This is a genomic window from Sphingobacterium athyrii (assembly GCF_003071065.1).
GTDB lineage: Bacteria > Bacteroidota > Bacteroidia > Sphingobacteriales > Sphingobacteriaceae > Sphingobacterium > Sphingobacterium athyrii.
Genome location: NZ_QCXX01000008.1, coordinates 230687 through 288357 on the forward strand (window position 1 = coordinate 230687; position 57671 = coordinate 288357).

General features: G+C 40.4%; 52 protein-coding genes (2 of these 52 running past the window's edge). 23 read left to right on the plus strand and 29 right to left on the minus strand.

Translation table 11 applies throughout. The features are described from left to right. Positions 1 to 650 carry the 5' portion of a response regulator transcription factor gene (locus tag DCO56_RS24355; RefSeq protein WP_108636292.1) on the minus strand. It extends 31 nt beyond the left edge of the window, so 650 of the gene's 681 nt are visible here — the first part of the coding sequence; the start codon lies at positions 648 to 650; its stop codon lies off the left edge, out of view. Positions 651 to 944: 294 nt separating this feature from the next. Between DCO56_RS24355 and DCO56_RS24360 the strand changes: the two genes are divergently transcribed. From DCO56_RS24360 to DCO56_RS24385, 6 genes are all read left to right on the plus strand, one after another. Further along, positions 945 to 2342: a WG repeat-containing protein gene (locus tag DCO56_RS24360; RefSeq protein WP_108636293.1), complete on the plus strand. Its 1398-nt coding sequence runs from the start codon at positions 945 to 947 to the stop codon at positions 2340 to 2342. Next, entirely contained in the window at positions 2332 to 2772 is a 441-nt protein-coding gene (locus DCO56_RS24365) for a hypothetical protein (protein ID WP_245935912.1), read from the plus strand. Before DCO56_RS24360 ends, DCO56_RS24365 begins: the two co-directional genes overlap by 11 nt. 82 nt (positions 2773 to 2854) lie before the next feature. Beyond that, positions 2855 to 3415, plus strand: a complete 561-nt coding sequence (locus DCO56_RS24370) for a YeeE/YedE family protein (RefSeq protein WP_219929441.1) — start codon at positions 2855 to 2857, stop codon at positions 3413 to 3415. Next, a complete protein-coding gene (locus tag DCO56_RS24375; protein ID WP_108636294.1) occupies positions 3416 to 3829 on the plus strand; it encodes a DUF6691 family protein in 414 nt (137 codons plus the stop codon). It begins immediately after the preceding gene. Positions 3830 to 3926: 97 nt separating this feature from the next. Further along, positions 3927 to 4742 carry a sulfite exporter TauE/SafE family protein gene (locus tag DCO56_RS24380; protein WP_108636295.1) on the plus strand — a complete coding sequence of 272 codons (816 nt, stop codon included), beginning with the start codon at positions 3927 to 3929 and terminating at the stop codon, positions 4740 to 4742. A 12-nt stretch (positions 4743 to 4754) separates the two neighbouring features. Then, positions 4755 to 6152: an MBL fold metallo-hydrolase gene (locus DCO56_RS24385; protein WP_108636296.1), complete on the plus strand. Its 1398-nt coding sequence runs from the start codon at positions 4755 to 4757 to the stop codon at positions 6150 to 6152. A 77-nt stretch (positions 6153 to 6229) separates the two neighbouring features. Here DCO56_RS24385 and DCO56_RS24390 read toward each other — a convergent pair whose 3' ends face one another. Then, positions 6230 to 7087, minus strand: coding sequence for a hypothetical protein (locus DCO56_RS24390; protein WP_146191130.1), 858 nt, complete (start codon positions 7085 to 7087; stop codon positions 6230 to 6232). Positions 7088 to 7247: 160 nt separating this feature from the next. On the opposite strand from DCO56_RS24390, the gene DCO56_RS24395 reads away from it, so the two are divergent. Then, complete coding sequence (locus DCO56_RS24395; RefSeq protein WP_108636298.1) at positions 7248 to 9125, plus strand: M1 family metallopeptidase; 1878 nt, start codon at positions 7248 to 7250, stop codon at positions 9123 to 9125. A 144-nt stretch (positions 9126 to 9269) separates the two neighbouring features. Here DCO56_RS24395 and DCO56_RS24400 read toward each other — a convergent pair whose 3' ends face one another. Continuing rightward, entirely contained in the window at positions 9270 to 10391 is a 1122-nt protein-coding gene (locus DCO56_RS24400) for a glycoside hydrolase family protein (protein ID WP_219929442.1), read from the minus strand. Between the two features lie 209 nt (positions 10392 to 10600). Between DCO56_RS24400 and hemW the strand changes: the two genes are divergently transcribed. Together hemW and DCO56_RS24410 are read left to right on the plus strand one after the other, a co-directional pair. Further along, positions 10601 to 11779: a radical SAM family heme chaperone HemW gene (hemW, locus tag DCO56_RS24405; protein WP_342749311.1), complete on the plus strand. Its 1179-nt coding sequence runs from the start codon at positions 10601 to 10603 to the stop codon at positions 11777 to 11779. 131 nt (positions 11780 to 11910) lie between these two features. Beyond that, entirely contained in the window at positions 11911 to 13359 is a 1449-nt protein-coding gene (locus DCO56_RS24410; RefSeq protein ID WP_108636300.1) for a glyceraldehyde-3-phosphate dehydrogenase, read from the plus strand. Positions 13360 to 13511: 152 nt separating this feature from the next. Here DCO56_RS24410 and DCO56_RS24415 read toward each other — a convergent pair whose 3' ends face one another. Then, complete coding sequence (locus tag DCO56_RS24415) at positions 13512 to 14750, minus strand: 3-deoxy-D-manno-octulosonic acid transferase (RefSeq protein WP_108636301.1); 1239 nt, start codon at positions 14748 to 14750, stop codon at positions 13512 to 13514. 66 nt (positions 14751 to 14816) lie between these two features. On the opposite strand from DCO56_RS24415, the gene DCO56_RS24420 reads away from it, so the two are divergent. Both DCO56_RS24420 and galE read left to right on the plus strand, forming a co-directional pair. Further along, positions 14817 to 15809: a UDP-glucuronic acid decarboxylase family protein gene (locus tag DCO56_RS24420; protein ID WP_108636302.1), complete on the plus strand. Its 993-nt coding sequence runs from the start codon at positions 14817 to 14819 to the stop codon at positions 15807 to 15809. Continuing rightward, a complete protein-coding gene (gene galE / locus DCO56_RS24425; protein ID WP_108636303.1) occupies positions 15809 to 16840 on the plus strand; it encodes a UDP-glucose 4-epimerase GalE in 1032 nt (343 codons plus the stop codon). The genes DCO56_RS24420 and galE overlap by 1 nt, the downstream gene beginning before the upstream one ends. Positions 16841 to 16995: 155 nt before the next feature. Here the strand turns inward: galE and DCO56_RS24430 are convergent, their stop codons facing one another. From DCO56_RS24430 to DCO56_RS24470, 9 genes are all read right to left on the minus strand, one after another. Then, the gene (locus tag DCO56_RS24430; protein WP_108636304.1) at positions 16996 to 17730 is read right to left on the minus strand and encodes a hypothetical protein; all 735 of its coding nucleotides are present in this window, start codon (positions 17728 to 17730) and stop codon (positions 16996 to 16998) included. A gap of 331 nt (positions 17731 to 18061) precedes the next feature. Beyond that, complete coding sequence (locus DCO56_RS24435; RefSeq protein WP_146191131.1) at positions 18062 to 19741, minus strand: coiled-coil domain-containing protein; 1680 nt, start codon at positions 19739 to 19741, stop codon at positions 18062 to 18064. 217 nt (positions 19742 to 19958) lie between these two features. Continuing rightward, positions 19959 to 20534 (minus strand): 5-formyltetrahydrofolate cyclo-ligase, encoded by a 576-nt coding sequence (locus tag DCO56_RS24440; protein WP_108636306.1) that lies wholly within the window; start codon positions 20532 to 20534, stop codon positions 19959 to 19961. Between the two features lie 127 nt (positions 20535 to 20661). Continuing rightward, complete coding sequence (efp, locus tag DCO56_RS24445; protein WP_077438233.1) at positions 20662 to 21222, minus strand: elongation factor P; 561 nt, start codon at positions 21220 to 21222, stop codon at positions 20662 to 20664. 84 nt (positions 21223 to 21306) lie between these two features. After that, positions 21307 to 21930, minus strand: coding sequence for an ABC transporter ATP-binding protein (locus DCO56_RS24450; protein WP_108636307.1), 624 nt, complete (start codon positions 21928 to 21930; stop codon positions 21307 to 21309). A 23-nt stretch (positions 21931 to 21953) separates the two neighbouring features. Then, on the minus strand, positions 21954 to 22742 hold the full coding sequence (gene lpxA / locus DCO56_RS24455; protein ID WP_075990789.1) for an acyl-ACP--UDP-N-acetylglucosamine O-acyltransferase: 789 nt from the start codon (positions 22740 to 22742) through the stop codon (positions 21954 to 21956). A 10-nt stretch (positions 22743 to 22752) separates the two neighbouring features. Further along, positions 22753 to 24153, minus strand: coding sequence for a bifunctional UDP-3-O-[3-hydroxymyristoyl] N-acetylglucosamine deacetylase/3-hydroxyacyl-ACP dehydratase (locus tag DCO56_RS24460; RefSeq protein ID WP_181390675.1), 1401 nt, complete (start codon positions 24151 to 24153; stop codon positions 22753 to 22755). Positions 24154 to 24295: 142 nt separating this feature from the next. Then, a complete protein-coding gene (lpxD, locus tag DCO56_RS24465) occupies positions 24296 to 25336 on the minus strand; it encodes a UDP-3-O-(3-hydroxymyristoyl)glucosamine N-acyltransferase (protein WP_108636309.1) in 1041 nt (346 codons plus the stop codon). A gap of 33 nt (positions 25337 to 25369) precedes the next feature. Then, positions 25370 to 26620, minus strand: coding sequence for an HD domain-containing protein (locus DCO56_RS24470; RefSeq protein ID WP_108636310.1), 1251 nt, complete (start codon positions 26618 to 26620; stop codon positions 25370 to 25372). A 268-nt stretch (positions 26621 to 26888) separates the two neighbouring features. On the opposite strand from DCO56_RS24470, the gene porX reads away from it, so the two are divergent. From porX to DCO56_RS24485, 3 genes are read left to right on the plus strand one after another with little or no spacing between them, the layout of a single operon-like run. Next, positions 26889 to 28442, plus strand: a complete 1554-nt coding sequence (gene porX / locus DCO56_RS24475) for a T9SS response regulator signal transducer PorX (RefSeq protein ID WP_108636311.1) — start codon at positions 26889 to 26891, stop codon at positions 28440 to 28442. 12 nt (positions 28443 to 28454) lie between these two features. After that, positions 28455 to 28865, plus strand: a complete 411-nt coding sequence (gene tsaE, locus DCO56_RS24480) for a tRNA (adenosine(37)-N6)-threonylcarbamoyltransferase complex ATPase subunit type 1 TsaE (RefSeq protein ID WP_108636312.1) — start codon at positions 28455 to 28457, stop codon at positions 28863 to 28865. Positions 28866 to 28888: 23 nt separating this feature from the next. Further along, complete coding sequence (locus DCO56_RS24485) at positions 28889 to 29932, plus strand: ABC transporter ATP-binding protein (RefSeq protein ID WP_108636313.1); 1044 nt, start codon at positions 28889 to 28891, stop codon at positions 29930 to 29932. Here the strand turns inward: DCO56_RS24485 and DCO56_RS24490 are convergent. After that, positions 29929 to 30780: an alpha/beta hydrolase gene (locus DCO56_RS24490; protein WP_108636314.1), complete on the minus strand. Its 852-nt coding sequence runs from the start codon at positions 30778 to 30780 to the stop codon at positions 29929 to 29931. The two genes, DCO56_RS24485 and DCO56_RS24490, sit on opposite strands and share 4 nt — an antisense overlap. Next, positions 30777 to 31988 carry an alanine dehydrogenase gene (locus DCO56_RS24495; RefSeq protein ID WP_108636315.1) on the minus strand — a complete coding sequence of 404 codons (1212 nt, stop codon included), beginning with the start codon at positions 31986 to 31988 and terminating at the stop codon, positions 30777 to 30779. The genes DCO56_RS24490 and DCO56_RS24495 overlap by 4 nt, the downstream gene beginning before the upstream one ends. 416 nt (positions 31989 to 32404) lie before the next feature. On the opposite strand from DCO56_RS24495, the gene DCO56_RS24500 reads away from it, so the two are divergent. The 5 genes from DCO56_RS24500 to ytxJ all read left to right on the plus strand — a co-directional run bounded on the left by DCO56_RS24500 (position 32405) and on the right by ytxJ (position 36674). Beyond that, a complete protein-coding gene (locus DCO56_RS24500; RefSeq protein ID WP_425444080.1) occupies positions 32405 to 34132 on the plus strand; it encodes a polysaccharide biosynthesis protein in 1728 nt (575 codons plus the stop codon). A gap of 78 nt (positions 34133 to 34210) precedes the next feature. Further along, a complete protein-coding gene (locus DCO56_RS24505) occupies positions 34211 to 34882 on the plus strand; it encodes a tetratricopeptide repeat protein (protein WP_108636316.1) in 672 nt (223 codons plus the stop codon). 83 nt (positions 34883 to 34965) lie between these two features. Beyond that, on the plus strand, positions 34966 to 35454 hold the full coding sequence (gene ribH, locus DCO56_RS24510; RefSeq protein ID WP_108636317.1) for a 6,7-dimethyl-8-ribityllumazine synthase: 489 nt from the start codon (positions 34966 to 34968) through the stop codon (positions 35452 to 35454). A gap of 147 nt (positions 35455 to 35601) precedes the next feature. Continuing rightward, the gene (locus DCO56_RS24515; protein ID WP_108636318.1) at positions 35602 to 36342 is read left to right on the plus strand and encodes a hypothetical protein; all 741 of its coding nucleotides are present in this window, start codon (positions 35602 to 35604) and stop codon (positions 36340 to 36342) included. Between the two features lie 2 nt (positions 36343 to 36344). Next, the gene (gene ytxJ, locus DCO56_RS24520) at positions 36345 to 36674 is read left to right on the plus strand and encodes a bacillithiol system redox-active protein YtxJ (RefSeq protein WP_219929443.1); all 330 of its coding nucleotides are present in this window, start codon (positions 36345 to 36347) and stop codon (positions 36672 to 36674) included. Here the strand turns inward: ytxJ and DCO56_RS24525 are convergent, their stop codons facing one another. From DCO56_RS24525 to DCO56_RS24545, 5 genes are all read right to left on the minus strand, one after another. Then, positions 36675 to 37517, minus strand: coding sequence for a cyanophycinase (locus DCO56_RS24525; RefSeq protein ID WP_108636319.1), 843 nt, complete (start codon positions 37515 to 37517; stop codon positions 36675 to 36677). 29 nt (positions 37518 to 37546) lie between these two features. After that, positions 37547 to 38602: an isoaspartyl peptidase/L-asparaginase family protein gene (locus tag DCO56_RS24530; RefSeq protein WP_108636320.1), complete on the minus strand. Its 1056-nt coding sequence runs from the start codon at positions 38600 to 38602 to the stop codon at positions 37547 to 37549. Position 38603: 1 nt separating this feature from the next. Next, positions 38604 to 40037: a RagB/SusD family nutrient uptake outer membrane protein gene (locus DCO56_RS24535; RefSeq protein ID WP_108636321.1), complete on the minus strand. Its 1434-nt coding sequence runs from the start codon at positions 40035 to 40037 to the stop codon at positions 38604 to 38606. Between the two features lie 13 nt (positions 40038 to 40050). Then, positions 40051 to 43179: a SusC/RagA family TonB-linked outer membrane protein gene (locus tag DCO56_RS24540; protein WP_108636322.1), complete on the minus strand. Its 3129-nt coding sequence runs from the start codon at positions 43177 to 43179 to the stop codon at positions 40051 to 40053. A gap of 99 nt (positions 43180 to 43278) precedes the next feature. Then, positions 43279 to 43689: an RNA-binding S4 domain-containing protein gene (locus DCO56_RS24545; protein ID WP_108636323.1), complete on the minus strand. Its 411-nt coding sequence runs from the start codon at positions 43687 to 43689 to the stop codon at positions 43279 to 43281. 174 nt (positions 43690 to 43863) lie between these two features. On the opposite strand from DCO56_RS24545, the gene DCO56_RS24550 reads away from it, so the two are divergent. The 4 genes from DCO56_RS24550 to folP all read left to right on the plus strand — a co-directional run bounded on the left by DCO56_RS24550 (position 43864) and on the right by folP (position 46750). Beyond that, entirely contained in the window at positions 43864 to 44682 is an 819-nt protein-coding gene (locus DCO56_RS24550) for a 2,3,4,5-tetrahydropyridine-2,6-dicarboxylate N-succinyltransferase (protein ID WP_108636324.1), read from the plus strand. Positions 44683 to 44710: 28 nt separating this feature from the next. Beyond that, positions 44711 to 45289: an L-threonylcarbamoyladenylate synthase gene (locus tag DCO56_RS24555; RefSeq protein WP_108636325.1), complete on the plus strand. Its 579-nt coding sequence runs from the start codon at positions 44711 to 44713 to the stop codon at positions 45287 to 45289. Between the two features lie 145 nt (positions 45290 to 45434). Next, a complete protein-coding gene (locus DCO56_RS24560; RefSeq protein WP_108636326.1) occupies positions 45435 to 45914 on the plus strand; it encodes a DUF4920 domain-containing protein in 480 nt (159 codons plus the stop codon). Continuing rightward, on the plus strand, positions 45911 to 46750 hold the full coding sequence (gene folP / locus DCO56_RS24565; RefSeq protein WP_108636327.1) for a dihydropteroate synthase: 840 nt from the start codon (positions 45911 to 45913) through the stop codon (positions 46748 to 46750). Before DCO56_RS24560 ends, folP begins: the two co-directional genes overlap by 4 nt. A 48-nt stretch (positions 46751 to 46798) precedes the next feature. On the opposite strand, the gene DCO56_RS24570 is transcribed toward folP, so the two are convergent. The 9 genes from DCO56_RS24570 to DCO56_RS24610 all read right to left on the minus strand — a co-directional run. Then, entirely contained in the window at positions 46799 to 47821 is a 1023-nt protein-coding gene (locus DCO56_RS24570; protein WP_206531854.1) for a cytochrome-c peroxidase, read from the minus strand. A 91-nt stretch (positions 47822 to 47912) separates the two neighbouring features. Beyond that, positions 47913 to 48764: an MbnP family protein gene (locus DCO56_RS24575; protein WP_108636329.1), complete on the minus strand. Its 852-nt coding sequence runs from the start codon at positions 48762 to 48764 to the stop codon at positions 47913 to 47915. A gap of 22 nt (positions 48765 to 48786) precedes the next feature. After that, the gene (locus DCO56_RS24580; protein WP_108636330.1) at positions 48787 to 50775 is read right to left on the minus strand and encodes a TonB-dependent receptor plug domain-containing protein; all 1989 of its coding nucleotides are present in this window, start codon (positions 50773 to 50775) and stop codon (positions 48787 to 48789) included. A 5-nt stretch (positions 50776 to 50780) separates the two neighbouring features. Next, a complete protein-coding gene (locus tag DCO56_RS24585) occupies positions 50781 to 51725 on the minus strand; it encodes a hypothetical protein (protein ID WP_108636331.1) in 945 nt (314 codons plus the stop codon). A 375-nt stretch (positions 51726 to 52100) separates the two neighbouring features. Next, entirely contained in the window at positions 52101 to 52481 is a 381-nt protein-coding gene (locus DCO56_RS24590) for a hypothetical protein (protein ID WP_108636332.1), read from the minus strand. 110 nt (positions 52482 to 52591) lie between these two features. After that, positions 52592 to 53923: a DUF5125 domain-containing protein gene (locus DCO56_RS24595; RefSeq protein ID WP_108636333.1), complete on the minus strand. Its 1332-nt coding sequence runs from the start codon at positions 53921 to 53923 to the stop codon at positions 52592 to 52594. Positions 53924 to 53934: 11 nt separating this feature from the next. Continuing rightward, on the minus strand, positions 53935 to 55407 hold the full coding sequence (locus tag DCO56_RS24600; RefSeq protein WP_108636393.1) for an endo-1,6-beta-glucanase: 1473 nt from the start codon (positions 55405 to 55407) through the stop codon (positions 53935 to 53937). Between the two features lie 34 nt (positions 55408 to 55441). Beyond that, complete coding sequence (locus tag DCO56_RS24605) at positions 55442 to 56962, minus strand: RagB/SusD family nutrient uptake outer membrane protein (protein WP_108636394.1); 1521 nt, start codon at positions 56960 to 56962, stop codon at positions 55442 to 55444. Positions 56963 to 56972: 10 nt separating this feature from the next. Next, on the minus strand, positions 56973 to 57671 hold the end of the coding sequence (locus DCO56_RS24610) for a SusC/RagA family TonB-linked outer membrane protein (RefSeq protein WP_108636334.1). Its footprint extends 2274 nt past the window's final position; the window shows 699 of its 2973 coding nt (coding positions 2275–2973); the start codon falls outside the window, past its right edge; the stop codon is at positions 56973 to 56975.

Below are 57671 nucleotides of genomic sequence, written 5' to 3' on the forward strand. Positions count from 1 at the left end.
CCGATAACCGTATGGATTAATTTACGTGCAAACTGTTTGTCAATCTTCTTCCGAAGATAATTGACATACACATCCACGACATTCGTACTTAGATCGACGTCCATCCCCCATACTTCCTCCAGGATATCTATCCGCGTTAATACTTTATTTCGATTGAGCATTAAGAATTCCAATAAACGGAACTCCGTAGCTGTGAGTATGATGGGCGTATTTCCTCGTTGTACCGATTTACTGTCCCGATCCAGTTGCAGATCGTCGAACGTCAGCACATTCTTTTGTTCGCTAACGGTTTTGGATTTACGGCTGTAGCGATTGATCCTGGCCTTTAGTTCTTCCAGACGAAACGGTTTGGTGAGATAGTCGTCAGCATCACGTTCAAAAGCCGCAACAATATCCTCTGTTTGGTTTAATGCTGTTAGAATAATTATAGGAATCTCATTATTGGACATACGGATGTTTTTGCAGACATCCAGACCATTCATCCCCGGCAGCATGACATCCAGCAAAATGAGGTCATAATGATTTAAGCCGGCCATTTTCAACCCAGTATAGCCATCCATTGCAATGCTAATGTTATAGCCTTCTTCCTTTAGCCCTCTTTCTATTAATGATATGACCGACGGTTCGTCTTCTATAAGCAATAGTTCCACAGATATTGTTTTAAAAAGTAAATTTAAGGTTTGTAAAATACAAAAATATCAGCACAGCTCTTATATAAACCGTTGTCTATCATGAAATTCACTCTTTCTTGACTTTTATATGATACTTTTTACGATGATATAAGCAGCAGAGCTACCTCCGGTCTGCTTTTAATCACTTATTTTACAAAATGGCATTCGCTCACAATAATATCAAAATTTTTGCATGATTTTTCTCAAATGACAAAAGATTATTTCACAAACCAGTCAAATTTCAATACATTCGTATTTTAATTTGTATTCCTAATGAAACATTTTTTCCTTTGCATAGCATTATTCACATTAATTTTTGTTAAAACCGGTTCGGCTCAACAAAAACTATTCAAAATCACCTATCAGTTTGCAGATCCCGAAACAGGTACAGACACATCAAGTTCCGAATTTATCAAAATATTGGCCGGTAGCGGAGAGGCATTGATGCATGCCTATATCTGCAACGATCAGATGCGCGTAGAAACACTACTTTTTGGAAAATCAGTACAGATTAGCAATATAAAAGAAGAGACTTCCTATCTGATAGATGAAAACAGCAAAACCTACACACCGACCGATTTGGCGTCCGGCAAGCTTATTGAAACATCAGAAGGTGCTGATTATGCTTATTCCAGTGATTTTGAAATCAGTCTAGTCCCGAATGAAAAGAAAGTTATCGCGGGCTTGCCCTGCAAAAAGGCGATATTCAACCTGGCCGGCAGTAAAGATAAAAAAACTGAGATCACGGTCTGGTATGCAGAACAATTGCCCAAATTATACTGGGGCACTTATGACTATCTCGAAAAGGTGCCCGGAGCAGCCCTTTATATCGGTGCAGAAGGTTTAGGAATTCAGGCGACTACAGTTGAAGAAGTCCCTTATGATACGGCCTTATTTGAAATTCCAGAAGGTTATGAAGAAGGGGAAGCCGAAGAAGCCGCTGCTGACTCTGCATTAAATGACCATTTATCTTGGTATCAGGACTCTACTACCGAATATTTTGGCGTACAGGACAGCTTAGGCAATAAACTCACTCCTGCAAAATATGCGTCCATCTACGCCTACGTGGGTGATTACGCAATCGTCACCGATGCAGCCCAGATGTTTGGCCTGATCGACTTACAAGGTCGAGAAGTTATCCCATGTCAATATGAATCGTTAAGTTTAGATTCGGAAGGTGCACCGTTAGTCTTTATGAAAGACCAAAAGTATGGCCTATTGGATTATACAGGAAAACTACTGCTCGCTGCAAAATATGATTTCATCTCCATTCCCAGCTTAAGCCACGCGCTGTACACCGAAGGGGACTATACCGGTGTGCTCGATCTGAAAGGCAATATATTGATTCCCGCAAAATATGAGACAATAGCTGAATACAGTGACCACCTGGCACTGATTATTGAAAACCAAGCCTATCAGTTAGTTGACAAATCCGGTAAAAAATTGTTACCTACAAGTCAGGAATTCTTATCTTTTGCTGGCGAGAAATTATTATTGGTTTTTAAAGACAACAAATATGGCTATATAGACTACAGTGGCAAAGTGGTCATTCCTTTTAAATTTCAAAATGCACAAACCTTTGAAAATGGATTAGCCTTGGTCAGCGAAGACCTGGAGAATTTTTACTATATTAATGCTCAAGGAAAGTTTATAAAAAAGTATGCAGAGTAATCCACAGACATTCTATCTTTCAACATTGCATCGCGGAAGATACATGTTTATTCTATTGACCTCGATTCTATTGATAGGGATAGGGATGTCAAAAGTTCCGATTCAGGAAATTTATAAGATCATTATAGCTCTTCTGATGGTTCCCTTGGCACTTTATCTGGCGATCAAGTGTTCTACACTGGATTCAACATGGCGATTGGACACAGATATACTCACCATCAGCAATTCAAAGAAAACTATTGAATTCCCATTGAGCAACATTTCACATATCCGAAATCTCAGACGCTCGGGTGGAAATTTGATTATCATAAACCAAAACAAAGGTTCCGCTTTTCGCACCTGGCGCAACAAATTATTTCAAAAAGAAGATGACTTACCCTTATTAGTCGAGGCCCTCAAGGAAGCCAACATTGAATATTACGATATGTAATAAAGCACATTCCACGGTAACATTTGTTACCGTTTTTTGTAATAGCGCTATGTACCTTTGTCATATAACTTTAGAACAAGCTATGTTATTGGAATACATCAAACAACCATGGCCTTGGTATATTTCAGGGCCTTTAATTGCATTAGTCATGTACTTGTTGCTAAAACAGGGGAAGGATTTCGGTATGTCGAACAATCTGCGGACCATGTGTACGGTATTAGGTGCCGGTAAATCGTCCTCTTTTTTTCGCTTCGACTGGAAGACGCAATCCTGGAACCTTCTTGTGGTACTCGGGACCGCCATTGGAGGATTCATAGCCCATTACTTTTTAAGTGACGGGGCCGCTGCGCAAATCAATGCAAAAAGTGTCGCTGATTTAAAGGAACTGGGAATAATTGATCAGCTACAGGGCTATCTTCCCAAATCTATCTTTATTTTTAATGGCTCCTGGTTTCAGTTTCTAATACTAAGCATTGGCGGACTATTGATTGGATTCGGAACAAGATACGCCGGAGGCTGTTCATCAGGACACGCTATCTCAGGACTCAGTAATTTCCAGCTTCCCTCATTAATTGCTGTCATTGGCTTTTTTATAGGTGGAATTATCATGGTTCACTTCTTATTTCCTTTAATCTTCGCATAAATGAAAGCAGTAAAATTTATATTGATCGGGATCTTATTTGGGATCATTTTATACAAATCAGAAGCGGCCTCCTGGTATCGTATTTATGAGATGTTTCAGTTCCGCTCCTTTCATATGTATGGTATGATCGGCACTGCACTTGCAACAGCGATTATACTTGTACAAATTATAAAGCGCAAACAGGTCAAAGACAGCAATGGCATGCCGATCGTCTTTCTGGACAAGGACAAAAGTATCACACGCTATTTGGCAGGGGGGACCATCTTCGGACTGGGCTGGGCGTTGACTGGAGCCTGCCCGGGCCCCATGTTTGCGTTGATCGGTTCTGGCTATTGGACATTGGGCATTGTATTGCTCTTTGCCATCTTGGGAACATGGATCTATGGTGTACTGAGAAACAAATTGCCCCATTGAGTTTTGATTTACCGCTATCCGCGCTGTGCTTAAATGAGAAAAAGCTGATAATCCACTTCAAAGGTTCATTTTAAAGAAAGCATTTAATTTAGGGCAAATGGAATTACTATTTATAATTGGCTTTTTATTAGCGATTTTAGTTGGGCTATCCATGGGTTTGATGGGGAGTGGCGGCAGTATTTTAACACTACCGATCTTCGTGTACCTATTTCATGTTGAACCACAATATGCGCTTGATTATTCCCTGTTTTCCATTGGAATACTGGCCCTGATAGGTTCGGTCAAGCCAGTGACTAAAGGTGAGGTAGATCTAAAAACTACAGCTATTTTCCTGATCCCTTCCTTAGTGTCAGTCTACTTGACCAAGCGCCACCTGTTGATTGCCATACCAACGCAATTTCATCTTGCGGAAATGGCGGTCTCCAGAAATCATGTTATTATGCTGCTGTTTTCGATTGTTATCCTGATTTCCGCTCTGGCAATGATCCGCAGAAGGAAACAGGTCGAAATATCAGCCGTCACAATGCATATTGGTCAAGTTTTAAAAATAATTATTGCAGGTTTACTCGTTGGTATCATGACAGGACTTGTCGGTGCCGGAGGTGGCTTTATTATTGTGCCTTCTTTGGTGCTATTGTTGGGCATTCCATTAAAAAAGGCTATCGCGACATCGCTATTCATCATTGGGTTAAACGCCTCCTTTGGTCTGATTGCGAACTACAAGCTGTTGAACCACATGAATTGGCCGATATTGCTTACTTTTACGTTAATCACTTTAATAGGCCTTCAGATGGGTTCCAAATGGAAAGACAAACTGAAAGTGGTGCGATTACAGGGGATTTTCGGTTATTTCCTGATCAGTATCGGTATCTTAATACTTATGGTCGAAATCATTCAATTCGTAAATCATTAAAAATCATATATTATGTTTTTTCAACACATTTTCGAGTCATCTTTAGCACATTCAAGTTATTTAATTGGCTGTCAGGCCAAAGGTGTTGCCCTAGTAATTGACCCCAAAAGAGATGTCGACACTTACTTAGCGATTGCAGCAAAAAACAATTTAAAAATTACACATATTGCCGAAACACATATCCATGCTGATTATCTCTCCGGAACATTGGAATTAGCCGAACTAACTGGCGCCCAATGTTACCTTTCAGACGAAGGGGGCGAAGACTGGCAATATGAGTTTCCACATATTGGATTAAAAGATGGTGACCAGATCCACCTTGGAAATCTAATTTTTAAGGTGCTTCACACACCGGGGCATACTCCTGAAAGCCTTAGTTTTGTTCTAATTGATACTCCGGCAACAATGGATCCGGTGATGATATTTACAGGTGATTTTGTATTTGTTGGAGACATCGGCCGTCCAGATCTTTTGGAGAATGCAGCTGGACTCATCGGTACCAAAGAAATTGGTGCACAGCAGATGTTTAAGTCTTTACAGCTTTTTTTGACCCTGCCGGATTATATCCAGGTGTGGCCTGCCCATGGCGCCGGTTCGGCATGTGGTAAAGCATTGGGCGCCGTACCTAGTTCAACCGTTGGCTACGAACGGATTCGCAACTGGGCACTTCAATATCAAAATAATGAAAGTGGTTTTGTCACTGAACTTTTGGATGGACAGCCTGAGCCACCACGTTATTTTGCCATGATGAAGAAACTCAACAAAATCAGGCGTCCGCTACAAACGAGCGTACCTCAGTATCCCAAGCTCTCGATGGAAGAGTTCAATAGATTATATCAGTCTGGTACGACAGTTATTGATACACGAAATAAATTTGATTTTGCTCAAGGTTATCTCCCGGGCAGCATCAACATACAACATAATCGAACATTCAATACCTGGGCTGGCTGGATATTGGATTACACACAACCTTTTGTCCTTATCATGGATGAAAAGGAGAAGGATGAAATCGCACGTAAGTTAATGCGCATTGGGCTTGATCATGCTGTGGGTTATATTTCAGTGGAAACCATTACTCAACTCGGAATTCCTTTGGAACGCCAGCAGCTCATTGGATTCCAGGAAATGAATAAGGTATTTAAAAATTCCAATGTTCAAATCTTAGATGTCAGGAACACTGCAGAATTCACCGAAGGACACTTGCCCAATGCCACACATCTCTTCGTAGGAACAATTGAAAACCACCTGGACAAGATTGATCAAGAGAAAGAATTATACTTGCATTGCCAATCTGGGGATCGGGCGACGATTGCAGCTTCGATCTTGGCTAAACATGGGATTAAAGACGTTAAAATATACAGCGCATCCATCAATGACTGGAAAGCTAAAGGTGGCATACTGGTTAAATAAACTGCTGAACAAAATAGCTCCAGAATTTATCACTGGAGCTATTTTGTCTTTCTGTTATCGTAGTTATTAACGAGCTTTTATAGACTGTTCCTATTAATACGCAGGAATTCAATAATCTCATCCTTCTTCTCTTCCACCTTCCCTTTCTTCTCGACAAATTGATGATTATAGATGGTCAGATATTGATGGTCATCAGTATCCGATTCATACACTTCTGCAGTCGCAAAAGAAAAATGCTCTTCCTCATCGGAAAGGTGATCGTAGACATAGGCAAAATCATGATTTGCCAATGTGTTCGCCATTGCGTCTTTGTCCTCAATAAATTTTAATCTTCCGGGCAAAATTCTCTTTTTCATCCACATTTCGTCTTTTTCTGAAAAAGGATAAATGGTAATCCCACGAAAAGCCATGATGATGGGTGTAATAAGGATGATTGCCATTTCAATAGCCCAGACGGCCCAGAGCATTGCTCCGGAGACTGGTGACTTCTTTAAGGTAAACGTACCAACCTCATTTAGCCCCTGCAGTGCCTCCCAGATAAAAGATGGATGCATAAAAAACGCTTTAAAACCTTCCAGACTAAAAGAAGATTTTACCCAAGTGTCTCCACCCATGGTACCCTCAGCATTATACATCAGTGAAACGAACAGCGCCCACTGTGCGTAAAAACCAACTAGGGCAACAATCAGCGTGATGATAATCGCGACGCCTTTATTTCTTAGCTTCCACTGTTTGAAACAAAAATTGAGCAGATAGAACAGTCCTGCGCCAAACCCAAGTGTGATAAATACATTGAAATAGACAATCGGAATAAACCATTGTAAAGCGATGTAGATAATGGCCAGAACAACTGCCCCGACAATACCTAACACAAGTGAACCGATTAATGCTAAAGCAGGCACCTTCCCCGAAGGCTTATAATACAGATTTTCCATAAATTTATTTGTAATATTTGTTAACTCAACAGATAAATTTTCTAACCAAAACCAAGCCAATTATTAATAATCAAATCATTTTTCGTCAAGATTTGATGACATTTACCTCGATTAGGGTGATTAATCGGCATTTCTTGAGACAATTTTGTAAGTTTGAAACATGAAAATCAAAATATTATCCTTTTTTGCACTTTTATGTGTAATAAATATTTGGGGACAAGAGCTAAAGGCCCAGAGAAAAGGATTCTGGCAGCAGAAAGTTGACTATACAATGGATGTCAACATGGATGAAAAGGCTTATCAATATGATGGAAAAATGGCTTTGAAGTATAGCAACAATTCAGGCCAATCCTTAAAAAAAGTTTATTTTCATTTATATTTTAACGCATTTCAACCAGAATCAATGATGGATTATCGGTTGAAAAATATCAGCGACCCTGATAAGCGAATGGTATCAAATATTGGCACCAAAGAAAAACCAATATTGCAGAGCCGTATCGAAACCCTGCAACCCAATCAAATCGGTTACCAAAAAATCAAAAGCCTCAGCATGAATGGGGTCAATACAAGCTATAAGATTGATGGCACGATCTTAGAAGTTACCCTACCCTGCGCGATTGCAGATGGCGAAACAGCAAATTTTAATATAGAATGGACTGCACAGGTACCTGAACAGATCCGGAGGTCAGGCCGCAATTCGGCGGAAGGTGTAGCGCTTTCTATGGCGCAATGGTATCCGAAGATGGCACAGTTCGATGAATTCGGCTGGCATCTTGATGAATATATCGGCCGTGAGTTTATAGCGCCTTTCGGCAACTTTGACGTTACCATACACCTCAATAAAAACTATGTGGTCGGTGCTTCGGGTGTTCTTCAAAATCCCGATGAGGTAAAAGGCTATCAGGCAAAAGCCAAAGTAAAAGCAAACAACGGTAAGGCTACATGGCATTACAAAGCCCAAAATATCCATGATTTTGTATGGGCGGCGGATCCGAAATTTGTGGTAGACTCCGCTTCCAGCAAGAATGGAATAAAAGTGTATACGGTTTATCTTCCAACAGACAAAGAAGTTATTTCAAACTGGAAGACGGCCTTGGGCCTATCTACTGAATTTTTCGATTTTTGCAGCGCTAAGTTCGGCACCTATCCTTGGCCTACCTATACCATTATCCAAGGCGGTGACGGTGGTATGGAATATGGAACAGCAACCTTAATTACTGGAGGCCGTAATCTGAAAAGCCTTGTTGGTGTTATCTTCCACGAATCTGCTCACTCCTGGTACCAACATTTATTTGGAATTAATGAAACCGTAGATGAGTGGTTTGACGAAGGATTTACTTCTTATGTGGAAGAATTGGCGATGCAGCATCTCTTCGAAAAACGAGGAGCCATTGCATCCAATCCACTTATCGATGCCTATCGGGCTTATTATAAATTAGCGCTTTCAGGCAAGGAAGAGCCGATGAGTCTGCTTGCGGATTATTACAACACGAATTATGGGTATAGTAATGAAGCTTACAATAAGGGTGCTGTGTTAGCGGAACAATTAGGCTACATTATCGGTCAGGAAAATCTAGAGAAAACATTTTTGAAATTCTACGACATCTGGAAATTCAAACATCCTACACCTAATGATTTCAAGCGTGTTGCAGAGGATGTATCCGGAATAAACCTAAAATGGTATTTCAATTTGTTCATCAATACGACACGCCAAATTGATTATGCAATTGGCCATGTAACTGACTCAGAAATTCAACTGCTCAATAAATCAAACTTTGCGATGCCACTCGATATACTTGTAGAATATCAAGATGGAAGCAAAGAACTATTTTACATTCCTTTACGTGAAATGCGCGGTGAAAAACCGGAGGAAAACTTTGAGATCTATAAGGGTATAAAACGCACTGTACTAAAGGATTGGTTCTGGACCAACCCAGAATATAAAATTTCAGTCAATAAGGCACCAAAAACAATCACGATAGATCCATCTCTTCGACTTGCGGATGTCGAATCAGCAAACAATAGCCTCACACGCTAATTTAATACTGAAAAATAGGCATTGCAGCAGATTGATGTAAAACAACTACGTTTTTATAACTTAATAAGCCCTGATAAATTGTAATTTATCGGGGCTTTTTTCTATTTGAACCAAATGAAGGTTGTCCAGTGAACCGGCAAAATACTATCCCCTCAATGGAATGACCATATTCCAGGTCCGTTCAAACTGATAGGACTCGGATCCATCTCCTGTAGCAGCAAAAAGATGTGTCGGTTTCCCATTTTCAAATAGTAAAAATGGCCGTTCAAAATTAGCTTGATGACTTACAGTACCATCATTCCAACGAATCGTCTTGGAATAAGCTTTGACGGCTTTTGACAGATGCCAATCGATTCCATCTTTCGAATATGCATGGATACCCCCCCCCTCTTCCCCACAGATTTTGCCATAGCGGTCTTTCATAATCAATTCAAATTGCTGACCATTATGCCATACGAACGGATCTTCCACATCATTTTCATGATTTTGATCGCTATGGAAAGAAAAAATAGGTTTATCAGACAAACGAAGATATGGTCCCAAGAACGAATCAGCTTGTGCTGCCCCCAATAGCAAAGGGGGATTATAATTCACCGGTGATGATTTATAGATCAGATATACCTTGCCATCTGGCAAAACTACCGGAGAAGGATTGGATGTTATGGAAGTATCCCATTCACCCTGCCTAGGATTCAAAATGGGCTGATCTACACGCTTCCAAGGACCTGATATCGACTTTGAATAGGCCATTCCGATGCGTTTATGCATCCAGGCTTTCTGCCCCAGCCCCGATTCCCAAACATTCTCGGAATAACTAGGATTGGGCTCGTCATAATTGTTTCCAAAATAATAAAGCACATAATAATCACCGTTTTTAATGATCCGAGGATTGTGAGTTGTACAACCATCAAAATACTTTTTCCCACGGGCAGGCAATACCACTTCGACAAATTCATATGGTCCCTCCGGTGTATCAGCAATCGCACGCACGACTTCGGAATTGGTCACCCAGTTACCAAAGCCATATTTTTTGCTCCAACGTGATGCAAACATATGATATTTACCATCCTCCCCCTTAATCACTGAAGGATCCCATATCCAATAGTCTGCCATGGCGAATCCACCCCCTTTTATTGCAGGGAGCAATTTATCGATAAATGCTTCTTCTGCATCATCAGTCAGAGAGAAACTATGCTTTGAAAGCGCCAATAAAGCACTGGTACCAACTATATTTTTTAGAAAATCACGACGGGAAGATATTTTCATATGATTGGTTTTTTGATTATGTAAAATGAATCTGACCATCAAGATAGAAAATAACTCGTTTGTTATCAAACTCTTTATCTCCTATTTTTAAATGACTATTTCAGAACATAAATCCGTTCAACATCGACGCGACATAACATTGGTTTTGCTCGCCAATAAAAAATATCCAAAAGGATAGGGAAAACGACTTCCCAAGTGGAAGAAAAAATGTGAATAAACTCCGAAGTTGGTCCAGTGTTGGTATATTTGTGCCCATGATTTACATTCATATCCCATTCTGCAAACAGGCCTGTCATTATTGTGACTTCCATTTCAGCACCTCTCTGCAATACAAGACCGAAATGGTGAGTGCCCTTTTGCGAGAAATCGAATTGAGGTCTCCTTATTTGGAAGACAGAAAAATTGAATCCATCTATTTTGGTGGTGGGACGCCCTCGCTATTGGATGTGGACGAAATCTCAAGGATCATTGATGCTGTTGCCAAACAATTTGACATCAGTAATCATGCTGAAATTACTTTGGAAGCCAATCCCGATGATCTTAATTCGGCGAAAGTGAATGCATTAAGATCAACTTCAGTCAATAGATTCAGTATTGGGATACAGTCTTTTTTTGAGGAAGATCTGAAATGGATGAATCGGGCCCATACCCGACAGGAAGCGTCCGCAGCGATCATGCGCGTACAGGATGCAGGATTTGAGAATATTACCTGTGACCTTATTTATGGCTATCCTTTGTTGACTGATGAAAAATGGCGCTACAATATGCAACAACTGATCGATTATGCAATCCCTCATATTTCTTCTTACTCAATGACAGTGGAAGCCAAAACCGCCCTGGATCATTTCATCAAGAAGGGCTTGAGTCCTGCTATTGATTCCGATCAGGCCGCCGATCAGATGAACTTGTTGATCGACACATTGAAAAGTGCGGGCTATGAGCAATATGAGATTTCCAATTTTGCTAAAAATGGTTTATATGCACGTCACAATACAAATTATTGGAAAGGCAAGCATTATCTTGGTATCGGACCCTCAGCCCATTCTTTCAACGGCAATTCCAGATCCTGGAATATCGCCAATAATGCAAAATACATAGGCTCAATACAAACCAACCAACTCCCCTTGGAGATCGAACATCTATCTGTTCGCGATCAGATTAATGAGTGTATTATGACCTCACTGCGCACCATGTGGGGGCTTGATCTGGAACAATTAGAAAAGAATTTTGATTACGCCGTTAAAAGTAAAATAATGGAAGATGCCGCACCATTTCTCGAACAGCAGCAATTAATATTAGACGACAATAAATTAAGATTAACGGATGCTGGCAAATTAATGGCAGACCATATCATGTCCGAATTATTTATTATTGAAAATTGGCAATAAAACAGCCTGTAAAATTATCAAAACAATAATAATTCACGTGTTTTTATTTCAATAATTACGAAAATGAAAATCAAATCGCATTTTTAATTCTGTTTATACTATGTTTGCAACATAATCTATTATAAAATATTATGTTACATAGTCCTTCTTTTGATTTAGAAATCAAAAGTTACAGAGAACAGCAAAATGCAGCTGTTGAGCTGATTCAAATCATTAGTAATCTTTGGTATAATCAAGCTATTGAACTCGTTCTGTTCAGAGAGCAGCTTGTTGATGAAAAAGTAAGTGTGATTCTCAAGCACCTTCGGGAAAGTACTATCCTTACCGGCAAAATACTGACCATATTCGATCTATTGAATATTGCTCGTGTATTGGAAAAATCAAATCTGGCTCCCGCACGAATTGATATCGGTAAACTTGCAACAAAAGCCACAAACGACCGGATCAATACGGAGGATTTATCTTCTTTTATTTCCAATGAATTAGAGGGCATTGCCGCATGGCAGGAATTAACACCCCGCGATGTTGTGCTCTATGGTTTCGGTCGTATTGGCCGTCTGCTGGCACGCGAACTCATTAATAAAACAGGTTCTGGCAAGCAACTTCGTCTACGGGCAATAGTCACTAGGGACCCTAATGATGCCAAGTCATTGTTAAAAAGAGCGGCTCTCTTAAAAAGCGATTCTATACACGGCGAATTTGAGGGCGAAGTCTATACCGACCCCGAAAAGAATGCCCTAATCATTAATGGTATCACGGTCAACTTTATCTCAGCAAAACAACCTGAAGATATTGATTATACAATATATGACATCAAAAACGCATTGGTTATTGATAATACAGGTGCTTTTCGTGACGAAAAAGAACTTGCCCGCCATTTAGCATCTAAAGGGGCCTCGCAGGTATTGCTGACGGCACCCGGTAAAGGTGTACCCAATATCGTTTACGGTGTAAACGAAGGCACGATCGATCTGGAAAAACATGCTATTTTTTCAGCAGCCTCCTGCACCACAAATGCTATTGTGCCAGTTTTGGCCGTCCTCGAAGATAAAATAGGTATCCTGAAAGGCCATATAGAAACCATACACTCCTATACGAATGATCAAAATCTGGTTGATAATATGCACAAAAAGGCCCGAAGAGGTCGTGCTGCGGCCTTGAACATGGTCATTACGGAGACTGGAGCTGGGAATGCTGTTTCAAAAGTCCTACCAACATTAACAGGCAAACTCACCTCCAATGCAATCCGGGTACCTGTACCAAATGGGTCTTTAGCCATATTAAATTTAGAATTAACATCAGCCAGATCTTTGGAACAAATCAACACGCTCTTAAAAACGAGCGCATTGGAAGGCAATCTTGTCGAACAGATTAAATTCTCCAGCAATGATGAGCTTGTATCCACTGATATTATAGGCACAACCGCCGCAGCTGTCGTTGATGGACCGGCAACCATTGTTTCAGCCGATGGTAAAAATATTGTACTCTATGTATGGTATGACAATGAGTATGGATATTCACATCAGGTGATGCGTTTATCGCGGCATATTGCGGGCGTAAGAAGATATACGTACTATTAAAATCCAATTTTTAACATAGAGAAAGGGTATCCAAAAAAGGTCGGATACCCTATTTTTCTTTAATTTCGTTCGTTTACTTTTAGCATCTCTTTTTCAGCTATTCAATTCCCGGCTAATTTGCTTTTACCTTTGAAACAGCCTTCTCTATATTTTTATAAATTGGCATTCTTCAAATATTTCATAATAATGGGTGTTGCTCCCGCCTTCTGCTGTACATATTGGCGGGCTGCCTTCGATGCTTCCGTCCGATTTGATTGATTCTGCAATCGTCCAAAGAAATCCATAAGCCCCTTACTATCAACAAATGAGAAGCCTGCACCCTGTTCAATCAGGTCTTTCGCTTCCTGAAACTTTTTATACTTGGGCCCAAACAGTACCGGTATTCCGTAAGTCGCTGCTTCCAATGTGTTGTGTATGCCAGCTCCGAATCCCCCCCCTATATAGGCAATCTGCCCATAACCATACAGGGAAGACAGCAGCCCGATATTATCGATGACCAATACCTTCGCAGCCTGCAATGTATCCCGGCTATATGTATCTATTTTTGAAAACCTCAAGGCTTCCGGCCACAGCGTCATGATGCTCGATACATGTGCTTCGTCGACCTCATGGGGTGCCAAAATCAGCTTATATGCAGTAAACTGCCGCAACAGCTCCTCCAAGAGTTTTTCATCCTCCGGCCATGTACTTCCCGCTACCAATGTAGGTGATATCCCCACAAAATCACTGATCAAAGGAACCACTTTCCGCTGCTTTGGAAGATCAATGACACGGTCAAAACGGGTGTCTCCGGCCAGCCCGGCATTGCGGATACCATACTCTTTGAGCAAACGGACACTCTCCTCATTCTGTACAAAAAAATACGTCACATAACTTAAAATTTTCCTGAAAAAACCACCGTAATCCTGAAAAAAGATTTGCTCCGGCCTAAAAATAGATGCAATCAGGAATAAAGGTATCCCGCGCCGGTGCAATCCTTCAAAATAATAATACCAATATTCGTATTTCGTAAAAACGGCAAAAGTGGGATTGACAAGTTCCAAAAATAATGTGGCATTGCCAGCGGTATCATAAGGTAAATAGAAAACATGATCCGCCAGATTGGTGTTTTTTCTTATCTCATAGCCAGAAGGAGAATAAAATGTTACAATTATTCTATGGTCTGAATAATTATTTTTTACGGCTTCCAAAACAGGTCTCCCCTGTTCAAATTCGCCCAATGAAGCGAAGTGAAACCAGATATGTTTTTGACTAGGATCAACCGATTGTTTCATCCGCAAATACCAGTCTTTTCGCCCTGTTACCATAAGGCGCGCTTTGGCATGGAAAGGGACCAAAATACGCAATAAGAGTCCATAAAGAAAGATTCCAATTGAATAAAGCAAACGCATGTTGTGAAAATAATGTTTATCTTAGTCAAAGATATCAAACCCATTTCATTAATAAGGAACCATTGAGTGGAAAATAAACATCGTAAACGGATTTTAATCACAGGAGCAGCAGGGTTCCTTGGTTCCCACCTTTGCGATCGCTTTATAGCCGAAGATTACGATGTCATCGGCATGGATAACCTGATCACTGGAGACCTACAGAATATCGCGCATTTATTCAAGCTGGCGAATTTTGATTTTTATCATCACGATGTTTCAAAATTTGTGCATGTTCCTGGAGATTTGGATTATATCCTCCATTTCGCTTCTCCTGCCAGTCCCGTCGACTATCTCAAGATTCCCATTCAAACGCTTAAAGTTGGTTCGTTAGGTACCCATAACCTCCTTGGCTTGGCAAGGGCCAAACAGGCCCGTATATTGGTGGCATCGACCTCAGAAGTTTATGGCGACCCTTTGGTGTCACCACAGTCCGAAGATTATTGGGGCAATGTAAATCCTGTCGGCCCCAGAGGGGTATATGATGAGGCCAAAAGATTCCAGGAGGCGATTACGATGGCCTATCATAATGCACATGGGCTTGACACACGTATCGTAAGAATATTTAACACCTTTGGTTCAAGAATGCGCCTAAATGATGGGCGTGCGATCCCAACTTTTATAGCACAAGCTATCCGTGGCGAAGATATCACCCTTTTTGGTGATGGTTCACAGACACGGTCGTTCTGTTATATCGATGATCAAATCGAAGGTATTTACAGATTGTTGCATTCCAATTGTATACAACCGATAAACATAGGCAATCCCGACGAAATATCGCTATTACAGCTGGCACAAGAGATTGTAGAACTTACCGGCAGCTCCAGTAAGATCAGCCATAAACCATTACCCATAGACGACCCTAAACAACGTAAACCGGATATTGGTATGGCGAAGGCAAAACTGAATTGGCAGCCCAAAATAGATCGAAAATTAGGCTTAGAAAAAACCATAGATTTTTACAGAAAGATTCCTTTGGAAACGCTATTACATAAAGACTTTACATACTATAATCAAAAATAATGAGCAAAAAAATATTAGTCACAGGCGGAACAGGCTATATTGGTTCTCACACAGTTGTTGAACTACATCAGGCAGGGTATATTCCCGTAATCGTTGATGATCTTTCCAATTCAAATATCAAGATATTGGATCAAATAGAGAAAATCATCGGAGTTAAACCCGAATTTCATCAATTCGACCTTTGTGATACCAATAAAGTCAATGAATTTGTAAAAAATAACAGTGATATCTCCGGAATTATTCACTTTGCTGCATCCAAAGCTGTCGGTGAATCCGTTCAAAACCCTTTAAAATATTACCACAATAATTTCTTCTCCTTGATCAACATCTTGGAGTCTTATCGAAATAAACCGATCAATTTTGTATTCTCTTCGAGTTGTACGGTTTATGGCGAGCCAGACTCACTTCCTGTTAATGAAAGTGCTCCGGTTAAAAAAGCGGCTTCACCTTATGGAAACACAAAACAGATTGCTGAAGAAATTCTTGAAGAAACAGCTACTGCATACGATAATTATAACATTATCGCCCTGCGTTACTTCAATCCAGTAGGTGCGCATGAGTCTGCATTGATAGGCGAACTGCCAAATGGTGTTCCACAGAATTTACTGCCATTTATTACGCAGACCGCTATCGGAAAAAGAGAAAAATTAATGGTATTTGGAGACGATTATGATACGTCTGATGGTTCTTGTGTACGTGATTATATTCATGTGGTCGATTTAGCAAAAGCCCACGTCGCTGCAATCAAATTATTGGAAAAAGGAAACCCTAACGGACAATATGATGTATTCAATGTAGGAACCGGTAATGGCTATTCGGTACTTGAAGCCATCAAAGCATTTGAGAAAGCTTCCGGTCAAAAATTGAATTATGAAATTGGTCCACGTCGGGATGGTGATATTATCAAAGTTTACGGTGATGTGACCAAATCCGCTGAACAGTTGCACTGGAAAGCCGAACTGGGCATCGATGAAATGATGGCCTCGGCTTGGGCATGGGAAAAAAACCTGAAAGAAAATCCGTTGGATTAAATAGCTGCTCGTTGAGCTCAAGAAAGCATTATAATTTTGCACTTCATATGACCGTCTTACGAACTGAGACGGTCATTTTTTTATAGTGAATCGGATTGTTCAAATCCTTTCTCTTTTTGCAAAGGCTCCCCGATATCCTGCTCATCATTTCTTTATCACAGCTGAAACGCGGCAAGAATTGAAGCCGCATTAAAATCTATTTCATTGAGCACATTTGACCGGCGGCTATCTTTTTCCAGATACAGAATGGTAAAGCCAATGAATATTGAACTACCTATAAACTCTCCACACTTGATGGTCAGGGTCTTTGCCGGTATCGGATCCTGCTTATATTTCAAATCGTATTCCCACTCCGTATCTTTTATTTCTTTATGCTCAAGTTCGTCGAAGTCGAATGAGAATGCGTGAAATTTGAATACCACCGCATTGCATTTTTCAGGAAGGACCAGTGCTCTTTTGATATCAAACTCCGGAAAAGCTATTTTAAGATCCTTCTTCTTGTTCAGGGAGATTAACGGATCGATAAAAAAATAATCCTGCATGTGACAGTTTTCATTGAACTGAAAATTTACCAAGCGATCCAATACACAGTTGCTCAGCGCGCGACTACCTTTGTCGCAATCAAGATTTGTCTTTATCGCCCGATAGATTTGCCTATTTAAGCGATTGCCCATCTGCCCATCATGCAGCTGCTGATGAATTTCCCCAAAACACATTCGGATCAGTGCACCGGCGCGGCTTACGTTTCCAAAATCTTTACTTGCCCTCTTGGTATCATCCGTCTGTTTGACGCGGTATGGCCTGCTTTGCAGGTAGTTTTTATTGCCGACTTTTCTATTCACCAGCGGACCGACCAGGCCCCTGATAAATCCATTATCATTTATTCCCATACCTAAAGATACTACAGTAAAACCCTGTTTTCAAGCATCTTATTAATTTTTAAAAATTTCCAAATTCGAGTAAAATGACAATTGTAAATCTTGCAATTTTCAAGGGACTTTATTGTAAATAGCTTATCGACAAGTTCGCCCCATGCTCGCCCCGCTCCCGACTTGTAAAAAATATGCAGGCATGGTGAAAGCACCTTAAAAGGTGGACTCAACGTGGACTCACTGTGCACTCAATCTGCTTACAGGTCGAACTTGGTAATAACCAGGTATTAACTTGCTCCCTATTAGAGCACTCCGCCAGTCGAAGGGTGACATTGAGGAATTCAGCTTTCTAAACAAGCTCTTTATCAGAAATATATTCCATCAATATTCCGGCCTGTCCCCCCAATTTCTTTTTCAAACGCTGCATTGACTTTTTGATTGCGTCGGGTGTAACGCCTAAAACATTAGCGACTTCTCTATTATTCAGTCCCATTTTCATTAGGACAATCACGCGCAGATTAGACTCTGTAATATCAGGAAATTTACCTTGAATATCATGCAGCAGGTTCGGAAATTCCTTGGTAAGCAAGAACTTAAATTCCTGCCATTTCTCATCCGTGATAAGATGAGATTGCAAAAGTGTTTTAAGTTCATCGCGGTCTTTGGCACTTGTTTCCTCCATCTCATCAAGCATTGAAGAAAGAAGATTTATCTGCTCATTATTACGTTTGAGATACACCATGTATTCCTCTAGCTGACTTTTGGAACTCATCAGTTCTTTGTCCAGTTCGGCTTTGGTATACTTGAGGTTCAGCAACTGATATTCGTATGCCTGCATGCGCTTCCTCGAACGGTATCTAAAAGCATTGTAGATAAAAAAGAACAGCACCAATAGAAACAAGCTTAATATAACCCACAATCTCGTTTCGGCACGTTTCTTTTTTATTAGCGCTTGTGCCAAGGATAATTTGTCGGCATATTTTTGTTTATCTGCCATAAATTTCAATTGCGATAAAACAGGATCTCCGTCCAAGAAGCGCAATGAATCCTGAAGCTGTTCAATCCGGCGCCGTGCATTGAGCTCTTGCTTCAAATCATGGTTTTGAATGGCAAGATTCAACTTATGCCCCTCCAACTCAAGTATTGTTTTTTTATCGTCAGCGCCTTCCAGCAGATGTTCGGTTTCATTGATCAGTTGACGGACCTCTTGATTTGCTCCCATAGCAATACGCAAGCGAATCCGCGTCATTAAGGCAAAAATGGTATTTTTATCGTTCCCCAGAGATTTCGAAATTTCTAGATCTTTATCTAAAAGTGATAGTGCTTTTTTATAATCTTTCCTCCCTTCATAAATCCGTGTCTGATTACCCAGAACCTTCGCATAACGAAGAGAATCCTTCTCAGAAAGCGCCAAATGCAGAGCAAGGTCAAAGTTTTTCATTGCCTGCACGGTATCCCCACCACTTTTTAAAATCAATAAGCCTAAGTTGTCTAAGATCTCCGCTTTCAATTGCGGAGAAATGTCCGCCTGTTGCTGACCTAATTCCAGGTACTTAATTCCCGAACGATAATCGCCCAAAGTTCCGAAGAAATAGCCAAGCTTTTTGTAGGTCTGCGTCAGATCTAACACCAGTTCTCCCGGTATATCCTCCAGGCTTTTTTCACCCTCCAATAGTAATGGAAGCGCTTCCGAAGCCTTTAAACATCTATACAGATAAAATCCGTACATCACCTTTACCCAAGCCTTCACGTTTTGATAATTGCACTCCTTTTCCAGATCGAGGGCTTTAAGATAATATTTATCACTAAAGCTATTTCTACCACCTTCATTATCAAAAGAGTGATCTGCTAATACACAATAATAAATTGCAAGCAGGGCGTTATCGTTTTTTCGGATAGCCTGATTAAAATAGGGCGTTAGGTATCTACTCAGTGCTGCACTGGAAGTACGGTGCTTTTGTGACTCCCGGATGATCGTCTCATAAAATTTTTTTTCTTCTGCAGAGGAATTGGAATCCATTATATCCATTCCAAAAACAGCACTATTGGGAATTATAGCTGCAAAAAAAAGTATAAGAAAAAATCTCAGCATAGCCGCATACAAGTAGAATTTCACATTAAAAATAAAAAATAATTTTAATTAAATCATCATGTGCTGAAATCAGCGTATAAATAAAAATCAATGAGCTGACCAATAAAATAAAGCCTATAACAGAGCTCCCTAACATGCTATTTGCTTATTTACGCTAAACAAAACTATAAATATGATAGGGCGTAATTGCTTTTGTCAGCATGACATCGTGTTCGTTCCGATCAGCGATTCGCTCAATTGGATCAAAAAAAGATAATCCTACTCGTTGGGTTTCTGCAGCACAAAGCGCAAAAAAACGATCGTAAAACCCTTTTCCATAACCTACCCGATGACCATCCGCATCAAATGCCAGCAAAGGAACGAGTATAAAATCAATAAGCAACGGCGAAACCTCCTTCCCCGAAACAGGCTCCGGAATGCCCCATTCATTTTTTTCAAACACAGTTTGGGCATCAAGAATATAGTGCTGCATGGAATAGTCTGAAAAATTTGATCGGGATACGACAAGGACAATATTCGAAAAAAACTCCTTCACATAGTTGATGATGGAATACGTATCTGGCTCATGATATTTTTCGATAGGAAGAAATACATGCATATAGCTGACCGTCGTCAGATCTATTTTTTGAAATTGCAACAGTAATTTATGATTGAGCATTTCCTCCTCCGGCAGGGAAAGCCGGCATCTTTTCATCTTAAACTCCTGTCTTAATTCCTTTTTTGATTTCATGCTTAAATATATATTTTTTATTCCATGATTTAGCTGATCACCGGTGAGCACAGATAGAGCAAAAAAAAACGGCCTTGTAGCGAGCGCTATCAAGACCGAATAATCAACCTAAACCTAAAATCTTATATTACTTTACGCGTTCGATATAATTACCTGTTTGCGTATCGACTCTTACTTTCTCTCCTTGATTGATAAATAGAGGCACCATAATCTCTACTCCTGTTTCTACAGTAGCTTTCTTCAGCGCATTTGTAGAAGTATCTCCTTTCACTGCTGGCTCTGTATATGTAATTTCCAATTCAACACTTTTAGGTGCTTCTGCCATGATCGGCTCATCACTTTCAAAAGCAATAATTACAGTCATTCCCTCTTTTAGGAAACGAGCTGAATCGCCAAATAAGAATTTGGGGATATTGAATTGTTCATAAGTGTTGTTGTCCATCACAACGAAGAACTCACCATCTTCGTATAAGTATTGATAATCATTCGTTTCCACACGTGCAATCTCAACACTCTCATCAACTCTAAAACGATATTCAACTAATTTTCCGGTCTTCACGTTACGCATTCTTGCTTGATAGAAAGCACGTAAATTACCTGGTGTACGGTGTATATATTCTTCTACAGAGACTAACTCTCCGTTAAATCTTAAAATATTTCCTGATTTTACCTCTGATGCCTTAGCCATTCTTTGAATTGAACTTTAAACGGTTATCTCATTATTGAGTCGTCAAAAATACAAAAACTAATTGTGTTATTAAAATTTCATTCGTTACTTTTTGAAGTCGACAATAGAAATTGTTTCGTCACAAAATTCGTATTCTTTTTTTTGATTTGAACAGATAATAAACAATCTAAAATCGCGCTTGGTACGATCTATTAAATTCAGGTACCATTCCTCTCCTGCACTATCCAGATTGCTTGTTGGCTCGTCCAACAATACTAAATTTGAATTGGAACAACAGGCCAAAACTAATTTAACACGTTGTCGCATACCCGATGAAAAGTGTCTTATTTCTTTATCCAAGGCATGTTCCAGCCCCAACAAACTCAAAGCACTTTCTTTATCAAAACCTGGGAGATAACTTTTAAACTGAAAATGAAAATCGAGCAATTCACGCAAGGTAAATTCTTCGATCAGTTCGATATATGGTGCCGCGATAGACAACTGTTGATAAATCTGATCTATACCAATATTGATTTCTTTATCGGTATAGATCAATTCCCCTTGTGAGGGTGATAAGCTGCCAGAGAGAACCTTCAAGAAGGTAGATTTTCCAGAACCATTTTGTCCGAGAACAGCATAACTCTTTCCGGACTCAAAACGATAATTAATATGCCTGAAAATCCATTCACTGTTATATCTTCGACCAATATCCTTTAATGTTATTTCCAAAGTAACCCGATTCGGTAATGCAATTACATTGCTCTATTATTGAATCCCTTCATGATACCACGGCCAGAATTTCGGATAAAATCCAAAATTTCATCACGGATTTCCGTTGCCTGATACTCCGCTTCTATAATTTCTATTGCCTTAGCCAGATTTCTATTCTGAACAAATAGAATACGGTAAAGGTTTTGAATTTCGGCAATCTGCTCTTCCGAAAACCCTCTTCTCCTCAATCCCACAGAGTTAATTCCGGCATACGAAATCGGCTCACGGGCTGCCTTTACAAACGGGGGGATATCTTTTCGTACCAAAGATCCACCTGTGACAAAAGCATGTGAACCAATTTTCACAAACTGATGTACAGCCACCATCCCCGCCAAAACAACATAATCCCCGACGGTAATATGTCCCGCAAGTGTACTATTATTCGAAAAAACACAATTATCGCCCACCTCACAATCGTGTGCAACGTGGCTGTAAGCTTGAATCAAGCAGTTTTTGCCAATGACCGTTTTGTATCGGTCCTTCGTTCCTCGATTAATTGTCACACATTCACGAATCGTTGTATTATCACCTATTTCTGCTGTTGTAATTTCACCATCAAATTTTAAGTCTTGAGGCTCACCAGAAATCACGGCGCCGGGATATATCTTACAGTTTTTTCCAATTCGAGCTCCATCCATAATGGTCACGTTTGAGCCGATCCAAGTTCCCTCTCCAATGACAACGTCTTTGTAAATGGTTACAAATGGCTCAATGACTACATTTTTAGCAATCTTTGCTTCCGGATGAATATAAGCTAATGGCTGTATCATCTATACTTCTTTAATTGTTATTTACTCTTACGATCTGTGCCATAAGTTCAGCCTCACAGACAATTTTCTCTCCCACCATGGCCACACCTTTCATTTTAGCGATGCCTCTCCGGATTGGTTCCATTAAATCACATCTAAAAATAACAGAGTCCCCGGGAGTAACTTGTGCTTTAAAACGTGCATTCTCAATTTTGAGAAATAATGTTAACCAGTTTTCAGGATCTGGAACGGTCTTTAAGACCAAGATACCACCAGTCTGTGCCATCGCTTCGACCTGCAGCACCCCCGGAAATAACGGAGCTCCGGGAAAATGCCCCATAAATAGGTCTTCGTTCATGGTTACATTCTTTAATCCCACAACATATGTCTCGGTTAACTCCAAAATCTTATCGACCATGAGCATTGGTTGACGATGTGGAAGAATTTTCATAATCTCCACGGTATCATACAATGCCGGCATATTTGGATCGTAAACTTTTATTTTTTTACGGGTTTTATCTTTCTTAATCTGCTCTTTAATTTTCTTTGCAAAAGCAACATTTGCAGCATGTCCGGGACGGGCGGCCATAATATGGCCTTTCAAAGGTCTTCCCACTAAAGCCAAATCACCCACCATATCCAACAGTTTATGTCGGGCAGGCTCATTTTGATGACGCAATTGATTATTGTTCAGGATACCTTCTTTGGCAACGGCAACAGTCTCTTTATGGAATAGATGTGCAAGCTTCTGTAGTTCTTCAGGTGAAGTCTCTTTATCAACAATGACGATCGCATTGCTTAGATCCCCCCCTTTAATCAATCCATGGTCGACTAGCATCTCCAATTCATGCAGAAAACAAAACGTACGTGAAGAAGCAATTTCAGCTTTGAAATCTTCAATAGAAGTAATCGCAGCATGTTGACTTCCCAAAACAGGTGAGTTAAAATCAATCATACAAGTCAACCGATAACCATCCATAGGCATTCCCAGGATCTCAACTTTACGATCTGGCTCAGCATAATGGATATTATTGGATATCTCATAATAATCTCTATCAGCATCTTGTTCTTCAAACCCCGCTTCTTCCAACAATTTCACAAAAATTGCTGAACTCCCATCCAATATTGGAATTTCAGGACCATCAATATCAATCAGGACGTTATCAATTTGCAGACCAATTAATGATGCCATTAAATGTTCGATTGTACTAACACTTGCTCCATTTTGAGAAATAGTAGTTCCTCGGGAAGTGTCCGTGACGTTATCTGCATCAACCAAAATCTCCGGCTGACCTTCTAAATCCACACGTCTGAACTTAAACCAGTGATTTTCCGGAGCAGGTTTGATCGTCATCGATACAATTTTCCCTGTATGAAGACCTACCCCCGAAATTTCAACCTCGTTTTTGATGGTTCTCTGTTTCACATTCATTTCTAATAACATATTTTTAAATCAAAACTTCTTTTGACGGAACCATCATGAGATTATAATATTATATCGAATAGCAGCAGGCTAGGGCCGCTCATGATAGCTTCATTACAATTAAATAACAGTTTATTTCAATGAAAAAAGATTATTTTAACTTCAATTCTATTAATTTTTCTAGCTCCTGGATGCGTTTCTCCAGTTCTGGAAGACGAGCAAAAATGACATTGGATCTTAACTGAGGCTGATACGGCATTACCGGTGTCCCACCCCATTTTTTCCCCTCATCTTTAATTGATCTGTTAACGCCGGATTGAGCCTGGATCTGGGAGCCCTTAGCGACAACAATATGTCCTACGACACCAACCTGTCCACCTAACACCACATGCTCTCCAATTTTTGAACTTCCGGAAATCCCTGTCTGTGCAGCAATAACTGTATTCTTACCGATATCAACGTTATGCGCTATCTGAATCAAATTATCTAATTTGACACCGTCACGCACAATCGTAGCCCCCATTGTCGCTCTATCGATCACCGTATTGGCGCCAATCTCGACATTATCTTCTATCTGAACGTAACCTATTTGCGGAACCTTCTTATAGGTACCATCTTCCTGCGGTGCGAAACCAAAACCATCCGAACCAATCACAACGCCCGAATGAACAACGACATTCTTACCTACTTTACAGTCATGATAGATTTTCACACCCGGATACAACGTTGTATTATCGTCAATAGTGACTTTGTCTCCTATAAAAACCTGTGGATAAATTTTCACATGATCGCCGATCTTCGCTCCTTTACCGATATAGGCAAATGCCCCAATATACCCCCCTGTGCCTATTGTTGCCTCAGGATGTATGAAACACGGCTCTTCACGTCCGCTTTTATCAAGACGAAATTCGTTATACATATTCAGTATGGTAGAGAAAGCCGCATACGCATTCTTTACACGAATAATCGTGAGCGTGGGTTTGGTATCTTGCGTCAATTGCAAATCTTCATTCACAATGACAATGGAAGCATCCGTGTTATAAATAAAATGCTCATATTTTGGATTTGACAAAAAAGAAAGATCGCCTTTTTTACCTTCCTCAATTTTGGCAAGGTTACCTACGGTAACTTCTGGATTCCCCTCAATCCTTCCTTCTAATAATGTCCCTATTTGTTGAGCAGTAAATTGCATGGTACAAATCTATGTTTTTTTATTAAAAAATAACTATCCGGCAGAAGGAATTGCAATATATCCCACCTCTTTTGGATAACATAACGCATATTTGGATACATTTTTAGACAATGCTTCTAAATTTCCAAGATCCGATGCTTCGGTAATATCAATGAGTTCACCCGATTTCAATAATATCTTGATTTGATCGTTTGAGGGATTATATGCACGATTGTGGATTTCTTCCGTAAATACATAATAATGGATATCCTCCCTTCTTACTCCCAAGAACTCTTGCACCTTGCTTTTTACCAGTTCAAGGTATGCTGTAGAAAAGGGCTTATTGCTCATTATTGAACGATATAGGTCCCTTTTCATAATTCGCTGGCACATTTTACTCAAAATCTCATCCTCATGCCGTTCCCATGTTTTTATTGCGGACATAATATCCGTATCATCTAAACGGGTAAACCAGTCTAAATGCAACGGGTCATCCAAAAAATTTGTGCGATCAACCTGCTGACTCAAAAACCAATGAAATGCTGGTGTGGAAAAAAGTTCCTTACCAGATGCGGTCAAGTCTTTCGCTCTTTGTAAAATTTTAATCAATAATTGCTCTGCTCCGATAACGGTCTTGTGTAAATAGACCTGCCAGTACATTAACCTCCGCGCAATAAGGAATTTTTCCACGGAATAGAGCCCCTTATATTCAACGACAATCTCATCATTCACAACATTCAACATCTTTATAATCCGGTCGAATGAAATAACCCCTTCGGAAACTCCCGTGAAGAAGCTGTCTCGATTTAAATAGTCCATCCGATCCACATCCAATTGACTTGAGACAAGCTGATGAAGGAATTTTCGCTCGTATTGATTATTAAAAATAGCAATAGCCAAGCTCAATCGCCCGCCTAGATCTTGATTTATACGATCCATCAGCAAAGAGGAAAGCAACTCGTGCGAAACACCCACAATCAAACTATGTTCTAAAGAGTGAGAAAAAGGGCCATGACCGATATCATGCAATAAAATAGCCGCTAAAACCGCCTCTTCCTCAAGCGCAGAAATTTCGATCCCCTTACTCCGAAGGGTTTCCAATGCCATCGACATGAGATGCATAGCACCTATTGCATGTTGAAACCGTGTATGCAATGCTCCAGGATACACCAAATGAGTCATACTCACCTGTTTAATATAACGAAGTCGCTGGAAATAGGGGTGCTGTACAAGGTCAAACACCAATCCCGTCGGAATGGCAACAAACCCATACACAGGATCATTGATGATTTTATTTTTGTTCAATGTGGCGATAAATTAATGCTACTTTTCAACATATTAAATTGAAAACCTAGTTTTATAAAACACAAACTTATGGTTATCACTAATATAAACTTAAAACAAAGATAGTTAGTTCATCGTTAAGAAATGTTAAAAATAAATCTAAAGCACGATATTTGCTTATGTTAGTATGATATTGAAATCCATTCAATAAACGAGGTATTTTCTTTTGTTACAATTCAAATTTGAGTAACACTACCAACCTCTCTTATAAGTAGACATATATAACAAGATGCAAAAAACACATATTCTCTGGGCTGATGACGAAATTGACTTTCTAAAACCTCATATTTTATTTTTAGAAAGTAAGGGGTATAAAGTTGATACCGTCAACAATGGAAACGATGCGGTTGAAGCCTTTAAAAATGGTTTTTTTCATTTAATCTTTCTGGATGAAAACATGCCGGGGCTGACCGGGCTCGAAACCCTTGCGATCATCAAATCCATTAATCCGACCGTTCCGATCGTGCTCGTCACCAAGAATGAAGAAGAGCATGTCATGGAGGATGCCATTGGCTCCAAAATAGATGATTATCTCATCAAGCCTGTAAATCCTAAGCAGATTTTGATGACAATAAAAAAACTTACTGAAAATAAACGTATTGTCAACGAGAAAACCTCCATGGCCTACCAGCAGGATTTCCGCAATCTAGGCATGATATTAAATGACAACTTAGATTTCATGCAATGGTCGGAAGTGTATAAAAAACTTGTTTACTGGGAATTATCACTCGAAAAGCTTGAGGACAACAATATGCATGAAATATTGACGATGCAGAAGTCGGAGGCAAATATGCAGTTTTCAAAATTTGTCGAAAACAACTACATCAATTGGATCAACCGTCCAGAGGATGGTCCTATTTTATCCCATCAATTGTTTAAAAAGAAAGTATTTCCAGTCCTTGAGGATAATATCTCGACCTTCTTCGTCCTGATAGACAATTTGCGTTTTGACCAATGGAAAATCATCAACGAGGTGATTACAGATTATTTTAGACTGGAAGAAGAAATCAATTATTTCAGCATCCTACCAACAGCTACTCAATATGCAAGAAACGCAATTTTCAGCGGCTTAACACCATTGGAAATGGAAAAACGCTTTCCTAAGTTATGGCAAAATGATGAGGATGAGGGGGGCAAAAATTTATATGAGGACCGGTTCCTGGATGATCAGATCAAAAGGTTATACCGTAAACCGATAAAGCATTCTTACACTAAAGTTTTAACGCTTGAACAGGGCAAGGATGTCTTGGACAACTTGGGCAACATGATGCACAATCAGCTTAATGTCCTGGTATACAACTTTGTCGACATGTTATCCCACGCGCGAACAGATAGTTCGATGATCCGTGAACTGGCGAATGATGAAGCAGCGTACCGTTCGCTAACACTATCCTGGTTTGAACATTCACCTCTTTTAGAAGCTTTAAAATGGCTTTCACAGAAAAAAGTACGTATTATTATCACCACCGACCATGGAACGATCAGGGTCAAAAAACCAAGTAAAATCGTCGGAGATAGAAACACGAATACCAACCTTAGGTATAAACAAGGTAAAAATCTAAACTACATTGAAAAAGATGTATTTACGATCAAGAATCCGCATGATGCGCAGTTGCCCAAACTCCATGTTAGCTCAACTTATGTATTTGCCAAAGAGGATTCCTACTTTGTTTATCCGAACAATTATAACCAATTTGTCAATTACTTCAACGGCACATTCCAACATGGAGGAATATCATTGGAAGAAATGATCATCCCCTTTGCGACATACTTGCCGAAATAGTAATTTTGCAACATGGAAATTATCGTAAACACAACGGCAGATCTTTCTGTTGCAGCCCAAACTCTTTTGAACAGGTTTCCAAAGGATCGAATTTTTCTGTTATATGGCCCAATGGGGGCGGGAAAAACAACCTTTATAAAATATTTGTGTGAACAGTTGGGCGTAAAGGATAGTACCTCAAGTCCGACCTTCTCCATTGTCAATGAGTATGACTCTGACAATGGTCCAATCTATCATTTTGATTTTTATCGGATTAAAGATGAACAGGAGGCATTTGACTTTGGCTATGAGGAATATTTCTATTCGGGAGCGTATTGCTTCATTGAATGGCCTGAAAAAATCCCCAATCTATTGCCTGAAGAAGCAAAGGAAATACAGATCAGCATCGTAGATCCCGAAACCCGTAAAATATCTATCCGTTAATCTAGCATTTATCACCTTCCATTATGGCTCATTCATCGTCTTGTCAATATATTCCATCTGATACCCACGTACCCGGATTAGCAGCTATCCATGCCGAACAATTAAGTTTTTCCTTTCATGAAAACAATGTGCAGTTTGCTGTCGAAAATGCTTCTTTTGATATTGAAGGAGGAAAGATAACCGCTATTATCGGTGAATCCGGAAGCGGAAAAAGTACGCTCCTAAGATTAATCTATGGTTTATTGGAACCAACCAATGGTGCCGTGCGGTACAAAGGCTGGCAAGTTCCCACACGCAAAGACAAACTAATACCCGGACATGATGCCATGAAACTCGTATCACAAGGATTTGACGATTTGAACACATACGCGAATGTATGGGATAATGTCGCTTCACAGCTACCTAATACAGATATCAAACGTAAACAGGATAAAACCGCCGAGATTTTACAACGCTTGCGCATAGATCATTTGGCAAAAAAAAGGGTCGCTGACATCAGTGGCGGGGAAAAACAGCGCGTCGCCATCTGCCGCGCATTGATCAATGAACCTGAAGTACTGTTGATGGATGAACCCTTTAACCAAGTCGATGCATCCTTTCGGGACACCTTACAACAGGACATAAAAGATATTGTCAGCGATACAGGACTGACGATAATTTTAGTTTCGCATGATCCCACTGAGGTGCTCGCGCTTGCGGACAATCTTATTGTCATGAAATCAGGTAAAATATTGGATCAAAATAATCCACATGTACTATATAGTGAGCCATCACACCCTTATACGGCCCAGCTGCTTGCAAAAAGTAACATATTAAATCCTGAACAGGCGCAAAATTTGGGTATTGAAAGTAAAAAGTCCATCGGAATTCATCAGGAATGGATTTCTATTTCCACCACAGAAGAATCGTCTTTCTTTGTCAAAGACAGCAAATTCAGAGGTTTTTATTATGAAATTTTGGTTTCCAATAATGCCGTTGATCTGCATTGCATCACCACCTCGCAGTTAATACCCAAGAAAAATCAAGCCGTTGATCTAACAATTTCCAATTGGATCGCTTTCGATTAATTTAAGGTCGACAGCCAGGAAAGAAATGCATCAAACCATTTTTTTTCCGAAGTTTTATTGATTAACCCGAAGCCGTGGCCACCTTCATCAAAGACATAGAGCGTATTTGGAATATTTACCTTATCCAACGCAGCCATCATCCGATAACTATTTTCGATAGGAACAGCTGTGTCATCTTTCGCGTGAACAAAGAAAGCGGGACATACTTCGGGAGAAACCTGTAGATTCGAAGAAAATAACCGAACAAGTTCTTCGGATGGGTTTTCTCCAATGAGATTAATTCTTGAACCTTTATGCGTCACATCGTTTTCCATTGAAATCACTGGATATATCAGTCCCGCAAAATCAGGGCGCAGTGACACATGTGACGGATTGGCGATATATGCTTTCTTAAACTTGGTCATGAGGGTTGATGCAAGATGTCCTCCCGCTGAAAAACCAATAACACCAACTTTTTTTAATTGCGGGTTGGAACTACGAATCAACTGCATCGCCCGTTGCGCATCTTGAAGCGGCCCGATACTCTTATCCCGCATGATATTTGGCGAAGGCAATCTATATTGCAATACGTATGCCGAATAACCATTCTTTACAAGCTCCTTAGCGACCGCGTGTCCTTCATGATCCATAGCAATATGCGAGTATCCTCCTCCCGGGATCACAAGCACGGCAATATTTTTAGCTGTATTTTTATCTGGCGTATAGATAAATAATTTAGGTGTATTTTTTTCCAAAAGAACCTGAGCTTTATCAGCTGCATTTGGAATAGAATCTTGATAAAGATTAATCGCTTCCTGAGCCTTTGCAAGCGAAATCAAAGAACATAAGAACATAAGAATTTTTTTCATAACGACGAAACTACTAATAAATCTAAATCTTTTGCGGTCATATTAAATCGGGAAGCCATATCGGCATTGGTCAGGTTACCTTGGTATAAATAGATTGAACTTCTTATTCCCGGACTTTTCCAAATTGCATTTCTCAATCCACCCAATTCGGCAAAGTCCAACAAGATGGATGTAAAAATATTGCTCATCGCATAGGTTGCCGTACGCGCCACCCGCGACGCGATATTGGGAACACAATAGTGAATGACATCAAATTTTCGAAAAACCGGTTTATCGTGTGAAGTTACTTCCGATGTCTCAAAATTCCCCCCCTGATCAATGCTGACATCAATAACAACCGAATTAGGTTTCATCTTCGAGACGGTTTCTTCGGAAATCACACAAGCAGAGCGGCCATTCTGTGCTCTTAATGCACCAATGACAACGTCCGAACTTATTACGGCCTTATTTAGGATAATGGGCTGAATAACGGAAGTAAACACCCTGCTCCCAAGGTTGTTTTGCAAACGACGAAGTTTGTAAATCGAATTATCAAAGACCTTTACCTGAGCCCCTAGTGCCAAAGCAGTCCGTGCCGCTTGTTCTCCTACCGTCCCGGCCCCAATAATAACGACTTCCGTAGATGCGACTCCGGTAACACCGCCTAGCATGAGCCCCTTCCCGCCAAATGCGTTACTTAAATATTCCCCGGCTATTAAGGTCGCGGTTGCACCAACAATCTCACTCATTGCCCGCACGACAGCCAAACAACCACCCTCATCCCTAAGGTATTCATAAGAGATTGCGGTGATCTTCTTATGCATAAGCGCCTTTAATACGTCCACATTCATTAGCGAAGGTTGCTGCGAAGATAACAGCACTTGCCTTTCCTTCATCAATTTGACTTCTGACACGGTAGGGCTGCCAACTTTAATAATCAAATCAGCCTGATAGATTTCTTCTCTCGAAGACACTATCCGGGCTCCTTGTTCACTATAATGGTGATCTAAAAAATTAGCTCCGGCACCAGCTCCGGTCTCAATTAATACCTCGTGACCATTCTCGACCAATAATGCCACAGCCAAGGGTGTCAGGCATATACGCTTTTCCTGAAGTGAGGTCTCTTTTGGAATCCCAATAAAAAGACTTTTTGCATTCTTCTTCTTCTCAAAAAGCATCTCTTTCGGAGACATCATGGCCTGACTCGCAAGCTTCCCTAACTCATTCATTTTGTTAAATTGACTTTAGTTAAAATTACGATAAATAATCAATCTAATCAAACGAAGATAAAATTGCTGCGACAACTGCGTCATTTTCCAAGTAACATCGTAATTCCTAGCGCACTGATCTGCCCTCATGAACCATGATATATTGTAAAAGATTAATACATATAAAGACCATTGAAATGGTACAAAATTATCTACATTTGTCTAAATTAATCAGACTTAATACCATGCTAAGTAAAATCAGTATCGTACCCAGATGGATCATTTTTTTATTGGACATTTTCAGTGTTTCTATTGCCTATCTCCTTGCAAATGTTATTTATTACGATTTTAACTTCGACTTTCTCCTTGATATAGATTTCAGCATACGATATATTTTGTTTATAAGCGTTTGCTCCCTGTCATTCTACTTATTCAAAATGTATACGGGAATAATTCGTTACACAAGTGCCATTGACTCCATACGAATATTATCGACCATAGTATTTAGCGTATTCATACTTTTGGTCCTCAAATTGATTATCCAGGCAAACGAAATCGAGCGAAATATTCCGACGGCATTAATTATCTTCTTTGCGCTCTTTTCATTTTTAATATTAACGGTCTATCGAACCATTATCAAAATTTTCTTTTTATATACTAAAAAGGTCAATGGCAGTAGAAAGAAAACTTTAATCTATGGTGCTGGTGATCTAGGTATTGCGGTAAAAAGAACGTTGGACCATGACGTTCGATCGAAAAATGCCATTATTGGTTTTTTGGATGATAACGACCAAAAAATCAATAAAGTGATTGATGGAACGAAAATTTACTCCTCCAAGAAGTTTAATCATCTTATCAATACCCTCAATGTGGAGGAGGTCATTATTGCATCACACAATATTCCTTCAGAACGCAAGAATGAAATTACAGATATTGCCCTGGAACGAAATGTAAGCATCTTAACTCTTCCACCTGTTAAAAAAATCATGAATGGAGATCTTAATCCCAATCAGATCCAGAAAATAAAAATTGAAGATCTATTGGAAAGAGATCCGATCAAAATCAATGACGATCATATTCTAAGCCAGACAAAAGGTAAAAGAATACTTGTTACTGGTGCTGCAGGCTCAATCGGAAGCGAAATTGCTTCTCAATTGGGGAAATATGAACCTCAAATGATTATTCTATGTGACCAGGCTGAATCACCATTACATAATTTACAACTGGATCTGCAGGACGAATTTCCGGAGCAGGTGTATCATACCTATATCGCTGATATCAGAAGTACAAAAAGAATGCGTTTGCTCTTTGAAACATTTAAACCACATTATGTCTACCATGCCGCCGCATATAAACATGTTCCCATGATGGAAAATCATCCCTTGGAAGCGGTACAGACCAATGTCCTGGGAACTAAAAATCTAGCTGACCTAGCCGTTGAATTCCAGGTCGAAAAATTTGTTTTCGTTTCAACGGACAAAGCGGTCAACCCTACAAATATTATGGGTGCGACCAAGCGAATTGCCGAGATATATGTTCAATCGCTCAACAATCATCTGGAAAGCATTCAGGATGGGAGCACTAAATTTATTACAACACGATTCGGAAATGTCCTTGGTTCCAATGGTTCTGTCATTCCGAGGTTTAGAGATCAAATCCAGAAAGGGGGCCCTGTTACAGTAACCCATCCTGAAATTACACGTTATTTTATGACTATTCCCGAGGCATGTCGACTTGTTCTTGAAGCCGGTGCAATGGGACAGGGCGGAGAGATATTTGTCTTTGACATGGGTAAATCCGTAAAAATAGTAGAGCTGGCCAAGAAGATGATCCGTCTTTCCGGATTTAAACCGAATGAAGATATCGAAATCAAATTCACCGGTTTAAGGCCAGGAGAAAAACTATACGAAGAGCTACTAAATGACCTTGAGAATACCCTTCCGACACATCATGAGAAAATTATGATCGCCAAAGTCCGCGAAAATAATTATAACATTGTCAGTCTAAAATTAGCTGAATTAAAAGAGAGGTTAGCTACTCAAAATAAAAATGAGGTTGTCTACCAGATGAAGCTAATCGTTCCAGAATTTAAAAGTAAAAATTCAATCTATGAACAGCTGGACAAAGAAATCGAATTATCAAATGAGTCCGAAAACAAAAGTTAATTCACTTTAAAATTTCCAAAATACTTGCAAATTTGCTCGAAAAGTGTATTTTTGCAATCCATATTTTACTGATTAGTAATGTCTAAAAATACAAATAATACAAATCAAGGTTTAAAACCTTCAAAAGGATCTTTTTTTCAAGATAACCAAAAAAGCGTTGCGTTTATTTTCGGTGGTATCATTGTATTGATTTTGCTGTACTTTGGATACGAGAAACTTTACTTGCAGCCAAGAGCAGAAGAAGCATCGAATCGCATGTATAAAGCTGAGCAGCTTGTTACAATTGACTCTTTACAGAATAAAGCAATTGCAGGTGACGGAGCATTCCTTGGTTTTAAACAAATTGCCGATGAATATTCAAATACAAAATCTGCAAATATTGCAAATGCATACTTAGGAGGTCTTTACCTACGTCAAGGTAAATTTGATGATGCAGTAAAAGCATTGGAGAAATATTCACCTACAGGAAGTCAAATTTTAGACCCACTGGTTATCGGTTTAACAGGAGATGCCTATTCAGAGCTTAAAGACTATAAAAAAGCAGCTGATCACTATAAACAAGCTTCTGAAAAATCGAGCAACTCATACACAACACCTTTATTTCTAAAAAAATTAGGGCTTGTTTATGAAGCACAGAACGATTACAAAAGTGCTGAAACAGCATACAAAAAAATCAAAACTGATTTCCCTGAAAGCCAAGAAGCATCTACTATAGATGGTCTATTGGGCAGAGTACAAGCACATTTATAAGAGAACATAAATACACAAAAAAAGAGGCTATTTCATGGCCTCTTTTTTTGTGACCATCTAAATTCATTATCTTTGTATCCATTATGGCAAGTAGCATTAAAAATCTATCAGACTTTTCGCATATCCAAGTTGCGGATGCAAGTCCATTCAAATTTGCAATTGTGGTTGCACAGTGGAATGCGGAAATCACTGGTGCATTATTGAACGGCGCAATCTCGGGTTTAGAAAAACACGGCGCAAAAGAAAGTAATATTGAGGTCATTGAAGTTCCGGGAAGCTTCGAGTTGACTTCTGGAGCAGATCTGGCATTAAGAAACCAAAGCTTTGATGCTGTCATCTGTCTGGGTTGTGTCATTCAGGGAGAAACCCGACATTTTGATTTTATTTGTCATGCGGTCGCCAATGGCGTTTCAAATGTAGGACTAAAATATAACAAGCCCGTAATCTTCGGTGTACTGACAACAGACAATCTTCAACAAGCCTTGGATCGTGCTGGTGGCAAACATGGTAATAAAGGAGAAGAAGCTGCTATTACGGCAATACAAATGGCTGCCATTGCTAAAAAATTCTAATTTGGTATCAATTTTGTCTAGTATTCAGTCATGAAAAAGTATTCTGGGCCAAAACATAAAAATGCACCAGTACTTTTATTTTAAATAAATCGATTAATAAAGTATGGTAATATCTTATTAATCGATTTTTATTTTTTAGATATGATTATGAAAACATTATCGAACATACTTTTGGTATTTATGCTATCGATATTCTGCCAGGCACATCTGTCAGCTCAGGATGATAGCTTAAACAGACAGATCTGGCGTAGTATTGGTGGCCAAGACAAGTGGGATTCCCTGCAATACTTAGCTTTTTCAGCGAAGGGAAATACCATGTCTGAAGAGCTATCCAATGAGGAACGCAAATTCCTCTTTAACCGGACAACCGGGGAATGTAGGTTCGACGGGTATAGCGGGTCTGATCAGGTGACCTATTTATTCAATTTTAAGGGCAGTGGTACCGATAAGCTTTTTATAGGTGGCAATGTCGCAACCGATGGTCAGGAAATCAAAAAATCCATTAAAAACCAACTTTTTGTAGATCTCAATCTGCTTTTGCTACCAACACTCATCGAGCAGAAAAGTATCCAGCTTAAAAATCAGAAAGAACAGTTTACTAGCGGGCAAAAACTGACCATTGCAAGCATTACTTCATCAGGTGAAGTGCTGGGCTCAAAGCTAGATGGTTTAATTTATATTGATCAAAATACGGGCGAGATTACACGTTATGATTACACGGATAAAACAGAAAAAATCAGTTATGAGATAAGCCGGTACAAGGAGATCGGTGACGGGATACGTTTACCAAGTCTATTTAGCTGCGCCAGCAATGCTAAGAAAAGCTGCGTATTCTCTTCGATCTCCTCTTTTGTACAGGTCGAGCAAAAAAAATTCAAAGAACTATAGTTATGATCAATTGGATAGAATTAAATACAGAAGAACAATTACAGGAACTTTATCAGTCGGATAAGGTTACCGCTATATTTAAGCACAGTACGACTTGTGGTATCAGCAACATGGCAAAGCGTAGCTTAGAACGTATGTCAAATACATCTGATCGGGATTATTCCATCTACCTGTTAGACTTGTTGCGCTACCGCGCGCTTTCGAATGAAATTGCACAACGGTGGAATATCGAGCATCAATCCCCCCAGATCCTTATTGTCGAAGGTAGAAACAGTCTTTACGATGCATCACATGGGGATATTCAATTTGATGAAATTGAAAAATACCTTTAGTTATTTTAGCTTAAACATTTTACCTTCATCATAGGCACTGAGCGTAAGATTATCCCAAGTGATCAATCCATTGGATTTTTTCTTTAATCCACGTGGATTTTTGGCAACGATTACTTGGGATTCCCCAACCACTTTTATAGTATTCTGTCTCACGATAATTGCCGTTCCCTCATCAATCCCGATACAGGTCTTGTCGGGAAACTCTGCGAGGGCAGTAAAAAGTCTATTATATCGGCTTCTCTTCACAAAATGCTGATCGATAATGGCAGATTTTATCAATCCCAAACCTTTGGCCGTCTCCAAATTTTTATGTTCCAGCCTATTGAATGTAGGTCGATAGGTCGAATCTTTTAATTGATTACCCGTAATCATTGTCTCACTCATGATAGCTGCTCCAGCGCTTGTACCCGCGATACATGCACCTTGCTGATAAGCCGCGTGAATCGCATCGAACAATGCCGTATGCTCGACTATCGACATAAAGCGGTTTTGATCCCCGCCTGTAATATAGATCAATTTAGCGCGACGGACCGAGTCAACGAGACGCTTATTTTCAGCATCTGATTTTGAAAAATTGATACCGGTGACCTTATTTTTCGTGACCTCCTTCAGTTGCTTTACCATATCCTCAACGGACTCTTCGGGCAAAGTTGAAGCCATCGGCAAGATCATAATATAGTCCTTTGACGAGAGCTGGGCCACCTGTACCAAAGCCCCCATCAGATGTTCATCCTTATGTCCGCCACCGATAATAAACAGCGTCCCTTTAGGTGAAATCTTCGACTTTTGGCTGGCGAAAGAGCACAGCACCGCGACCACTATAATACTCAACAGCTTTTTCATAACAGCTTTCCCTATATAATACCTTTGATTTATTTATAAATTTCTACTTTTATCTTACCATCCTTGGTTACCGTCCCTCTATACATTCCTTCGGTATTGAACGGCATGGCGACATGCCCCTCTTTATCCATAACAATCATTCCACCATCTCCGCCCATCTTGCCGATCCGATCAATAACAGCTTGACCAGCTTGCCATACATTGTCTCCTTTATATTCCATTAAGGCTGAAACAGAATATGCCGCTACATGACGAATATAAAATTCGCCCCACCCGGTACAGGAAACCGCGCAAGTTGCGTTATTAGCATATGTCCCTGCGCCAATAATTGGTGAATCGCCAACACGACCAAATTTTTTGTTCGTCATCCCACCGGTCGAAGTACCCGCAGCTAAATTCCCCTGATTATCCAATGCGACACAACCCACTGTTCCAAATTTATAGTCCTTATTAAGGATCCCCAAACGGGAACTCTGTTTCTGATCATGATCCAGCTGCGTTTTAGTACTGTCTTCTTTTTTAATTTTTTGCAATGCATCCCAACGCATTTTAGTCCAGAAGTAAGATGGATCCACGAGCTGCAAACCGGCTTCTTTGGCAAACTCTTCGGCTCCTCTGCCCACCATCATGACATGTTCCGATTTTTCCATCACGGCACGCGCCGCAGAAATTGGATTTCTGATGGTTGTAACGCCGGCTACTGCACCAGCAGCTAATGTCTTTCCGTCCATAATCGACGCGTCCAATTCATTTTTTCCTGCATTCGTAAATACCGCTCCCTTTCCCGCATTAAACAAGGGGGAATCTTCCATTACATGAATCGCCTGTTCAACGGCATCCAAGCTTGAATTACCTTGTTTCAATTGGTTATAACCAGCTTGTAAAGCCTGTTCTAAAACTGTTTTATAAGCCTTCTCCGTGGAGTCAGTCATATTTTTTTTCAAAATTGTCCCCGCTCCGCCATGGATTGCCAGAACAAATTGCTCTTTCGCCATTTCTTGTGTTTCCTTTCCATCATTATGATTACAGGAAAGCGTCACCGCAGCAGTACCCATAATCACCGCTATCATTGCATGTATCTTCATTTTATTCTTTTATATAACCTGGATTTTGAACCATATTTTTATTAACAAATATTTCATCCGCAGGAATTGGAAAATTGTATTGCGCTTTTGTAGGCTCCAGTATTAATGCTCCTGCCGTATTTACAGCATCTTGAGCTCCTCGACGAACGGGCATTTTCCTTCTTTTTAAATCAAAAAAACGATGTCCCTCAAATGCTAATTCCTTGTAACGCTCTGCTAAAACGGCGTCAATTAGTTCGTTTTTAGAGGATATGACCTGATTTTGATAATCTTGAATACGTGCCCTCCTTAAGGCGTTCAAATCAGTATTTGCTTCATTGAGCTTATTGATTTCCGCATTGGCTTCTGCCCGGATCAGGTACATCTCGCCTGTTCTAAATAATTTTACATCTACGAGACCAGCTGTTGCATCAGCTTCTTTACGGCCCAAATATTTTCCAATCAGGTACTGTTGTTTCCCCGCACCCCGATTGGGGTCATCGAGAATATAGCTTCTAAAACGTATGTCTCTATTCTTGTCAAATAAAGCAGTTAACTTATTTGAAGGTGTGTAAAGTGCTATTTCACCATCCTGCCTAAAGAACATCGCCCCGATCGGTCCTTCAGCTGGAGAATCATCGTCTTTTGGAAGATCCCCAGCAGTCCTATGCAACGAAAAAACAACCTCATTGAAACTCTCGTCTGACCATATTTTCGGAAAGGAAGTCCTATCAGCCAAGGGTTTTGCTGCGATGACTTTTGATGAAGCCGTAATTGCCAAGGTCCAATCTTTTGCATATAAAGCGGCTCTCGCCTGCAATGCATATAAACCTGTTTTAGAAAAGCGATAAATCGCTTCCTCATCTCCAATTAATGCCAAAGCATCATTGATATCCTTTTGGGCCAAATTAAATACTTCGGCAACGGTGTTCCGTCTTGGATGCCCTATTTCAGACTTCATCATATAGGGAATGCCCAATGCTGCAGGTTCATAACCGGCGGCATAGGCTCTCAACAATTCAACGTGTGCAAAAGCACGTATGGCCAACAATTCCCCCTGGTAATGTTTCTTCTTATCAGCATCCACTTTCTCTAATTTTTCGAGTCCGGCCAAAGCGCGATTCGCACGATCTATGACGACATAGTACTCACCAAAAGCGCTCGTCACCGATGAACTTGAGGCTGTATATTGCCAACGATAAGCACTCACATTGCCAACTGTATTTTCCAAGGGGTAAATCGCTTCATCCGAAACAACCACACTATTTCCGATGAGCGTATAGGTCATCCCTGCATAAGCTCCCTTGATGGCCATATCGATGTCTTCCAAGTTACGGTAAGCCTTTTCAGGATCAATGGTATCTGAAGGTCTCAGATCTAATTTATTACAGGAGTATAAAGTTGCCAAGCCCACAGTAAAGAGGCCAATTGTCAACATATTTTTAAATGATTTCATCACCGTAGTCTTTTTAAAAGTTAACACTGAATCCCGCAGTATATGTCCTCGGTGCAGGATAGTTAAAACGGCTGATCCCCTCACTATTTTCGGGGTCAAGCCCTCGCCAGGACGTCCAGGTCAATAGATTTTGCCCCTGAAAGAAAATCCGGGCTCCTTTAATCACCTTTTGATCTCCAAACAACGTTTTCGGAAACTGATAAACCAAATTCACATTCCGCAATCTGAGAAAGGAGGCGTCCTGGATATCTTTGGACGTATATTCGCGCGGTATATCAATCCGCTGTAAAATAGCATTATCCCCCGGTTGTTTCCAGCGGTCCGTAAGCATGCGTATACTTTGGTTACTCGTCATATAGCTTGAATTCTCATTATAAAAATCCTCGTTATTCCAGCGGCGAACATCACTAACGAATGCAAACAAGGCATCTAACGAGAGGTTTTTCCAGCGAACAGTTGTATTAAATCCGCCGACCCATTTCGGAAACATGCTTCCGGATTTCGTAACAGCCTGTGAAGTTTCGTCGTATTCGGTCGTTACACTGCCGTCACGGTTATAATACTGTGCATCACCCGTTTGGGGATTAACTCCTGCCCACTCAGGCGCATAGTAGGTCCCATAGGGAAGTCCAACGCGCATGATACGTGTATCTCCATCTAAAACCTCTGTCAATGCATCAGAAAGGTACAATATCGTATTCTTATTATACGATGCATTGACCCCTAAAGTCAGCCCCCAATCCGTCGTCTTAACGACGTCACCGGACACGCTCATTTCCACTCCCCTATTACGCATCTTGCCTGTGCTCAATGGTAGCTTACGATCCAAGAATCCCGATGTCAGGGAAATCGGCTGATCAAAAAACATATTCTTGGTTATTTTATTATAATAATCCATGGCAACACGAAGCCGCTTTGATGGAAAAAGCTCCAAATCAAATCCAGCATTGAATTCATCCACATATTCCCAGTCATAATTCGGATTTCCGGGATCATAAGGACGAATGGCTGTTTCACCACCATAGGTAATGTCCTTTCTAAAAGTTGCTAAGTAATTGAAATCACCATTGATTGTACTGGCCGTGGTACCATAACTGGCCCGTAGAGATAGGCCTTGTATGAATTCATTGGATTTCAAGAATTCCTCTTCCTTGATATTCCAATTTGCGCCGAAGGAGTAGAAACCATGCCAACGATTCGCCTCAGCCACACGGGAAGAGCCATCATAACGATAACTTGCCGTCAACGAATAACGATTGTCATAAGTATACCTTCCCAAGGCCATATACGAAGCTAACGCGTATTTAGTACGCCCACCCAAAATTGCTGGTAAATAGGTCGGACTTACTGTTACACCATTCGGATTCTCGGGCAGACGGCTATCAATACCGTAACCCTTGTATCCAAAGGCACGGTTACGTCGATATAAATATTCAAAATAAGCTGAGAGCTCCAAGTTATGCTTTTCGTCAAAAGTATTTTGATAGGTTAATCCGGTGGTACTGATCACATTGGTAGACCGGAGGTTGTCTTCTGCGAATAATCCCTTTCCACCAAGTGTCGGATCCCGATCCCGTGATCCGTAATAAGAATCAGGATTGATATAATCTTGGCCGGTAGTCGTGTTATAATCTATCCCCAATCGCGTGTGGACTTTTAAGGTCGGTAGTAATTGATAATTTAGATTCAGGCCAACATTGGTATTAAATAACTCAGAAGAACTACTTGAGTTGAGCAGGCGCTCCAATCCGGCACTCCCTTCGCGCTGATCCAAAATAAAGTAATCGTCTTCATTACCAAAATGAATGAGCGTTCCGTCCGGTGCATACGGATATTCATAAGGTAGTGCATAATAAACCGATGCCATAGACGATCCGACACGTGAAGCTCCTACACCTTCGGTAAATTTCGAATTTGTATACCCAAGGGTCACATTTACACCTCCTGAAAGCTTCCCTTTATCAAAATCTACATTATTTTTCAAGGTATACCGATCAAGACCAGATCGAATGGCGACCCCCTCCTGTTTATAGTATCCCGCACTGCTATAAAACCGTACATGCTCCCCGCCTCCACTGACATTTACCTGCTGATCCATAAACTTTCCATTGCGAAAGAAGTAATCACGCCAGTCAACATTAATTCCTCTCAAACTATCCAATAGTTGAGCTGCTCGAGCTTTATAAGCTGAAGTTCCCCCTGCTACGTCAGGATTTTTAGGTGAATAAGTCCATCCCGGACCTATACCTTCATTGTTATCTGGATCGACAAAAGCTCCCAATTCTTCTTCAAATTGCAAACGTTGCTGCGTATTCATCATCTGGAATTTTGGCCTTGTCAGTTTGGAAATACCATATTGAGAGTTAAAATTCACCGTCAACTGACCAGATTTACCTTTTTTTGTCGTGATGACAATCACACCGTTTGAACCTCTGGATCCGTATAAAGATTTTCCTGTTGCATCGCGCAATACATTGACAGACTCAAAATCATTCGCACTAAAATTCTTCAGTTCAGATGTGGCAATAGGAATTCCATCGATCACATACAGAGGATCCGAAATACCATTGATGGAACCAATCCCCCGGATAACAACAGAAGCAGTAGCACCAGGTTGTCCTGAACTAGCCATTACACTCATCCCCGGAACACGCCCCTGTAGCATTTGGTCAACAGAAGCCATAGGTACTTGTTCCAGATCTTTTGCTTTTACTGTGGTGGAAACATTGGCGGACTGTTTTTTGGAATAATTCGTATATCCTGTCACGGTCACATCCTCCAACACCGTGCTCTTATTTGCCAATACAATCGTTAGCGGCCCCGAACCACTGACTGTATTGCTCTGTCGGTCATAGCCCACAGAGGAGAACTCCAATTGATCCCCCTGTTTTGCAGCAATACTGAAACTACCGTCCGGAGCGGACTGTGCAGTTATTCCTGTCGTCAAATTGCTGACGGTGACAGCACCTATGCCCTGCCCCTTTTCATCAAGAATTTTTCCCCGAATAGTTTGTTGTAAGCGCGCGAACGAATAGCCATAACTGGCAGCTGAAGCGGAGTGTCCAGACTTGGCGAGAGCTGGTGATAGATTTAGGGTGAGCGCTAGGGTCATCAGCGCTTGTGCGTGCATGCTACCTCTCATAATATTTGCATTTTGGTCAGTGTTAAAGTCTATCCATGCGGATAACTTTAGCTAACCTAAAATGCAAATAATTATCGAATAAATGAAATATTTTTTACTTTATTCATCTTCTTTGTCCCACCAGTCGGATGCCTGTAAATCATCTATTTCACGACGATCCTTCTTCGTGGGTCTTCCCGTTCCGCGGTCCCGTTTAAGTACCGGCGCCTGAAACACCGATTTGTAGCCCACAGTCTCTTCCACTGGGGTCTGATCTTCATAAAACTGAACCGCAGTTTTTGCATCCACCCGGCGCTCAAGAAGACCGGTTACCTGCACGACTTTCTTTTCTATTCCTTTTTGGATATGATAGACATCACCAATTTTAACCTCGTAAGAAGGTTTAATATTTTGACCTTTCAGCTTGACCCGTCCCGCCTTACAGGCTTCGGTTGCCAAGGTTCGCGTCTTAAACAATCTTATCGACCATAAATATTTATCAATTCTCAATTTTTCTGATGCTGCAGCCATAGTTCAAAAATAGTTATATTAGCAAATTATCGTGGTATTTCCACCGAAAATTAACATATTTCCCCGATGAACATTTTCTTCATGAGGGGAGAGAACGATAAAGTTGCTTTTAAATGCAACTTTATCTAAGTTTGTACATCAAAATAAACAAATTCAAATAAGCAAACAAATAATATGGTAGAGCCACTTAAAAAATTGATTGAGGAAGCTTGGGAAGATAGACAGTTATTGGAGTATAAAGAATATACAGAAGCAATTCGTACAGTGATTATGAAGCTGGACAGCGGTGAAATCCGTGTAGCTGAAATGATCGGAACGAGATGGCATGTCAATGACTGGATCAAGAAAGCTGTGATCTTGTATTTCCCGATCAATGATATGCGTGAAATGACGGCCGGTCCTTTTGTATTCCATGATAAAATGAAGTTAAAAACGGATTACAAACACACGGGTGTACGTGTTGTTCCCGGAGCTTCTGCACGTCTTGGCGCGTATTTAGCTAAAGGAGTAATCATGATGCCTTCATACGTTAATATCGGTGCTTATGTCGATGAAGGTACGATGGTAGATACTTGGGCAACAGTAGGGTCTTGTGCTCAAATCGGTAAACATGTACACTTAAGTGGCGGCGTTGGTATCGGTGGCGTACTTGAACCTGTTCAAGCTGCTCCAGTTATTATTGAAGACAACGTATTTATCGGATCAAGAGCAATCGTTGTTGAAGGAATTCGTGTAGAAAAAGAAGCCGTATTAGGTGCTAATGTTGTATTGACCGCATCGACAAAAATCATCGATGTTACCGGACCTGAACCAGTGGAATATAAAGGTTACGTGCCTGCACGCTCGGTTGTCATCCCTGGATCTTACACCAAAAAATTTGCTGCGGGCGAGTATCAAGTTCCTTGTGCATTGATCATTGGTCAACGCAAAGAATCTACCGATAAGAAAACTTCATTAAATGATGCTTTGCGTGAGCATAATGTCGCTGTCTAAATTCAAGTCAGAACTAAAGAAATAAAAAATGAGCGCATTCGTGGATCGTGAGGATTTAAACAAGGCGTTGGAAACGCTGAAAGCAGGTGGATTAATCCTATACCCAACAGATACGATCTGGGGAATAGGCTGTGATGCCACTAATCCGGAAGCTGTAGAGAAAGTCTTTCAATTGAAGGGAAGAGATAAATCCAAGAGTCTGATCGTCCTTTTACATAACGACAACCAATTGGCAAGTTATGTGAACGAAATCCCGGACGTTGCTTATCAGCTTATTGAATATACGGACAAGCCATTGACAATTGTCTATTCGAATGCCAAAAATCTTGCCCCCAATGCCATCGCAGAGGACGGTTCGATTGGCATTCGAATTGTCAAACATCCTTTTTGCGAACAACTTCTACAACGCTTCCGTAAGCCTATTATCTCCACTTCAGCCAATATCAGTGGTGAGCCAACAGCGAAGGATTTTGACGAAATCGCTGAAGAGATCAAAGCAGGTGTAGACTATATTGTCGAATATGATAGGCATGTGAAGACCGATGGTAAATCGTCTACCATCATGAAACTGGATCCGAGCGGTAAATTTGAATTTATTCGAAAGTAGTAGAAAGTTCTCCTGTTTTTTAACACGTAAAATGCGAGAAACGGTTTTTGTGATCTTGAATACGGCTTAAAAGAGACAGACGATGAAATTGTGCTTGCGCGAACGAAGTAAATATGAGACCAAAGATTATAAATAATTTAAACGGATGAAAAAGATCATTTTATTTTTTGCCCTGGCAATTGCTATAAATACACAATTACATGCGCAAAAAAAGGAGATTCCTTCCGCAAAGCCCGGTGTAAAATATGGAAAGGAAATTCAGGCAAATAAGGCGATTTCTGTTGCTAAACTAGAAAAAGAGCTAAGTAACAAAAATACTTTCACTGGCAAAATTGAGGGTAAGGTTGTTGAAGTCTGTAAGAAGAAAGGTTGTTTCATGACCTTAGCGCGCGATGGGGAAGAGCCTATTATGGTACGTTTTAAAGATTACGGCTTTTTTATGCCTGCTGATATTATCGGTAAAACGGTCGTGGTCGAAGGCGTGGCCAAGCGGAAAGAAACTTCAGTTGCATCACTGCAACATGCCGCAAAAGATCTCGGTAAATCTCAAGCCGAAATAAATCAAATTACTCAGCCAAAAAACGATATTAATATTGTTGCTGACGGAGTACTTGTGGTAAGATGAAAAAATTTCAGACAGCAACTGTCCCATCCATCAATGTAGGTGGACAGCTAATGACATTTGAGAAACCTATTGTAATGGGCATACTCAATGTTACCCCGGACTCCTTTTATGACGGTGGAGATAATACCACTGTGGAGAAAGCCTTGGAAAAAGCAAGTAATCTCTTAGCGGCAGGCGCTCAAATTCTCGATATTGGGGCCTATTCTTCACGTCCCGGCGCTCCATTAATATCTTCTCAGGAAGAAATGGACAGGGCGCTCCCTCCTATCCTGGCAATCAGAGAGGCTTTTCCAGAAGCCATCTTATCCATAGACACTTTTCGGGCAGATGTCGCTGCCGAAGCTATTGACGCAGGTGTACACATCGTCAATGATGTCTCGGGAGGTACGCTTGATGAGGAAATGTTTGCCACAGTAGCCAAATACCAAGTACCTTATATCCTCATGCATATGCGTGGTACTCCCGAAAATATGCAGAAGCAAACGGAGTATACCGATATCGTGACCGATGTTGCTACCTTTCTAGGGGAAAGTGTAGCAAAGTTAAGGGATTTGGGGGTAAAGGACATTATCCTGGATCCCGGGTTCGGCTTTGCGAAAACGATCAACCAAAATTATGAATTACTATACCGCGTCAATGAGCTCCACTATTTTGGTCTTCCAATTTTAGGCGGCATATCACGTAAATCCATGATTTATAAAAAATTGGGTATTACAGCACAGGATGCCCTCAATGGTACAACGGCATTAAATACCTTACTTTTGGAAAGAGGTGTACAGATGCTTCGTGTCCACGATGTCGCAGAGGCAAAACAGCTTGTTGATCTCTTCTATTAGAGAAGTGTGCATACTATTTGTATAAACATCGTTCCGGGTATGTCGTATTTACTTGCCAATAAATGTTGGATCACTTAATGTTCCTATAAAAGCAATAATAGCTAATTTTTCCTGCTCCGTTAATGGAATGCGATTGCCATTTTCCTTTAGGATAGAATCAAGATTTTCTGCATCAAGTACGCCTTTATCGAAATAATCCAAAACGGATCTCAAGGTCGGGAATTGACCAAAACTTCCGTAAGGCGCTGTATAGGCCGCATTTCTTAGAGAGGGAACACGAAAAGCCATTTGATCAGCTTGCCGTCCGGTAACCCGACCACGTCCTGCTTCTTCAGGATTAGGATTCATTGGGAAGCCCACATTTCTAAAGCTCTGATCAGTAAAAAGCTCCGTACCATGACAACTTGCACATTTAGTCTTGAAAGTTGTATACCCTCTCTCCTCTTCCGCTGTAAATCGCTCCCCTTCATTTCTTTTTACACGATCATATTTGCTATTGGCAGAGATCAATGTATACTCGTATTGTGCAATACTGCGATAAATTCGATCAGGTGTTATGCCACCCTCACCGAATGCTTTTTGAAATAAATCTTTGTAATCGGAATCGTCGCCAATCTTACGGATAACCTCTAATATAGAAGAATTCATTTCTTCATGCGTGATGATGGGAACCAATGGTTGCTTTTCCAGCTCAAGAATATTACCGTCCCAATTATAGAATTTCATAAAGGCCAAATTCTGTAAAGGGGGTGTATTCCGCAGTCCAACCCGTCCCTCAATACCTATTGCCTGCATCTTTCCATCAGAAAAAGCCAGGGAAGGATTATGACAACTTGCACATGAAATCGTGTTATTACCACTGAATCTTTTTTCATTGAATAGTTTCTCACCTAATTCCACACCATATTTCGTAGGTCTATTATCTTTTACAGTAGTATTCAGTGCGGGAAAATCTGTAGGTATAAAAAAGGGAATTTCGGGATTGCTATCGTTATCCAACACAAAACTATCCTCTTTGCTACAGGATAAGATAATCAACAAGGTAAACAAAATCCCAATTACGGTTTTCATCTGCATCTCTATTTATTGTAAAATCATCATGGATAGGCTATGTCGTCATGTATACGCTTGCCCTCCATGATGATCAATTGTATAATTTATTTTAGTTTTCGACCTTTTCAATAGAGAACATTCCTGCTCTATCTTCCTTATCGTCTCCGCCAAGATTATTGACATATTCTACCATGACCTCCATACCTTCATGTTGTTGTGGTGCTGTCGCATATTTTGCATTGATGCTGATCTTATTTTTCCCACTAAATAACTTATCAAAATCTGCCTTAATCGTAATTTGGGGTTTGTTACCACCGACAACAAGCCTTGTATCTAAATCCAATGTAATATCACGATAAGCATCTACTCCCTGCACGTAGGTATCTGGTTGCCCAGGCTTTCCATTTAAAGTACTGCCGGTATGAATCGTGAATTTTTTATGATCGTTTTCATAAAACCCCTCCATTTTAGCAAAACGATAACCAGTCGCCCATTGCCACATCATCTCCGTATCATTGGCTTCAGCAGTCGCATAAAATACAGGAAATCTAAACTGATCCAATGTGTTTAATCCCGGCTTTATACCAAGTCCAAATTTTATCTGCTTGTATTCCCCTACGGGTATGTCTGCCAACATGTAATCCAAGCTTGAAAGTTTTGCCTGATTAACCACGGTAGCTCCCTTGTCCAAATCATTTACATTATAAGGAATTTCAGACCCATCGGCTTTCACAAGTCTGATATTGCTAATCACGTACTTTAACTCCGAAAATTGATGCACTTGGCCATCAGCCGATGTATTCGTCGTCGCTACTGGGGAATCTAAGCCCCCCAGCACGATTGTCGTATTTTTAAAAGTATTGTTGAAATGTAAATTAACACTGTTTGCGACATCTTCATTTTTACTACAAGAGATCATGACCAAAGAAATCATTAGGAGTTTAATTGCATTTTTTTTCATGTTATTCTAAGTTTTAAGTTATTTAAAAATTGACTTTTAAGGATGTAAAAATATTCCGTCCCATCCGGGGTATATTTCCCCAATCCGCATAGGTACTATAATATTCATTCAACAGGTTCTCGGCCCCAACCTGAAAGACAGATTTGAACTTGCCGAGGCTGAAACTGTAATCCGCAGATAAGTTCCATATTTTGTAGGAAGCCGTTTGATCTTCACCATAGGCTGGACTGTAATTGGTCTGGGCAAAATCTCCGTTTAAGGAGGTCCGCAAGCCGAGTCTTTTATACCCATAATGCAGTGAAGTCTGATAACTCAGCGGACGTATAAATGGTAGATTCCCGCCTTCATCATCCTTTCCTCTTGCATAGGTAAGCACGCCTTTCCAATGCAGGTTATCCAGGATTTTATAATCTACATTAATAGCTGTATTAAACAGCGTAGCATATTTTAAAGAAGTATAACCTTTTACACCGACGGATTGATAATTCATGGGGCTTCCTAAACTCAAAATCCGCCCGATGATATAATTGTTGATGTAGAAATAGTTAACTTTTGCAGCAATACTTAGCTTCTCAGTCTTGAATCCAACGCTGGCGTTGCCTTCATAAGAAATCTCATTCTTTAGATCGGGGTTCCCGATATAATCATAACGGTCAAAGCTATTGTAGATATAATAGCCATAGGCCTCGGAAACAGAAGGCGCGCGATGGCCAAAACCCGTTCCTAACGAAATATCAAACTGATTTAAGCTTAACTCATAGCTGGCATGTAAGCCCGGAAGCCATCTATTCTTTTTTTGTGATGCTCCGGGATGAAAAATCCAGTTAAATTCCACGTATTTGGAGTAGTTATAGTTCCAGCCTAACGAACCACCGAGATTCACTTTACTCCTTTCTGAAATTTCCCAGGAATTATTCATTGCAATACTTGCAAAACGGGTTGTTACCCAAGGCCAGCTATAAGCAAACATGGTCTGTTTGGAACGATCTTGGGGGTACATTCGCATTTCCGCTATCGAAAGATTATCGTAGGCATTGAACTGTACCTCCGAAGAATATCGGTCTTTCTTTAAATTTATTTTTGACACCAATCCATACGTCGTACTCCATCCGGGCATATCCATGTGTACCAAATTCTCCGGCCGTGTCGTATCATCCATATAGTGCTCCACGGCATTGAAATAAACTTTGGTATCCCATACTTTTACCAATCCTTCCTCAAACAATTGCTTATAGGATGCTGATGTAATAATCGCCCGTGATAACCATAGATCCATCGGTAAAGCTGGGAAGCCAACATCTTTTGCCCGATCAAATATCGCATCTACCCTGATGGCAGAAAGTGGACTTGTCTTATAGGCTAGGCCCAATGATGCATTCAGTTTATTATATTGTGAATGCAGTACTTCCTTGTTGTTTCCGTCATAATAATTACCTGCTTTACGAAAGGCAATGCTACCGTCAGCCACAAAGTTGTCTGTTGAATAGAATAGATTCCCAAGGTTAAATGCCTGTTTATTGTTAAACTCAAAACCTGTCTGATACGCACCACCTACTTTTTGTTGCAGACCAAAAGGCGTACTTCTTCTTTTGAGATCAATACTTCCAGCCACTGTCGCGCCATGCATATTCCCTTCTTGCCCAGATTTAATATCAATGGAAGAGAGGTTGTTCGTTTCCACGTAGGAAGTTATGGGATCCATCTTATCCGTACAGGCGCCAAAAATATGCATACCGTCGATTGTGATTGTAGAACGCTCTGTACTCATGTTGTTCAGTAAAGGTTCCCATGCATAGGCTCCACGCTTAATAAAGCTGATATTGTCTGATGAAGCCAAAAACTCATCGACTGAGACAGCCATCTTCATATCGTTTTCGATTTTTCGTTTGACCGTAGCGTCAACCTTGACTTCCCCCAAACGTCTCGTTGTATCTCTTTTTACCGGAGCAATTTGTCCATTAACATCCAACCCAAGAGAAAGAATAAAAAGAACTAGACTTAATTTCTTCATGACTCTTAGAATAAAATATCGAGATGTAGTTCGCTTTTACGTCCTTCCACTCCCGGTGTAAAATCTTTTGGCACTTCAGTACCACGGATCACCTTTCCCTCTGGGTTCAACAGGATGAAATTTAATGTCCAATTTCCCGTCATGGTATAATTCACAACACCATGGTATAAACCGTCCTTATCCTGTATCAGATCCCTATTGTTAGGAGACGAGTGATTGCCCATGGAAGGTTCAGGCATACGCGGGTCTAACTTCAACGTATAACGCTCAACCTGCGAATAGGAAAATTGCAGTTGATCAGCCGGCCCTTTTGCTGCAGAATCGAGCATTCTATTCAATTTATAGATGCCGGCGACCAATTTATTTTCGGCGACATTTGGCTTCCGCGGAGCAATCAATGCTATGACATACTGCTCATCATCTTTTCCCCTGAACACGGTCATATTGAGATTTTTATTAGTCTGTTGTCTGACCGCCACCTCTTTTATCAGGGAAAAGGTTTGATTGCCGACGGTAAAATTGATATAGAGTGCCCAACTACCCTCAGTACCGCTTTCGCTGGTGAAAACGGTGTAACCTGAAAAATACTTATCCGCTGATTTATAACCGAAATGATACTGATTTGGACACGAACTCTTTTCTCCCATGACAGTGGTCTTGATGGGCAGAAATGTAAGACCCGACACTTCCACAGGAGTATTTGTTTGCGTGTTCTTAATTCTTACGCGGATATCATTATAGCCGCGATATAATACGCCGTTCAGCGCTTCTATACTGACCGTGTAAGCAGAGGTTACAACATTTGAAACCTCCTTAAATTCATTATTCTCTTCAATTACTTCTCCCCTTTCGGCTTCATAATTTGTTTTTCCCTTTGTACATGATCCGAGAAAGACACACGCAAGAGCAGCATAAAAACCTATTGTTTTTATCAATATACTTACCTTCATAAAAATACCATGTTAGCTTAGTTAACAGGTGAGGTTTATAACACAGGTTCAAGCATGGTTAGAAGAAAACATAGAAATTTTTCCAAATTACCCGGAACCCGTCGTCCAAAAACCGACAACCTGTTCAAATAAAATTTTCATCCGCTTAAATTTTATTCAGTAGTGATGAAGCGATCAGATTTATTCATCGAGGGTGCGTTCTAAGCTGCATTCTTGAGCTTGCTTCGCCGGGTTATCGTTCCCTTATACGATTGAATAAATCACGATGGTTTCATTGGAATAAATTATACTTTATAGCCGATGAAGCGATCATGAGCATATACATATCACTATCAGCTAGCGACATACATGTCATGATGATTTCTAAAAATGGATTTAAACTAATGGAGGGTGAAAAATTGTGAAGATTGGTCTGTAAGAATAATTTTCGTTGTATTCTGGGAACGGGCGTTCCGCAGCATCTTCCTGAAATAAAGAAGAAATCTTAAAATCAAAATTTTGAGTATTATTGATAAAAACAACATCAATAATACGTGATTCCAGGTTCTTTTGCTCCTTCTCTTCGTGCTCACGCATTTTCTTCATCAAGATACATTGGCCTCTACACGAGAGCGCCTTTTCGTTGAAACGGTTGATACATTCGTAACGGGCAATGTAATCTCGATTCAGCTCAAAAATGGACCATAGCCATACTGTTGAGAAACTCTGGAGGAGCATCAAAGGCAATAAAATCCATATGAACTGTTTAGCTTTCATCTTGTGAGTTCGGCAAATATATAAATGAATCCCCGAATACACAAATTCATCAGGAACAATAAAAGCCCTGAGTAAAGTCTTACCCAGGGCCTGAAAAATTAAAAAGCTGCTTATTTTGATACCACCGTAAGCACCGCTTTTTTATTACCCGCTGTTAAATCCAGCGTAAATAGATACGTTTTTCCAGCTTCCAACGTTTTACCTGTTTTGATACCCAAGTTTCCGGAATCACGCCCATTTTTACCGTCACCAATAAAAATTAGATCGCTTGACGTCGTCACATCCGTACCCCCGAACTCTCCGCCCCAGCCTTTTTGGTGAAAGAACTTAAAGTTGATATTATTGGTATTGATTGATTCGCCTGCTTTCAGTGTAATTTGGTACTTTTTATTACCTAATGGAGCTAAACAGAGGGCTTTATCGGTATTCCAACCAACCTGATTACTGGAAACTTTTGGCTTTCCAACGCCTTCTCCAATTATCCATACGGCTCCGGTACCATCTTCCTGCAATTTAGCAAGATCATTTCCGGCCATGGCCTCAACCACGAAGTATTTTAGCGCGAAGTCTGCAGCAATGCGGTATTTCCCTGTTATTCCTTTAAACGATATGACCCCATCGGCGGCTCGCGTAAAGAAGTCAGGGTCAATCCACCAATCTTGTAGATCCGCAATACCTTCAAAAGTTGCTGTCTCCCCTTGATTCAACACCATTTCAACTTTAGAATGCGTATCATCAAGACGGCCGAACAACGATCCATTAAGCAGCACGAAAATAAATGGAGAGGCTTGAAACGTCAATGTATTAAATTGTATCGGGTATACACCAGATGTTGAATTTGAAAACGGGATTTCAGCTGTAGAACCAAAATCAACAGCATTATTAACCCATCCAAAACTCATGGCATTCCCCTGTTCGCCAACCTTTGGGGCTTGGATATAACCCTTTACTTCAGCCGAAAAATTCTCCTTGGCGGCATATTGATTCCGCCCGGTTTTCTCCATCCGATAGGACTTTGATTCGGTAACCAATGTGAGGTAAGGAAAGTCCGGACGACTTAAATCTATATCAAAAGATTGTTCTGTTTTCTTTTGACTAATATTCTGTAAAACAAACTTAATGGTCGCTTTCCCATCTGGAATGTCTTTCAAAAAAGGGACATAAATTTTTCCGCTATAGTCGCCATTCTCTTTTGTACGAATCGTCGTTTCGGTAACCTTATCGTCTGTAAAATATAATTGAGCTTTCAGCGTAGACAAAGCTACTTCGCTATCCGATACACGAACATTAAAGACTAAACTATCACCAAAATGAGCAGCAGAAATAGCTGATTTCAATTCTATTTTTGGATCACCGATTTGATACACAAATTTTTCATCCTTTTTACAAGAACTTACCACAGCTATTGTTCCCAATAGTATATTGATGAGATAACTTTTCATAATCCCAATATTTAGTTTTTCCAACGATAAGAGACGACTGAATTTGCAGGAACCTCGTAGTTAAAATGATTTTTACCATCTGCCAACGTGATTTTACGGTTGTCGTTCGATTCATTCAATAACACGACAGCATAGCTTCCGTCTGTATTCTGAAAGGCACTATAGACCAGTCCTGCAGCGGTATATCCTGTAGCGCCAATGCGTGTCGCACCGGACTTAACCACGGATGACAGATGTCCTACAATATAATAATGCGAGTTGCGCGTGATACTCCTGTAATTTGACTTGCTAATATCGACAGCGCCATAACAGGTTTGACAACCGCCTTCGCGATTTGGGCCCTTATCGGTATCCAACATCAAATTCCAAACAATAACACCCTTGCTCCAATTGTTTACAGTCCCTAACGCTACTTCGCGCATATCTTCCATTAAACGCTTGTCAAGGTTACGCCCATCATTCCATTCCCCGATGGATGTTTCTGTAAAGACCAGATCTTTATCCGGACGCTGATTATGAATATCAATTAACTCCGCTTTATCACCACCATAGTTGTGATAAGCTGCGCCAGCGATAAAAGAAGCGGCACCGGCATCATTATAGATTTTGATGGGGTAATCTTCCTGATCGGCCATATTATCGTAATTATAATTATGGTCGAATGCATAGATCTTCGTAGCAATACTGGCCGCCTTAAGTTGTGGGCCTAGAGATTGTTTGATAAATGCTTGTTGCTCCTGCCACGACATGTACATTGAAGCAGAATTTTTCCGATTCAATGGCTCGTTTTGAACGGTAATTGAATAAATATTAATGCCCTCTTTCTTCATTGCCTGAAGCCATTGGACAAAATACCAACCGTAATCCTGATAGTACTTAGGATTTAATTGACCGCTGGTCCAAGAATCAAAAGGTTTCAAATCTGTCAGATTATCGACCTTCATCCATTTTGGCGGAGTCCATGGCGATCCCATAATTTTGACATTTGGGTTGATGGCTAGAATCTCCTTCAGCACAGGAATAACATATTGCGTTTCTTCTGACTGCAATCCAAAATTTTCCTTTCCTTCTTTGTCCCAACAGGTATACTCGCTCAATGAAAAATCAGAACATCCGATAGCAATACGGATGTAACTCATGCCCATACCATCTTTATCGGAGAAAGTCTCCGTGAGAAATTTCGTCCGATCCTCCTTACTCATTTTCATCAGATTATAACAGGTAGAACCGGTGATAGCCGCACCAAATCCATCCATTGTCTGAAATTTCTGATCAGGATTTAAGGTAATCGTATTGGGCGACATGTTAAACTTTGTACTAAAATCGACATACTTTTTTGTCAGATCATAGGCTCGACTTGTATTGGTCGTTACAATAGTGACATCGCCAGATTTTTTGATATCATCGCCTTGAGAAGGTATATAGCTATCTCGTTTACAAGATGTTGCCGTGATCAAACAGGACAACAAGAATGTATATATCATAGTGTTATTATTACGTTTCATAAAATTAAAATAATTAGTATCCCGGATTCTGAACTAAGTTAGGATTCTGGTCAATTTTAGGTTGCGGAATCGGCAGACGGTAGGAATTCTTTGTGAACGGATATACCCGCGCCTTTCTTCCTGAGTCTTTCGCATACACGGCATTCATGACAGTTTCCACCTTATCCAAACGAACCAGATCAAACCAACGCTGTCCTTCGAAGGCTAATTCTAAGCGACGCTCTTTTAAATATGCTTCCAGCAAAGCATCTTTATTCGCACGAACTCCAGCGGATAATTTGGGTAATTTTACACGTGTACGGATCTTATCAATAATGTCAGCTGCCCCCGAAAGATCGGTTCCCTGTTGGATTAACGCTTCGGCTTTCAATAACAAAATATCCGCGTAGCGGAGCTTGACAATGCTACTCATGCCCGAACGCAACTTAAACATAAAAGGATAATGGCTTGATGGGTAATAGTTGCTCCAGGTTGTTGTATAATAAACAATAGATTGTGCCATCCGAATTTGGTCTGCTTCATTCGTATATGCTTGTATCAAATCACGAGATGGTGTGACCCATTTGGCCCATGTAAATGCATTGTCGTAATTGGACAGGTCGCGACCAAACATCCAGGTCGCCCAGTTTCCAGATCCAGGCATAAATTGCGCCTCTAAAATTGATTCTTTTGTATTTCGTTGCGCTAAGTCCGTCTTGGCGGCGTTCAATTCATATAAATCCCCATAATTAGAATTCAAATCAAATCCATCTCCAGTCAATGCATCCGCATACTGAATAACTTTATTATAATCCCGGAGGGGTTTTTCCGCATAGAGTTTTGCCAACATTGCCCGAGCTACAGACTTTGTAAACAAAGTCTTATTCGCATTGTTATTGACCGGGGCATCAACCAAGGCCTCCAAAAGATCCTTCTCGATCTGTTTATGCGCTTCCTCTTCAGTCGCCTGCTTGGGGAAGTACTCCGGATATACCGTTTCGATATTTTCTGCGGTAATATCTTTTCCTTGAGTTGTAATTACTGGGATAGATCCAAATATGCGCACCATATCAAACATCGCCAGTGCCCGAAAGATTTTACCCTGCGCCTTGTAAACTTTAATGTCAGCGTCACTAATGGATTTATCCGCAACACTATCGACATTGATGATTAAACGGTTGGCCCGCGCAATATCTTCCAGATAACGTGCCCAATCTCGATCAACAACGGAGTTCGATCCCTCAATAGAATTATTCTCAAATGGTACAACTTCGGCACCTGTTGTTCCCGCGTACGCATTATCAGCATGGGAATCGCCGATCAGCAATAGATCCAGGTACCAATGTTCTTGCCTATCTCGCATCTGTTGGTAAATCCCAGAGAGAAAATTATCAACCTCGCTTTTGTTTTTAAAGACGATCTGTGTTCCATTTTCAGTTTTACCCTGACTAACATCTGTATAACTGTCCAGTGGATCGCGATTTAGCGAGCAAGAAGCCAGCAACAATCCTGTCATGAACAACGGTAAAACGTATTTAATATTTGTTTTTTTCATCACCATTCAATTAAAATTCTACATTTACACCAAGTACAAAAGATCTATTTTGCGGATATGTCCCCCAATCGAGACCTTGTACTCTTCCCGAATTTCCCCACTGGTTTACCTCCGGATCCATGCCTGAATATTTAGTTAGCGTAAATAGGTTACTGGCCGAAAAATAAGGCTGAATCTTTTTTATTCCAATCTTTTTCAAACGTTCAGGTGCTATAGAATAGCCCAATGAAATATTTTTTACGCGCAAATAGCTTCCATCTTCCACAAAATAAGATGAGTTTTTAATATCAAAGCCTGCTTTGGGCACATGTGTAATCTGTCCCGGAACGCGCCAGCGATCGAGTACAACGGTTGTTTGATTACGACCATCATACATTCCCTCTGTTTCCATTCGGCTCGCGTTGAAAATGTCATTACCATAAGTACCCTGAAGAAATATACTTAAGTCAAAATTTTTCCAGGAAAAGCTATTTGTCAATCCATATACAAATTTTGGATTGGGATCTCCAATATAAGTCAGGTCGGAAGGGGATGTTTTGCCATCACCATTCAAATCTCTATACATCAATTCGCCTGTCTCCGGATTTACACCATCAGAGATATAACCGTAAAATCCACCTAAAGATCTTCCGGGTTCGTTCCTAACGACAGTTGCATTGACTAGATTATTTGTAACCGCATCGTTGTAGATTTTTGTAAAGACGAGCTT

Coding starts and splice junctions, on each gene's coding strand:
- DCO56_RS24360 (WP_108636293.1), top strand. CDS start 945: ATGAAACATTTTTTCCTTTGCATAGCATTATTCACATTAATTTTTGTT.
- DCO56_RS24365 (WP_245935912.1), top strand. CDS start 2,332: ATGCAGAGTAATCCACAGACATTCTATCTTTCAACATTGCATCGCGGA.
- DCO56_RS24370 (WP_219929441.1), top strand. CDS start 2,855: ATGTTATTGGAATACATCAAACAACCATGGCCTTGGTATATTTCAGGG.
- DCO56_RS24375 (WP_108636294.1), top strand. CDS start 3,416: ATGAAAGCAGTAAAATTTATATTGATCGGGATCTTATTTGGGATCATT.
- DCO56_RS24380 (WP_108636295.1), top strand. CDS start 3,927: ATGGAATTACTATTTATAATTGGCTTTTTATTAGCGATTTTAGTTGGG.
- DCO56_RS24385 (WP_108636296.1), top strand. CDS start 4,755: ATGTTTTTTCAACACATTTTCGAGTCATCTTTAGCACATTCAAGTTAT.
- DCO56_RS24390 (WP_146191130.1), bottom strand. CDS start 7,087: ATGGAAAATCTGTATTATAAGCCTTCGGGGAAGGTGCCTGCTTTAGCA.
- DCO56_RS24395 (WP_108636298.1), top strand. CDS start 7,248: ATGAAAATCAAAATATTATCCTTTTTTGCACTTTTATGTGTAATAAAT.
- DCO56_RS24400 (WP_219929442.1), bottom strand. CDS start 10,391: ATGAAAATATCTTCCCGTCGTGATTTTCTAAAAAATATAGTTGGTACC.
- DCO56_RS24410 (WP_108636300.1), top strand. CDS start 11,911: ATGTTACATAGTCCTTCTTTTGATTTAGAAATCAAAAGTTACAGAGAA.
- DCO56_RS24415 (WP_108636301.1), bottom strand. CDS start 14,750: ATGCGTTTGCTTTATTCAATTGGAATCTTTCTTTATGGACTCTTATTG.
- galE (WP_108636303.1), top strand. CDS start 15,809: ATGAGCAAAAAAATATTAGTCACAGGCGGAACAGGCTATATTGGTTCT.
- DCO56_RS24430 (WP_108636304.1), bottom strand. CDS start 17,730: ATGGGAATAAATGATAATGGATTTATCAGGGGCCTGGTCGGTCCGCTG.
- DCO56_RS24435 (WP_146191131.1), bottom strand. CDS start 19,741: ATGGATATAATGGATTCCAATTCCTCTGCAGAAGAAAAAAAATTTTAT.
- DCO56_RS24440 (WP_108636306.1), bottom strand. CDS start 20,534: ATGAAATCAAAAAAGGAATTAAGACAGGAGTTTAAGATGAAAAGATGC.
- efp (WP_077438233.1), bottom strand. CDS start 21,222: ATGGCTAAGGCATCAGAGGTAAAATCAGGAAATATTTTAAGATTTAAC.
- lpxA (WP_075990789.1), bottom strand. CDS start 22,742: ATGATACAGCCATTAGCTTATATTCATCCGGAAGCAAAGATTGCTAAA.
- DCO56_RS24460 (WP_181390675.1), bottom strand. CDS start 24,153: ATGAATGTGAAACAGAGAACCATCAAAAACGAGGTTGAAATTTCGGGG.
- lpxD (WP_108636309.1), bottom strand. CDS start 25,336: ATGCAATTTACTGCTCAACAAATAGGGACATTATTAGAAGGAAGGATT.
- porX (WP_108636311.1), top strand. CDS start 26,889: ATGCAAAAAACACATATTCTCTGGGCTGATGACGAAATTGACTTTCTA.
- tsaE (WP_108636312.1), top strand. CDS start 28,455: ATGGAAATTATCGTAAACACAACGGCAGATCTTTCTGTTGCAGCCCAA.
- DCO56_RS24485 (WP_108636313.1), top strand. CDS start 28,889: ATGGCTCATTCATCGTCTTGTCAATATATTCCATCTGATACCCACGTA.
- DCO56_RS24490 (WP_108636314.1), bottom strand. CDS start 30,780: ATGAAAAAAATTCTTATGTTCTTATGTTCTTTGATTTCGCTTGCAAAG.
- DCO56_RS24495 (WP_108636315.1), bottom strand. CDS start 31,988: ATGAATGAGTTAGGGAAGCTTGCGAGTCAGGCCATGATGTCTCCGAAA.
- DCO56_RS24500 (WP_425444080.1), top strand. CDS start 32,405: ATGTATACGGGAATAATTCGTTACACAAGTGCCATTGACTCCATACGA.
- DCO56_RS24505 (WP_108636316.1), top strand. CDS start 34,211: ATGTCTAAAAATACAAATAATACAAATCAAGGTTTAAAACCTTCAAAA.
- ribH (WP_108636317.1), top strand. CDS start 34,966: ATGGCAAGTAGCATTAAAAATCTATCAGACTTTTCGCATATCCAAGTT.
- DCO56_RS24515 (WP_108636318.1), top strand. CDS start 35,602: ATGAAAACATTATCGAACATACTTTTGGTATTTATGCTATCGATATTC.
- ytxJ (WP_219929443.1), top strand. CDS start 36,345: ATGATCAATTGGATAGAATTAAATACAGAAGAACAATTACAGGAACTT.
- DCO56_RS24525 (WP_108636319.1), bottom strand. CDS start 37,517: ATGAAAAAGCTGTTGAGTATTATAGTGGTCGCGGTGCTGTGCTCTTTC.
- DCO56_RS24530 (WP_108636320.1), bottom strand. CDS start 38,602: ATGAAGATACATGCAATGATAGCGGTGATTATGGGTACTGCTGCGGTG.
- DCO56_RS24535 (WP_108636321.1), bottom strand. CDS start 40,037: ATGAAATCATTTAAAAATATGTTGACAATTGGCCTCTTTACTGTGGGC.
- DCO56_RS24540 (WP_108636322.1), bottom strand. CDS start 43,179: ATGAGAGGTAGCATGCACGCACAAGCGCTGATGACCCTAGCGCTCACC.
- DCO56_RS24545 (WP_108636323.1), bottom strand. CDS start 43,689: ATGGCTGCAGCATCAGAAAAATTGAGAATTGATAAATATTTATGGTCG.
- DCO56_RS24550 (WP_108636324.1), top strand. CDS start 43,864: ATGGTAGAGCCACTTAAAAAATTGATTGAGGAAGCTTGGGAAGATAGA.
- DCO56_RS24555 (WP_108636325.1), top strand. CDS start 44,711: ATGAGCGCATTCGTGGATCGTGAGGATTTAAACAAGGCGTTGGAAACG.
- DCO56_RS24560 (WP_108636326.1), top strand. CDS start 45,435: ATGAAAAAGATCATTTTATTTTTTGCCCTGGCAATTGCTATAAATACA.
- folP (WP_108636327.1), top strand. CDS start 45,911: ATGAAAAAATTTCAGACAGCAACTGTCCCATCCATCAATGTAGGTGGA.
- DCO56_RS24570 (WP_206531854.1), bottom strand. CDS start 47,821: ATGAAAACCGTAATTGGGATTTTGTTTACCTTGTTGATTATCTTATCC.
- DCO56_RS24575 (WP_108636329.1), bottom strand. CDS start 48,764: ATGAAAAAAAATGCAATTAAACTCCTAATGATTTCTTTGGTCATGATC.
- DCO56_RS24580 (WP_108636330.1), bottom strand. CDS start 50,775: ATGAAGAAATTAAGTCTAGTTCTTTTTATTCTTTCTCTTGGGTTGGAT.
- DCO56_RS24585 (WP_108636331.1), bottom strand. CDS start 51,725: ATGAAGGTAAGTATATTGATAAAAACAATAGGTTTTTATGCTGCTCTT.
- DCO56_RS24590 (WP_108636332.1), bottom strand. CDS start 52,481: ATGAAAGCTAAACAGTTCATATGGATTTTATTGCCTTTGATGCTCCTC.
- DCO56_RS24595 (WP_108636333.1), bottom strand. CDS start 53,923: ATGAAAAGTTATCTCATCAATATACTATTGGGAACAATAGCTGTGGTA.
- DCO56_RS24600 (WP_108636393.1), bottom strand. CDS start 55,407: ATGATATATACATTCTTGTTGTCCTGTTTGATCACGGCAACATCTTGT.
- DCO56_RS24605 (WP_108636394.1), bottom strand. CDS start 56,962: ATGAAAAAAACAAATATTAAATACGTTTTACCGTTGTTCATGACAGGA.